Here is a 57,671-nt window from a genome sequence, read left to right as displayed (position 1 = left end):
GGCCGATGTCGATTATCTGAATGTCCATGCCACTTCTACGCCGGTGGGCGATCTCAGCGAGGTGCAGGCGGTGACCCGGCTTTTCGGTACGGCGCCTTCGGGCCTTGTGATCAGTGCGACCAAGTCGATGACGGGGCATTTACTGGGTGCTGCGGGAGCGATCGAGGGGATCGCCTGCCTGTTGAGCATCCGCGACGGGGTGATCCCGCCGACCATCAATACCCGGCACCTGGACCCGGCGATCCCGGCGGGGCTGAATATCCTGCTGGGAGAGGCGAAACGGCATCCTGTAAAGGTGGCGATGAGCAACACCTTTGGGTTTGGAGGGCATAATGGCATCGTGGTATTTAAAAAGGTATAGAAGGTATAGGGGGAACCGGTTTTTGACCTAACTTTGCGGTCGGTATGAAAAAGTTACACATCGTCATATTGATCCTCATTGCCGTTTCGATTGCGGTGCTGATCAGCTTCACGGGTGATCTCACCACTTTTGAAACGATTGCTTCGGCCCGGCAGAAATCGGGCAAGACCGTTACGATCATCGCGCATCTCGACAACACTCAGCCCATCGAGTACAATCCTGCAAAGGACCCCAATTTTGTAAGCTTCCATATCAGCGATACCCTTGGCAACAAGGCCAGGGTGGTCTATCATTTCGAAAAACCTTATGACCTCGAGAAGGCGGAGCGGATTACGCTCAAAGGTAAAATGAACGGGGATGTCTTCGAGATCACCCGCAAGGACGGCATTCTTCTGAAATGTCCTTCGAAGTACAAGGACGATCCCAATTCCGCTCAGAAGGCCCTGAGCCAAAATTAATACCCTGGACATGCAATATCTCGGTGAACATCTTTTGCCCGGCAGGCTGGGGCATTTTTTTGCTATTCTTTGTTTTGCCGCTTCTTTTGTCGCATTGCTTTCCTTTTTCAAGGCGACGCAGGCGAAGACCGCCGACGAGCAGAACAGCTGGCGCCGGATGGGGCGCACCGCCTACCGGATCAATGTGTTTGCCGTTTTTGCCGTTCTCGCGACCATTTTCTATATCGTTTCCAACCGGCTTTTCGAGTATAATTTTGCATGGGAGCATTCCAGTAAGGCGCTGAAATTCCAATATGTGCTGGCCTGTATCTGGGAGGCGCAGGAAGGGAGTTTCCTGTTGTGGACCATTTGGGTTTGTGTTCTTGGAATGATCCTGATGCGTACGGCCGGGAAATGGGAAACGCCGGTGATGACCGTGATGAGCTTTACCCAGTTCTGTCTTGCGACGATGATCATGGGTATCTACCTGTTTGGAAACAAGATCGGCATCAACCCGTTCCTGCTGGTTCGCCAGACGGAGATGGGGATGCGGGCGCCGATCTTCAGTCAGCCCGACTATATGAGCATTCCGCAGATGCAGGATGGGCAGGGGCTCAATGCGTTGCTGCAAAATTATTGGATGGTGATCCATCCGCCGGTGTTGTTCCTTGGATTCTCTTCTACGGTGGTGCCTTTTGCGTATGCCATCGCGGGCCTTTGGAAAAAAGATTTCGGAGGCTGGACGCGGGTTGCCCTTCCCTGGACCTTGTTCTCTGCCTGTGTGCTTGGAACGGGGGTGATGATGGGAGCTGCCTGGGCTTATGAAGCGCTTAGCTTTGGCGGGTACTGGGGCTGGGACCCGGTGGAGAATGCATCGATGGTGCCCTGGCTGGTGATGATCGCCGGACTGCATACGCAGGTGATCTACAATTCGACGGGTCACTCGCTGCGGGCGACCTACTTTTTCCTGATCACCCAGTTTATCCTGGTGCTGTATTCGACGTTTCTGACGCGGAGCGGTATCCTGGGCGATCTTTCGGTCCATGCGTTCGTGAGCGCCGGGATGAATGTGCAGTTATTCCTTTTTTTGGCAGTGTTCCTTGTTCCCGCTTATGGTTTGTTTATCGCGAGATACAGGAACATCCCTCATATTTCCCGGGAGGAAGCGACGGATTCGCGGGAGTTCTGGATGTTCATTGGATCGCTGATACTCTTTTTGTCGGCATTGTATATCATCATCTCGACCTCTCTGCCGGTGATCAACCTGGTCAAAGAGCAGAAAGTGGCGATCGACGATGCGGCATTTACCTATAACCGGATCGAGATCTTTATCGCTATTCTCGTAGGTATCCTTACGGCTTTTGGTCAATATCTGAGATACAAGGGGACGGGCAAGGGAGTGTTGTTGAAGAAGCTATGGTTACCCACGGCGATTGCGCTGGCTGTTTCGCTGTCGATAAGCCTTTTCGGCGGTATCCATTATGACAAATATGGCGCGGGTTTTCTGGCGGCGATCCATATAGCCCTGTTTGCCGCGGTGTATGCCGTAATCGCGAACATCGAGTATATCCGGACGGGGCTGAAATGGAATTGGAAGTCTGCGGGCGGGTCGATTGCGCATATCGGTTTCGGGCTGATGCTGGTGGGTATCCTGATCTCTTCGGCCAAGAAGCAGGTGTTGTCCTATAATATGGAGGGGGTCCGTTTTGCCAACGCCGATCCCAAGCAGGATCCTTTGGAGAATATCAGCCTTGTAAAGGGAGTCCGGATCGACATGAACAAGTACTGGGCTACCTATATGGGGGATGATTCGCTGGAGCCCCGCAGCCAGACCCGTTATTACCGCATCCATTTCCAGGAAAAGAAAACGAACCATGAATTCGATCTTTATCCCAACCTCATCCGGAATACGAAGGGAATGGAAGGCGGCACGCCCAACCCGGACAAGTATCATTATTGGAACCGGGACATTTTCATGTATATAACGGGATTCTCGCCCCACGACGAACAGAATGATACAGCGCAGTTCAAGCCGCAGGCGGTGAGACTCAAGGATACGGCTTTTTATTCGCGGGGTTATGTGATCCTGGATTCGGTGGTCAAGAATCCCAATAACGGCAAATATCATTTCGGTGTCAACGACACGGCGCTGATGGCGATGGTCACGGTGGTGAGCAGGGACAGTATGCGATACCATGCTTCTCCCGTCATCTATGTAAAGGACAATCAACCGCATTTTCTGAACGATACCGTCTTTGCGCAGGACCTTGCGTTGCGGTTCAACAAGATCACCGATGACCAGAAGATCGAGCTGGGGATGAAGGAGTCCACCGATATGGTGCCTTTTATTGCGGCCAAGGTGCTGGAATTTCCCCAAATTAACATTTTGTGGTTCGGGACGATCATTATGATCATAGGCTTCGTAATGAGCATGTTGTGGCGCAGGCGTCAGGCGAAGGTCAAAATGGAGGTCCGATAAGGGTTACCCTGCGGGGGTATAGGGTATTAAAATACAACGTTTATTGTTAATTTTAAGGACCCGACTATGCGCTTCCGTCTTTTCAAATATTGGCTGCCGGTATCCGTTCTCCTATTGCTGATAGGGACCCGGGTGTCCGCCCAGTCGGCCGATACGAGCGCAATTCCGCCCGATATTCCGAAACCGGAATATGGTCCTTATGATACGATCCTTGTTCCCGCCAAGGTCTACGACGGCCAGCTACTTCCCGCCAATACGATCGAATACACCTGGGTGCATGCCCCGATGCCGCCGGCGATGCGTCGTCGCGTTGAAGAGTGGACGAGGCTGCGGAATGCGGTGTATGTCACCTATCCTTATGCGCGCCGTGCGGGGATGATCATGAATGAGATGAATGCGAAGATGGCGTTGTTGGGCACTGAAAAGGAGCGGCATCGGTATGTGTTGTCCCGGGAGAAGGAGCTGAAGAAGGAATTCACGCAACCGCTGGAGCAGCTGTCGATCTACCAGGGGAGGATCCTGATGAAGCTGATCAACCGGCAGACGGGCAACAATTGTTACGACATCATCAAAGAATATAAAGGTGGATTTACGGCCCGTTTCTGGCAGACGGTGGCCTTTTTCTTCAGCAGTAATTTAAAGCAGCCCTACGATGCCAAGGGGGATGACCAGAACATCGAGGCTATCGTGCAGGAGGTGGAAAGGATGTATCACGGTTAGAGTCTAGAGGCGGCATATCTTATCGATGATGCTTGTGGTCGAAAAGCCGGGCACGATAGGGTTAATCACCACGCGGCCGCCGGCGGCCATCACTTCTTTTGCCCCGACGATCTGTTCGAGTGTATAGTCTCCTCCCTTTACAAGGACATCGGGCATGATCATATTTATCAGTTCGAGCGGGGTATCTTCTTCGAAGACGATAACGGCATCCACCATGAGCAGGGAAGCCAGGACGATGGCGCGGGCCTGTTCGTTGTTGATCGGGCGTTGTTCGCCTTTGAGGCGACGTGTGCTGGCGTCCGAGTTGAGGCCGACGATCAGGATATCGGCTTCCCGGGCGGCGTCGGAGAGGGAGGCGATGTGGCCCTGATGGAGGATGTCGAAGCAGCCGTTCGTAAAGGCGATGGTCTTGCTCAGCAGTCGCCAACGGCGCAGCTGGTGTTGCAGACCGGTATGATCATAGATCCTTTGCGGGATGATTTGCGGGACCTTCATGTTCGATGATTTCGTAATGTGGTCGTTGATTGATGCGAGGCAACAGGATAAAGCTTGCGGTGCCGAAGAGGACGAAGCTGATGAACTGCCCGAACCAGAGCAGCCAGCCCAGCGCCTGGCCGAATGGCAGATCGGGTACGCCATAAAAAGCGACGGTTTCCTGGACAAGGAGGGCATAGGCGCCGATGCCGCCGGGGGAAACGATCATCCCTACGCTGCCCATGGCCAATACGCTGAGGGCGTCCTGGATGCCGAGGTGTCGCGTCGCTTCGATCGCGAAAAACCCGAACCAGGTGCTAAGCAGGTAGAGGCACCAGATACCGATGGTATAAACGAAGAAGAGGGGTTTGTTCTTTACATCCTTTACGGTCGTCAGTCCGTGCCAGATGTTGAGAATGATGTTGCGGATCTTGCGGACCGGGGCGATATGGCTGAACCGGTTGAGCAGGCGACGGGCGATCAGGAAGAGGGCCGCTGCGACGAAAACGGCCCCGATGATCTTTATCCAGGAGGTTTGTCCCTGTGCGTTGCGGAAGAACATATCCAGTTTGCCGGCCATCATTGCATGGATGACATTATACTGCAGGATGAGGGTGAGACCGAATACCGTCAGGAGGCAGACGACATCGAATGCGCGTTCGGCGACGATGGTTCCGACCAGTTTGTCGGCGGGTACTTTTTCATAGCGGGCGAGGATGGTGCATTTGATCACCTCGCCGAGGCGAAGGGGACCGAGGTTGACGAAGTAGCCGATCATGACGCCGAGGAAACAGTTGACCCGGGAAGGGGTGTAGCCCAGGGGTTCGATCAACTGGCGCCAACGCAGTGCGCGAAGCCAGTGGCTTGCCAGCAGGAAGAGGAGGACGGGGATCAGCAGCCAGTAGTTGGCGCGGTCCAGAGCGCCTTTTAGCTGCGCCCATTTCTGACCATCCATGCCCTTCAAGCTTAGCCAGATGAAGAATACGGCTATAGCGGAGAAAAGAATGTATTGCAGGGCGGTCAGAAGCTTCTTTTTCATTCCGCGACAAGTTACAGTTTATTTCCTTCTTTCGGAAAAACGATGCGGGGCTTGAACTGTTTGGCTTCTTCGAAATCCATATGCGCGTAAGAGATGACGATGATGATATCGCCCACTGCACCCTGTCTTGCAGCGGGGCCGTTGAGACAGCAGGTGCCGGAGCCGCGTTTGCCTTTGATGAGGTAGGTTTCGATCCGGGAGCCGTTGTTGACGTTGACGATCTGCACCTTTTCATTCTCGATCATGCCTGCTGCATCCATGAGGTCTTCGTCGAGGGTGAGACTGCCAACGTAGTTAAGGTTGGCTTCGGTGATGGTCGCACGATGAACTTTCGATTTGAGTATTTCTATATCCATAGGTCTTACAAATGGGGCACAAAGTTACATGATTTCAAATTCAGAGAATCATGTTGTCGATGAGGCGGACATCCCCCTGGAATGCGGCGATGAGGGCGATGGCGCCGGACGGGGAGGGGCCGGGGATCGGTTCGAGGGTATTGGCGTCGGCGATCGAGACATAGTCTACGCGGAAGCCTGCCGATTCGAGGATGCGAATGGCATTTTCGATGAGGGTGGGGACGGGCCCGGAGGTAAAGCCGGTCTTTATCTGCATCAGGGCGCGATAAATTGCCGTGGCGTTGGCGCGCTGTTCGGGGGTGAGGCGGAGATTGCGGCTACTCATGGCCAGGCCGTCGGCTTCCCGGATGATGGGGCAACAGTGCAGGGTGGTGGGCAGGCCCATAATGGTCAGTAGCCGGCGCACCACCATACATTGCTGGTAATCCTTGCTGCCCATGAACAGTTGGTCGGGGTGGACCTTTTCCAGCAACCGGCGCATCACCTGGCATACTCCCTGAAAGTGGCCGGGGCGAAATTTGCCTTCGAGGAGCGTCTCGAGGGGCCCCAGGTCATAGGTTTCCAGGCCTCGGGTGCCGTGGGGGTACATTTCTGCGACCTCGGGGAGGAAAAGGACATCGACGCCGGCCTTTTCGAGCATGGGGATATCTTTTTCCAGGGTTATGGGATATTTCTGAAAATCCTTAGGATCATTAAACTGCGTGGGGTTTACAAAGATGCTGCAGACCGTTAGGTCGGTGGACCGTTTTGATATAGCGATAAGTGAGATATGTCCTTCGTGCAAGGCTCCCATTGTGGGTACGAAGCCGATGGACCGGCCGGCTTTGCGTTGTTTTTCCAGGTGCATGGCCAGGTCGGCGGCCCTTTTATACATTATCATTTTTTGTGGTTTTATAGCGCAAAACGGCTACGGCGCCGATTTTACAATAAAAATTGTACCTTTGCAAACTGTTTTGGTAAGGTTCCAATACAATCATCGAGATTAAAATAATGGTACAAAAAAAGCGAATTTTATTTATTGCCAACGAAATGTCGCCTTATTTAGAGCTGACGGAGTTTGCGGAGATCGTTAATAAGCTGGCAATTAAATCAAATGACAATGGATTCGAGGTGCGTTGTATCATGCCGAGGTTTGGGGTTGTAAATGAACGGAGGCACCGGCTTCATGAAGTGGTTCGCCTTTCGGGGATCAATGTTTCGGTTGATAATGATGACTTCCCTCTTCAGATCAAGGTAGCCTCTTTGCCCAACGCCCGTCTGCAGGTGTATTTTCTTGACAACGAAGATCTTTTCAAGCGCAAGTTCATCTTCCACGACGAGCAGGATAAATGGTTTGAGGACAACGGCCTGCGCACGGTATTCTATTGCAAGGGCGCCCTTGAGACGGTCAAGAAATTTGGCTGGCCTCCGGACGTCATTCATTGCAGCGGCTGGATGACGGGGCTGATCCCGTTGTATCTGAAAACGGTGTACAAGAAGGAGCCGGTGTTTGCGCACAGCAAGTGTGTATTTACCATCGGCCAGCCCACCTTCAAGGAAAAGCTGGGACCGGATTTCCTGAAGATCGCGAACATCCATTCCAATATCAAGGAAAAGGACCTGGAGCCTTATAAGGAGGCTAACAATACTGCTCTCTTCCGTGGAGGGGCCACTTATGCCGACGCCATCACGTTTGGCGCCGAGAAGGTGGACAAGAAGCTGGTCGAGGAATTCGGGAAGATCCGGGGCCGGAAAGTTCTCTCCTTTAACGCGGAGTCTGATTTAACAGATTATTTGCAGTTGTACATGGACCTGAGTAAATAACCTACTATCTTTGCCGCGTTTAATCATCTTTAACTCATTAATTCTCATCAAACCTTTTAAACAAAATGCCTTATTTATTCACTTCTGAGAGCGTTAGCGAAGGGCACCCGGACAAAGTGGCCGACCAGATCTCCGATGCATTGATCGATCATTTCCTGGCCTTTGACCCCCAGTCCAAGGTTGCCTGTGAGACGTTGGTGACTACCGGCCAGGTCGTGCTTGCCGGGGAAGTAAAATCTAAGGCCTATCTCGACGTGCAGGACATCACCCGGGACGTTATCCGGCGTATCGGCTACACGAAGAGTGAATATATGTTCGAAGCCAATTCCTGCGGGATCTTTTCGGCCATCCATGAGCAATCCTCCGATATCAACCAGGGGGTCGACAAGAAGAAGAAGGAAGAGCAAGGTGCGGGTGACCAGGGGATGATGTTCGGCTATGCCAGCAACGAAACAGAAGATTATATGCCGCTGGCGCTCGATCTGGCGCATAAGATCCTGCTGGAGCTGGCGGCGCTGCGCCGGGAGAACAAGCAGATCAAGTATTTGCGTCCCGACGCCAAGAGCCAGGTCACGCTGGAATACGATGACAACAACAAGCCGGTGCGGATCGATGCGATCGTCGTTTCCACCCAGCACGACGACTTCGACACGGAAGCCAAGATGCAGGCAAAGATCAAGAAGGATATCATCGAGATCCTGATCCCGCGCGTGAAGGCAAAGTATAAGAAGTATTCCCGTCTGTTCAACGACAATATCAAGTACCATATCAATCCTACCGGGAAATTCGTTATCGGGGGACCGCATGGCGATACGGGTCTGACGGGCCGGAAGATCATCGTCGATACGTATGGCGGCAAGGGCGCCCATGGCGGTGGTGCATTCAGCGGGAAAGATCCTTCCAAGGTCGACCGTTCGGCTGCTTATGCCACCCGGCATATTGCGAAGAACCTGGTTGCCGCGGGGGTAGCCGACGAGATACTGGTGCAGGTGTCCTACGCTATCGGGGTGGCTCAACCTACCAGCATCAACGTAAATACGTATGGTACGGCCAAGGTAAAGCTGACCGACGGGCAGATTGCCAAGAAGGTCATGGAACTGTTCGATATGCGGCCCTATTTCATCGAGAGCCGGCTTAAGCTGCGTAATCCCATTTATAGCGAGACGGCAGCTTATGGTCATATGGGCCGTCAGCCGCAGGTGGTGGAGAAGACTTTTCTTTCGCCAGACGGGAAGGAAGTGAAGCGGAAGGTGGAGCTGTTTACCTGGGAGAAGCTGGACTATGTTCCCAAGGTGAAGAAGGCTTTTGGATTGAAATAAGCTCAACTTATAAATTGAAACCTCCCCTTCGGGGAGGTTTTTTACGTTATGATGAAGAATCCGTGGAAGATATTGCAAGAGAGGTCGGTTTACGACAACAAATGGATCGGAGTGAACGAATACGAGGTGCTGAATCCCAGTGGCGGAAAGGGTATTTATGGCACTGTTCGGTTCAAGAACCTGGCTATCGGGATATTGCCGCTCGATGAAGAGGGGTATACCTGGCTGGTGGGGCAGTGGCGGTTCCCCCTGGAGATGTACAGTTGGGAGATACCGGAAGGCGGTGGCGATCCGGCATTGCCGCCGATCGAATCGGCGCGCAGGGAGCTAAAGGAGGAGACGGGGTTGGTGGCCAGCGAATGGACACTGATCCAGGAGATGCACCTGTCCAATTCCGTGACCGACGAGCGGGCGTTGATCTTTATGGCCCGCGGGTTGCGGCAGGAGGAGGCGATGCCCGAAGAGACCGAGCAACTGGCGGTGCGGCGGGTATCCTTCGACGAGGCCTTCGAGATGGTCGAGCGTGGAGAGATCACCGATTCGATGTCGGTGGCGGCTATCCTGAAAGTAAAATTACTATTGACCACCGGAGCGATCATAAAATGAAGCAAAGCAAATTAATTATAGGCAGGCAGCCGCTTGTCGAGGCGATCCGTTCGGGAAGGGCGGTGGATAAGATACTGATGCAGCGGAATGCGGCTGGTGAAGTTGTTGGGGAAATCAGGCAGCTCGCGAGGGAACTCAACATCCCGATACAGGTCGTGCCGCCGGAAAAACTGGGTTCGCTGACGAAAGCCAACCACCAGGGGGTCATCGCCTTTGCCGGCCTGGTCCAATACATGGACCTGCAGCAGGTGGTCGATCATGTGGTCGGAGCGGGGAGTGTGCCCTTGTTCGTCATGTTGGACGGGGTTACGGACGTTCGGAATATCGGGGCTATTGCCCGGAGCGCGCTTTGCTGCGGAGCGCAGGCGCTGATCATTCCCGATAAAGGGGTAGGGGCTTTGAACGAAGAGGCGATGAAGTCTTCCGCCGGTGCGCTGGAGCTGATCCAGGTGTGCCGGGTGCCCAGTTTGTTAAAGGCGGTAGATACCCTTCATCTGAATGGCATAAAGGTTTTTACGAGCGAGATGAAGGCGGAAAAGAAAGTTTTTGAACTGTCGCTGGCCGAGCCCTGTTGTATCGTAATGGGGAGCGAGGATAAAGGTGTACAGCCTTATATCCGCAAGGCGGCGGACGAATTCTTTACGATCCCGATGGCGGGGAACTTCGATTCGTTCAATGTGTCAGTCGCCGCGGGAATCATCTTATATGAAGCAATGAAACATCGGTTATGATAACGCTTGTCGAATGTCCGCGGGATGCGATGCAAGGCTGGCCGCAGATCATACCTACGGCCAGAAAGATCGAATATCTGAATTCGCTTTTGCGGGTAGGATTCGATGTGCTTGACTTTGGGAGCTTTGTTTCGCCAAAGGCCATTCCGCAGATGGCGGATACCGCCGAAGTGCTGGCGGGACTGGATTTACGGGGTGTGAAGACCCGGTTGCTGGCTATTGTAGCGAACTTCCGTGGTGCGGAGGAGGCGGCGGGGCATGAGGAGATTGCCTATCTCGGGTTTCCTTTCTCCGTGTCGGAGACCTTTCAACTGCGAAATACCAATAAGACCATCGAGGGCAGCTTTGCTACGGTGGAGGAGATGCAGGAACTGTGTGTGAGGACCCAGAAGGAGCTGGTGGTCTATCTGTCGATGGGATTCGGCAATCCTTATGGCGAGGCCTGGAATGAAGAGGTGGTGTATCAATGGGCTGCTGCGCTGGCGAAATTGGGGGTGAGGACCTTGTCTGTGGCCGATACGGTGGGGGTTGCGACGCCGGAGCAGGTGTTTTCGGTGGTGGATTACCTGGTCCGGCAGCTGCCGCAGTGTACCATTGGAGTGCATTTGCATTCGACGCATCATAATCGGAAGACGAAGGTCGATGCCGCGCTGGAGGCCGGCTGCCGGCGATTTGACGGCGCATTGAAAGGTATCGGTGGATGCCCGATGGCTGGAAATGCTCTTGTGGGGAATATGGATACGGAGTGGATGATCCGGCATTTCCGCGAGAAAGGATTATTGGGTGACCTGGATGAAGAGGCATTGGCCGACAGTCTTCGGCTGGCGGGGGGGGTGTTTGAATAATCATGGAATTTCAATTGCCGATATCGCTTCCGCCGCTGCCTGTACCGATCCGATATGGGGAGAAGGTGTTGCTCACAGGGAGTTGTTTTACCGAGCATATCGGGAATGCGCTTGGGGAGTGGAAATTCGATGTGTTGCAAAATCCCAACGGCATTCTTTTTGACCCTGCCAGTGTTGCTTCGAGCCTCATCTCTTATATCCGGCCGGAGGAGTACACCGACCAGGATCTTTTCTTTCTGAATGAAGTCTGGCAGAGCTGGCGGCATCACAGTATCTTTTCGAATATGGACAGGGCGGCAGCTGTGGCGGGGATCAATGCTTCGCAGCGGCAGGCTCATGCTTTTTTAAAACGAGCGGACTGGTTGATCATAACGTTGGGCAGCGCTTTCTCTTATCGATTGGCCGATAGCGGGGTGGCGGTGGCCAACTGCCACCGGGCGCCGGCGCAGGGCTTTCGGAAGCACCTGATGGCCATCGAAGAGATCCATGCGGTATTCGACAGCTGCCTGTACCAGTTGTTCAATTTCAATCCCGGCCTGAAAGTGCTGTTCACGATCAGTCCCGTGCGGCATATCCGCGATGGGGTCGTGGATAACAATCGCAGTAAGGCCCGGCTGATCGAGGCGGTACACCATCTCGTCAATAAATTCGATCGGATCTGGTATTTCCCCGCGTATGAGCTGGTGATCGATGTGCTTCGGGATTACCGCTTTTATGATGTCGATATGGTCCATCCAAATTATCCGGCGACGCAGTTTGTGCTGGAAAAATTTATTCACCAATGTCTCGATGCGGATGCCCGGGAGCTGTTGGAGGAAGTGAAGAAGATCGTCATTGCCCGCAAGCACAAGCCTTTTCAGCCGGCCACGCTGGCGCATCAGCGGTTTTTGGCGGAGCAGTATAGCCGGGCTGTGGCGTTGGCGGCGCGATATCCTTTTCTTAACCTCACCGAGGAGATCGACTATTTTTCCGGGAAATGAGCTACGCTACGGCGATATTGGAGTTTTACAAGGGACTGCGGCCGGATTTTCCTATGCCGGAGGGCGTCTCCATCATGAATCCGTATACGAACCCCGGTACCTGGGACCTGGCGAGCCGGTTCTACCGGAAATTCTACGATGATGACCGGCCGAGGGTTTACATCTTTGGGATCAACCCCGGACGATTTGGGGCGGGCGTGACGGGGGTGCCTTTCACCGATCCGATCCGGCTGGAGGAGAAATGCGGCATTCCGAATACGATGCCCCGGAAGGCGGAGTTATCTTCGCTTTTTGTCTATGCGATGATCGAGGCATTCGGTGGTGTGGAGGCTTTTTACCGGCGATTTTATATCACGGCGTTGTCGCCCCTGGGTTTTGTGCGGGAGGGTAAGAACCTGAACTACTATGACGACAAGGAGCTGATGCGGGATTTCGAGCCTTTTATGCTGCGGTGTATCCGGCGTCAGCTGGAGACGATGCCTACGATAGAGATCGCCTACTGCCTGGGAGAGGGAACGAATTTCAACTATTTCAGTAAGGTGAACGAGCGGCATGGATTCTTCAAGGAGATCATTCCGTTGCCGCATCCGCGATGGGTGATGCAATACCGGCTCAAGCGGATGGAGGAATTCGTGGACCTGTATTTGCAGCGGCTCAGTGTATCCGATCGCCCCGAACTTCCAGTGAATTCATGACTCCGGCCTCCTTATCGAGCCATTCTTTCCATCGACTGCGAACGGTGTCCTTGTCGATGTAGGTTTCGGCCAGTTCGATGAAGAGGTGATAGTGGCCGGCCTCGCTTTCCATGAAGCGGCGGTAGAATTGCCGGAGGTAGTTGTCTTCAAGGCCTTCGCTGAGGCGTTTGAAGCGTTCGCAGCTGCGGGCCTCGATGAGGGCGAAGAGCAGGAGGCGATCGAGGAACCGTTCATTTTCATTGGCGCCTTTCTTTTCAAATTCCATCAGTTGGTTGACGTAGATATCTTTCCGTTGCCGGCCGAGTTTCAGTCCGCGTTTTTGGAGTTCGGCCAGGACGAGCCGGAAATGTCCCCATTCTTCGGTGACGATGGGGGAGAGATCTTCGACGAGGCGTTGTTTGTCGCTATAGCGCTGGATGAGGGAGATGCAGCTGGTGGCGGCTTTTTGTTCGCACCAGGCGTGGTCGGTGAGGATGGCTTCGAGGGAGATGCTGCTCAGATGAACCCACCGCGGGTCGGTGGGAAGCTGGAGTCCGAGGATGTTCTTTTGACCGGTGGTGGTTTCCATGGGGTGAAATTACGTAGGTTTGCCGGAAATTTTGCGATGCGGGACGAGACCTTTTTAGATCGGAAACTGGCCGAGAGGCGTGCGAATGCGGCGTTCCGGAAGCTGCGGCTTCCGGAGGGAAAGGTCGATCTTTGTTCGAACGATTATTTGGGGGTGGTGCGGGATGGATTGCTGACCGCGGGAGAGCAGGAGGTATTGGCGCATGGCAGTGGCGGATCGCGGCTGCTTGCCGGCAATTATCCGTTGATCGAGGACGTCGAACGGCAGTTGGCGGGGTTTCATGCGGCGCCGGCTGCCTTGATCTATAATTCGGGATATGATGCGAACCTGGGGTTGCTGAGCTGTGTTCCGCAGCGGGGGGATGTGGTGCTTTATGATGCGCTTAGCCATGCATCGATCCGTGACGGGATGCGATTGTCTTTTGCCCAGGCCTATTCTTTTGTTCATAACGACTGCGCCGATCTTGAGCGGCGGTTGTCGGCCCGGAGCGGGGGCGGCACCTGTTTTGTCGTGACCGAGTCGGTATTTTCCATGGATGGCGACCAGGCGCCGTTAAAGGAGATGGCGGCGCTGTGCCGGCGGCATGGGGCGCACCTGATAGTCGATGAGGCGCATGCAACGGGCGTAATCGGCGTTGAAGGAGAAGGGCTTGTGCAGGCGTTGGGATTGCAGGAGGAGTGTTTTGCGCGCGTCCATACTTTCGGGAAGGCCGTAGGTTGCCATGGTGCGGTGGTGCTGGGCAGTTCCCTTTTGCGGGATTACCTGATCAATTTCAGCCGAAGCCTGATCTATACGACGGCGTTACCGCCTGCCAGTGTCCGGGCCATCGCCAGGGCCTATGCGCTAATGCCGCAGTTAGGACCTTTGCGGGCTCAGCTGTCGCAGCTGATCGATCTATGGCGGGCGGAGGAGATCGGCTACCGGAGGTTTGACAGCCGGACCCCTATCCAGGTGGTGATCGTCCCGGGGAATGATGCCGTGCGGGCTTTAGCGGAGCGGTTGCAGGCGGCGGGTCTGGATGTCCGGCCCATTCTGTATCCGACGGTGCCCAAGGGGAGTGAGCGGTTACGGATCGTGTTGCATGCCTTCAATACGGCGGAGGAGATCAGGGCGCTTTGCGGGTTGTTAAAAAAATAAGCCGTCTCACTGCTGAGAACGGCCTATTCATCTACCTGAACCACCTGAACTGACTTAAAGAGTACGTTGTTATTTTCGGGCCGCTTTTCTGCGGCGAATTTTCCGATACAAAATTGAGACGAAGAAGGCAATGGGACAATACCATTTTGTGGTAGTTTTGAAGTATTTTAACGGAATAATCGTCTTTCTCATGAGAATAATCCCTTTCCTGCTTTCGCTTATCCTGACCGTAGGGTTGATCTATTGTTTGAGCCGTCAGTGGGGCGGACTACAGAAGACCCCGCCTTTTGGCCAATTTTTCAGTCCTCAGCATGGGTTCTGGCAGAATGCCGAACCGGTGAACGGGAGTTTCGACGGGAGCGTATTGTTGGCGGGATTGAAAGGGAGGGGAGATGTCTATTTCGATGAGAACCTGGTGCCGCATGTTTTTGCGGCCAATCATGCAGACGCCAGTTATATCCAGGGGTATCTGCATGCCCGTTTCAGGCTTTGGCAGATGGAGTTCCAGACCTTTGCCGCGGCGGGCCGGGTGAGCGAGGTGCTGGGTGCGGGTCCTGGTAATGCCTATGTCAATTACGATCGAAGCATGCGACGGCTGGGAATGGTCACGGCGGCCAAGGCTGCGTTGCAGGAGATGGAGAAGGACAGTGTCGTAAAGGCGGACTGCGATGCTTACACTGCGGGCGTGAACGCCTATATCAGCCAGTTAAAGGCCAGTGAGCTGCCGCTGGAATACAAGCTGCTGAACTATTCCCCGGAGCCGTGGACAAACCTGAAGATCGCGCTTTTTGTCAAATATATGGCCTATGACCTGGCGGGCCACGACAACGACTTCGAGATGACCAATGCGAAGAGCTTCTTCAGTAAGGAAGATTTTGCGAAGCTTTATCCCGAGGTGCAGGATAGCGTCGATCCGATCATCCCGAAAGGGACCCATTTTTCACCTCCGGGATTTAGCCCAAAGGCGCCGGCTACCGTGGACAGTCTTTATATGAATATGCCGCTGACGATTACGGCGGCGGAGTCCAAGCCGGACCCTGACAACGGCAGCAATAACTGGGCGATCAGCGGAAGTAAGACGATGAGTCACCGGCCGATCCTTTGCAATGATCCCCATCTCAGCACGAATCTGCCGTCGATCTGGTACCAGATGCAGATCCATACTCCGGAATACAATGTCTATGGAGTTTCGTTCCCCGGCGCGCCTTATGTGATCATCGGGTTCAACGACAGCTGTGCGTGGGGGATCACCAATGCGGAGCGGGATGTGCGGGATTATTATTCCATCAAATTCAAGGATGAGACGCGGAAAGAATACTGGTATAATGGGAAATGGGTACCGGCGGACCAGCGGGTGGATACGATCGTGGTCAAGGGCGGTGCGCCTTTTTACGATACCGTGGCCTCGACCGTTTTCGGGCCGGTGATGTATGATCCGAGCTTCGCCGGTTTTTCGGAGGAGGGGACCAGCCGCAGCTATGCCGTTCATTGGAAGCCGGGCGACCCTTCCGACGAGCTCAGGACCTTTAGCCGGTTCCAGTCGATGCGGAACTATTCGGACTATAAGGAGGCGATCGTGACCTTTAAGAGTCCGGGGCAGAATTTTGCGTTTGCGGATAAGAGTGGTGTGGTGGCTATCTGGCAGCAGGGCGAATTTCCGGCCAAGTGGAAGGAACAGGGGCGATTTGTGATGCCGGGCGAGGACAGCAGCTACCGGTGGCAGGGGAATATTCCGCAACAGGAGAACCCGACGATGTTGCTGGATACGTTGGATAGTGGCCGCGGATTTGTCAGCAGCGCCAACCAGCTCCCGGTGGATACGAGCTATCCATACTACCTGGGGATCGATTTCCCGCCGTACCGGGGATTGATCATCAACCGGAAGCTGAACAGCATGAACTCCATCACTCCCGCGGATATGGAATCGATGCAGACGAGTAATTATGACGTCTTTGCGGCGATGGCCAAACCTTTGCTGCTCCGGAATATCCATGAGGAGCCGTTGAGCGTGGATGAGAAGAACTATCTCAAAGTCTTCCGGGATTGGAACTGCAATAATAACCCCGATGAGGAGGGGCCGGTGATCTTTCAGTATTGGTGGAGGCATCTGACAAAGGACATCTACGACGATGAGTTCTCGAAGTCGAGCCTGAACATGATGCGACCGTTTGAGAGTACGTTACTCGAGTCCTTGTTGAAGGATTCGGCTTATTCTTTTATCGACAATGTCAACACGCCGGAGAAAGAGACCTTGCAACAGGTGGTCACCAAGGCCTTTCTACAGGCCGTTCCGGACCTTGCGGCGGCTGCCAATGCGGGCCGGCTCACCTGGGCAAAGAATAAGGACACCTGGGTCCGTCACTTGCTGCGGATCCCTCAGCTGAGCCGGACGAACCTGCCGATCGGCGGAGGCGTGCATTGCATCAATGCGGCCAAGAAGCTGCACGGGCCCAGCTGGCGGATGATCGTCGAGTTGACGGATAAGACCTCCGCCCTGGGCATCTATCCGGGCGGACAGAGTGGAAATCCGGGGAGCCGCTATTATGACAATTTTGTCGACAAATGGGCTGCCGGGGTGTACAATAGCCTTTGGGTGATGGGGCCGGAGGATGTGAAGGACAGCCATGTGAAATGGACGGTGCATTTTTCCAACCAATAACATTATTAGCCATGATAAAATTCATTGTTTCCATTTTGCTTATCGCTTTGCTGAGCTTTATCTGCGGACTTTTCTTTCCCTGGTGGAGCATCGCCATCGCGGCGTTTGTCGTCAGCGCCCTGATCCCGCAGCGTCCATTGGCTGCTTTCTTTGCCGGTTTTGTTGCGCTCTTCCTGCTTTGGGGTGGTCTTGCCGCCTATTTCGATACGGCCAACAACAGTATCCTGTCGGCGAGAGTTGCCGGCATGGTCTACTTGCGTGGATCTTCCGTTGCTTTGGTGATCGTGACGGGATTTATCGGAGCGCTGGTGGGGGGCGGAGGTTCGCTTACCGCCGCATTCTTACGAAAATGAAATCCGGTGCACTATGCGGAGCCTTATCTTATTGGTACTCCCGATCCTTTGTTGTATAGGCGCCCGGGCCACCCGGGTTACCGGCATTGTGAGGGATGAGAAGGGGAATGTCCTGCCTTATTCCTCCATACTGATCAAGGGAACGACCCGCGGCGTGACGGCGGGGGGTGACGGGCGATATAGTATCGAACTGTCGCCGGGACAGCATATCCTTGTCTGCCAATATGTAGGATATCAGCGGGAGGAGAAGAGCGTTACTGTTGGCGCGGACGAGCTTGTCGTGGATTTTCGGCTTTCGCCGCTGCAGCTATCGATGGCCGAGGTGGTGGTGCGGCCCGGCGGGGAGGACCCGGCCTATGCGATCATCCGGCATGCCATCAAGAAGCGCCGGGATTATGAGAATCCGCTGGATTCGTTCACCTGTGAGGCCTATATCAAGACGCTGATGCGGACCCGGGGGTTGCCCAAGCGGATCCTCGGGCAGAAGATCCAGGAATCGGATAAGAAAGATATGGGCGTCGATTCGGCAGGAAAGGGGATCATCTTTTTGTCGGAGTCCCTTACGAAGGTGGCTTTTAAACGGCCGGACAGGATCAAGCTGGAAGTGTTGTCGGGAAGGCAGAGTGGGAGCAACGGATACGGATTCAGCATTCCGACCTTTATCAATTTTTATAAGAATAATGTGGCGGTGCTGGGAGACCAGCTGAATCCGCGTGGGTTTGTTTCGCCGATCGCGGATGCGGCGCTGGCCTATTACCGCTATAAGTTCCTGGGGAGTTATTTTGAAGATGGGAAGGAGATCAACGAGATCCAGGTGATCCCGAGGCGAAAGTATGAGCCGTTGTTCTCGGGAAAGATCGATATCATCGACGGGGAATGGAGAATCCATAGCCTCGATCTTCGGTTGTTGAGGGAGTCACAGCTGGAGATACTGGATACGCTGGAGATAAAGCAGATCCATGCGCCGGTGGGGGCGGCTGCGGCTTCCGGGGCGACGGGTAGGAGCGGGGAGGTTTGGCTGGTGAAAAGCCAGGTCATTTATTTTACATTCAATATCCTGGGCATCGATGCCGTAGGCAATTTTCTGAATGTGTACAACAACTATGATGTTGCGCCGGTGTTCAGGAGGCGGTATTTCAACAATGTCCTGATCCGTTACGACACGGCGGGGAACCGGAAGACGAAGGCCTATTGGGATAGCATCCGGCCGTTGCCACTCGAGCCGGATGAGAAGATCAACTACGTCATCCGGGACAGTATCTACCGGTATAGCCAGGATTCGATGGGTACGAAGCGGAACCGGGATTCGCTGTTGAAGCGGCAGGGGCCGGTGAAGGCGGGACAGTTGCTGATTGGCGGATTTAACCGGAGCGATTTCCGGCAGCCGCGGCCGATGCGGTATTCCATGGAGGGGTTATTACCCAACGTGAGCTATAATACCGTAGAAGGCATTAACCTGACGGTTGCCGGGCGGATCGGCAAGCGGTTGCGGGGTGGGGGTGGAGACCTCAGCTTTTCGCCGCATTTCCGGTATGGGTTTAACAATCACTTGTTCAACGCGTGGGGAGAGTTGACCTTGGACCGGAGATCGTTTAGCCGGGAGGGGGAGGAAATATCCAGTTCGCGCCAGAGTTGGACATTGGCCGGTGGCAGGAGGGTGGCGCAGTATAACCCGGACAATCCCATTTCCGAGGTGGTGAATGCCCTGTATACCCTGCTTCGGGGCCGCAATTATATGAAGATCTATGAAAGCCGTTTTGCGGAACTGAGATCGGCGACGCGTTTTGACAACGGCATGCGGCTGAATATAAAGACCCTGTATGAGGACCGGCGACCACTTGAGAATACAACCTATTATTCGTTTGTCAAGCCATCCAGCCGTGCGTTTACGGGCAATTACCCGTGGGAGATACCGATAGCGCCCCAGCTTGTTGTGCCGCACCAGGCGTTGGTGACGACGGTCGACCTGGAATATCAACCGGGGCAACGGTTTATCGAATATCCCAACCGGAAAGTATCGATAGGCTCGAAATATCCAACTTTTACGATCGGCTATGCGAAGGGTTGGGAAGTGTTGGGAAGCGATGTGAATTTCGACAAATGGTCGTTCTCCGTCCGGGATGCCATGAACTTCAGATTGCGGGGGGAGCTACGGTACCGGTTCTCGATCGGGGGCTTCCTCAACGCCAACTCGGTGTATCTGCCCGATTACCAGCATTTCAACGGCAATCAGACCCTTGTCGCCAGCGAATACCTCAATAGCTTCCAGGTGGCGCCTTATTATGCCAACAGCACGACCGAAAATTTCTATGCGACGGCGCATCTCGAGCACCATTTCAATGGGTTCCTGACCAACAAGATCCCGTTGTTCCGGCGGCTGAACTGGCATCTTGTGGGCGGGGGTAATGCTTTCTATGTCAATGGGTCCGAACATTATGAAGAGATGTTCTGGGGGCTGGAGAATATTTTCAAGCTGTTGCGGGTGGATGTCGTCGCCTCCTGGCGGGATGGGAGGTATTGGGAGACGGGCGTGCGGGTTGGGTTTGGGGGGCTGTTGGGTGGTGGGCGAGGGCAGCGGTGAGGGGTGGCTGCCGTTGGGGGCGGCTGCCGGGGGTGTTGATGTTTGGGGCTGCCTGTCGGGCTGCGCTGTGCGGGGGACTGCCTGCGCCGAAATTTTTGTAATTTTGCCGGATGGCCGCATTGCATAATCGTGTCTCGCAGAAGGAGCTGAAGGAGCGTTTATACCAGGAAACCGATCCGCGGACGACTATCTCTTTTTACCGGTATTTTCCAATCGCTGATCCCCGGCTGTTCCGGGATGAGTTGTATTCTGCGCTTGCTGCGTTGAAGGTCTTTGGCCGTATCTATGTGGCCCGGGAGGGGATCAACGCGCAGATCAGCGTTCCGCAGCCGAATTTTGAGCCCTTGCGGGTTTTGCTGGAAGGGATCGCGGGTCTGGAGCGGCTGCGGCTGAACATCGCCGTCGACGACGATGGGAAGTCTTTTTGGGTCCTGAAGATAAAGGTGCGGGACAAGATCGTGGCGGATGGGATCGAGGATGCCGGTTTCGACATGAACCGGAAGGGGAAATATGTCGATGCTGTCGAATTCAACCGGTTGACGGACGATCCGAATACCGTTGTCGTGGATATGCGTAATCATTACGAGTACGAGGTAGGGCATTTCGATGGGGCGATCGAGGTGCCGTCGGACACGTTCCGCGATCAGTTGCCGATGTCGGCGGAGATGCTGGGTGCGGAGAAGGATAAGACCATCATCATGTACTGTACCGGAGGGATCCGGTGCGAGAAGGCTAGCGCGTATCTTTTGCACCGGGGGTTTTCCAATGTTTTTCACCTGGAGGGTGGGATCATTCACTATGCGAATTCCGTCAGGGAGCAGGGGTTGGAGAATAAGTTCCGCGGGAAGAATTTTGTTTTTGACAACAGGATGGGGGAGCGGATCAGCGAGGAGGTGATCGCGCAATGTCATCAATGTGGGGCGCCTGCCGATACGCATACCAATTGCCGGAATGAGGGGTGTCATTTGTTGTTCATTCAATGTGCGGCCTGTGCGGAGAAGTATGAGGGGTGTTGTAGTGTGGCCTGCCAGGAGGCGATCCATTTGCCGGAGGAGGAGCAAAGGATGCGGCGGAAGGGGGTTGCGAAGGGGGTGCACGCCTTCAATAAGGCGAGGAGCCGGACGCGGAAAAAGGCTCCGGGGCGTTGATTTTGCAGCCAGGGGCGTTTTTGTTCGGGAGATAGCTGTGTTTTTCCTGCTACGTTATAGTTGGCTCTTGCGGGCTTTTGAGTTTATTTTCGCGGGAAGCGGCCGCTGTTTTGTCCTTGGCAGAGGGTATATTTTGTTGAAATGATATATATGTAGCAGTTGCAGTTTCAATAAAATTCCAATAGATTTGAATCCAACAAAAATTGTTGAACGTACGTTTAATCAATAACTTTTTCATTAGTAGCTAAATCGTATTTGCGTCCGTGCCCGTCGATCGCAACCCTCAAACTAAACCAAGGCTCGACCATGAATAAGGCCGCAAAAAGTTTTTTTCGTCTTCGAGGTTATGTCTGGAACATTGGTTACCGGCCTTCGCTTGGCAGCTACGAGAAGCGGAAGCTGGGGATCTTTAATGTCATGAATTTTCTCGGGCTGGTGGCGGGTATCATCATACCGGTGGTTGGCCTGTTCAATAAGGATCATTTCACTTCTACTGCCCGGATAGCTGCGGGTGGGCCCGCGCTGATCAGTTTCTTTGTACTGCTGGCCAACCACTATCAGCGGTATGAGTTTGCCCGGCTGTTGTATTTTACGTTTTACCCGATCGTGACGACTTTGACCTATGCCCTTGGGATCGATGCGGGCATCGAGTTCTTTTTCGTTCTGTATGGGGTGCTTTCCGTTTTCTTTCTCCAGAGCATCTACAATATCGTCTTTTCGTTCACGCTTTCCATGGCCTGCTATTTCCTGGTGGCGCTGATCTGGAAAGACTATGCCTACTCTCTTCAGAAGCATAACTTTTATTTTTACGTCTTCAATCATCTGCTTGCGGTCTTCTTTATCTTTTACGGTCTGCTGTTGATCAAAAATGAGAATACGAGGTATCAGAACCAGACCCGGGATAAGAACTGGCAACTACGGCGCAGCAATCTGAAGATCCTGCGGCAAAAGGCCGATATTTCGGGGAAGGCGGCGCTGCTGGAAGAGCAGACCCACCAGCTGACGGAGCTGAATTCTCTTAAGAACAAGCTTTTTTCGATCATCGCGCATGACCTCAAGTCACCGTTGTATGCCTTGCGTAATCTGTTTCGCAACGTGCAGCTGTATGATCTGCCGGGAGATGAGATCAAGATCCTTATCCCCGAAGTGGTCAACGAGCTGACGTACACGACGGGGCTGATGGAGAATCTGCTGCAATGGGCCAAAAGCCAGATGCAGGCAGATTCGGTGAAGCCTCAGCTGCTGGATATCGCGCGGGTGACGAGGGAGGTGGTGCAGTTGTTGCGGCTGCAGGCGGAAGCGAAGCATATTTACATGAACAGCAAGATCGAGCAGCCGGTGTATGTATATGCCGACAAGGACATGATCAACCTGGTGTTGCGCAATCTCGTTTCCAATGCCATCAAGTTCACCCCGGAGGCGGGCTCTATCTTTATCGAAGCGCGGGAAATGAGATCGTATATCGAGGTGGTGGTACAGGATTCGGGGATGGGCATTCCTCCTGAGGGGCTGCAGAAGCTGATGGACGCCAATTATTACACCACGCGCGGCACGGGCGGCGAGGCCGGCACCGGGCTGGGGTTGATGCTTTGCAAGGAGTTCCTTTCCCGCAATGGGGGGCAGATGCGGATCGAGAGCGAGCCGGGGAAGGGCAGTACGATATCTTTCACCCTGCCGAAGGGTGGTGGTTAAGCTTCCAGGTTATTTATAGCATACAGCGCCCGCTGATAGGTCTCTTCATCGCTCAGGGATTGGGGGTGGAAGGGTTCGCCGATGACCTGTTCATAGAGCTCGATATAGCGTTTGCTGATGGTTTCCACCCAATCATCCGACATGAGGGGTACTGTCTGGCCTTCTTTGCCCATAAAATTGTTGGCGATGAGCCATTCCCGGACAAATTCCTTGCTCAGTTGCTGTTGTTTCTCCCCCTTTGCCTGCCGTTCTTCGAAGCCTTTGGCGTAGAAATACCGGGACGAATCGGGGGTGTGGATCTCGTCCATCAGGTAAATGGTATCGTCTATTTTTCCGAACTCATATTTGGTGTCCACCAGGATGAGCCCCCGTTTGGCGGCCAGCTCGCGGCCACGGGCGAAGAGAGCCAGGGTATATTTTTCCAACCGGGCATAATCGGCCTCGTTTACGATCCCGCGGCGGATGATCTCTTCCCGGCTGATGTCTTCATCGTGGCCAACCTCGGCCTTTGTGGAGGGGGTGATGATGGGGGTAGGGAAGTAGTCGTTCTCCTTCATCCCATCGGGAAGCGGGACTCCGCAAAGCTCCCTTTTTCCTGATGCGTAGGTGCGGGCGGCGTGGCCTGTAAGGTTGCCTCTGACGACCATCTCTACGCGAAACGGAATGCATTTGCGGCCGACGGCGACGTTGGGAGCGGGTGTTTCGAGTAACCAGTTCGGGCAAATATCCCTGGTAGCCTTCAGCATATAGGCGGCGATCTGGTTGAGGACCTGCCCTTTATAGGGGATAGGCCGCGGCAGGATGACGTCGAAGGCGGAGATGCGATCGGATGCGATCATGACCAGCCATTTGTCGGAAATCGTATAGACATCGCGGACCTTTCCGCGGTAGAATTTTGTTTGTTGGGGAAATTGCAGCTGCTTCATATTGAACGATTGACCGGGAAAGTTTGTCCCTTAGCGCGCAAAATTAAATTTTCAGGTCAAGATTACAATGTGTATTTTAGTGAAGGACCGGACTTTGTCCGGCGTCCCGGCTTACTTAACGAAAACTTGCGCAATGAGAAAAAACCAACTGCTAATGGCTTTTTATAGCCTGACTCTTCTTTTCTCCCTAGCTACCTACGCCCAGACCCCTGTTACGCTGACCGGTACGGTCCGTCAATCGGTGACCAAGGACCGGGTTGCGGCCGTGAGTGTTACCCTCAAGGGTACCTCGATCGGGACCTTTACGGATGATCATGGCAATTTCAAGTTGGCGGTCGTTCAGCCGCCGCCGTTCGTCCTTGTCTTTTCGTCTATCGGCTTTGAAACGCAGGAGGTGACCGTCACGAGCGCGACCGCGCCGGTGATGGTGGACTTTGTTCCTGCCTCGACGCTGGGTAAAGAGGTCGTGGTGTCTGCTACCCGCGGGGCCATCCGCAGCCTGGAATCGCCGGTATCCATCGAGCGGATCGGCGCTATCGAGGCCCATGAGGTTCCTGCTCCCTCTTTTTATGACGCCATTGCCAACCTGAAGGGGGTAGACATGGTGACTTCGTCGTTGCTGTTCAAGACCCCTGGGACGAGGGGATTCATGGGCAGCGGGAATACGCGGATGAACCAATTTGTGGATGGCATGGACAACCAGGCTCCGGGGTTGAACTTCTCGGTCGGTAATATTGTCGGGCTTTCGGAGCTGGATATCGACAATGTGGAGTTGCTGCCCGGCGCTTCTTCGGCCCTGTATGGTTCGGGCGGAATGACGGGCACTCTTTTGATGACCAGCAAGGATCCCTTTAAATACCAGGGTTTCAGTGCGTTGTACAAACAAGGGTTGAACCACCTCGGGGATGCCACCATGAATGCCCAGCCCTATTACAATGTTGCGGCCCGGTATGCCCAGGCGTTCAATAATAAGTTTGCTTTCCGGATCTCCGCGGATTATGTGAAGGCGAAGGATTGGACGGGCACCGACACCCGGAATTTCAGCCCGGTGACGGGGCAGATACTGGGGGGGCATGATCATAGCGGGGCGCCGGACTACGACGGGATCAACGTGTACGGCGATGAAAGCGCTTATTTTAATGTGAAATCGATATTTACCGGCCAGTCGCAGCAGGCGACCGCGGCGGCTCAACAGGCTGCTGCCGCTGCTCAGCAGGCTGCGCTTGCTGGAAATGCCGCGCTTGCGGCGCAATACCAGGCGCAGGCCCTGCAGTATCAAACGCTGGCTGTGCAAACGGGAACGGTTGCTGCGCTGACCCCTTCGGCTTCCAATGTTACCCGGACGGGGTATGCGGAGAGTGCATTGACCGATTATAATGCGTACAATGCCAAGTTCTCCGGGGGAGTTTACTACAAGGTGACCCCGGGAACGACGATCAGCCTGACCGGGAATTACGGGGTTGCCAGTACGGTTTACCAGGGTACGGACCGATATAGCCTGAAGAATGTAAAGATCGGTCAATACAAGGCGGAGGTGAGCGGCAAGCATTTCTATGTGCGGGCATATACCACCCAGGAGAATGCCGGGGATTCCTATGATATGGTGGCGGTGGCCACGCTGATGAACGAGGCCTATGCGCCGACGGCGACGGTTTGGGCGCCGACCTACCTGGGAACCTATGCGCAGGCCCTGCAGCAGGCGTATGGACTGGGGCAAAGCGGTCAGCAGGCCTATTTTACGGCCAGCACTGCGGCCCGGGCTGCGGCCGATGCCAACAGGTTTCAGCCGGGAACGGATGCTTTCAACCAAACGTTCAACACGCTGAAGTCGCAGGCCATCCCCAAAGGGGGTAAGTTCAACGATCAGACCAATCTCTATGTCGGGGAAGGCATGTACAATTTCGGGGATGTCGAGAATTCCGTAGATGTGACGGTTGGTGCGTCCACCCGGGAATTCGTGCTCAATTCCCACGGGACGATCTTTGCCGACACCACGGGCCGGATCAATATCAATGAGACGGGTGCGTTTGCGCAATTGCAGCGGGCCTTTGCCGATGATTTCGTGAAGCTGTCGGTGTCGGGCCGCTATGACAAGAACTCGAATTTCAAGGGGCGGTTCACTCCCAGGGCTACTGCGTTGTTCAAAGTGGCCAAGGACAATTATATCCGCGCTTCGTTCCAGACGGCCTACCGTTTCCCGACGACACAGAACCAGTTCATCAATCTGCAGACGGGTTCGGCGCGGTTGATCGGTGGTCTACCGCAGTTTATCAGCGCGTATGGCCTCAATGACGGCACGACTTACGATACGGCGCAGCTGAACAAGTATGCGGCGACGGGTGTGCCACCGACGGCCTTCCAGTACAAGGAGTTCAAGCCGGAGACGGTGGCCAGCTGGGAGCTTGGTTATAAGGGGGTGATCGGGGGTAAGTTGCTGATCGATGTCTATGGTTTCTATGCGCGATATACGAATTTCATCGGGTTAACGGTGCTGGTGAAGGATCCATTTGCTACGGGCTCGTATGTGCAGAACGGAAGCAACACTTTCGGTATCTATACGAACAGCACCAACAAGGTGAATACGGTGGGCGCCGGGCTGAGCCTGGAATATAAGCTGCCGGGTGGCTTTATTGCTTCGGGGAACTATGCTTATAACGATATCTCGGGGAATGACAATAGCCAACAAACGGATTTCAATACGCCGAAGAACAAGTTCAACCTGTCTTTTGCGAATTATACGATCGCCAAATACTATGGGTTCAATGTCACCTACAGGTGGCAGCAGGAGTACTTATATCAGAGTTCGTTTATTACGGGAATCACGCCGGCTTTCGGGACATTGGATGCGCAGGTGAGCATGAAGATACCGCATATGACGAGCAGTGTGATCAAGATCGGGGCGACGAATCTGCTGAATAAGTATTATAGGGATGCGATCGGGAATGCGAATATCGGGGGATTGTACTACGTTTCTTTTGGGTATAATATTTTGTAGCGGCTTTTTTGAATGGGATGGGGCCGCGCGCAAAGCGCGCGGCCCCATTTTCTTTTATACGTTGAATCGGAAATGCATGACGTCGCCGTCCTTGACGACGTAGTCTTTTCCTTCGATGCGGAGTTTTCCGTTGTCGCGGGCGGCGGCTTCGGAGCCGTACTTGATATAGTCGGCGTAGGCGATGACTTCGGCTTTTATGAATCCTTTTTCGAAATCGGTGTGGATGACGCCGGCGGCCTGTGGGGCTTTCCAGCCTTCGTGAATGGTCCAGGCGCGTACCTCTTGCACTCCGGCGGTGAAATAGGTGTACAGGCCGAGTAGTTTGTAGACGCTGCGGACGAGCTTGTTGAGGGCGGGTTCGGTCATCTTGTATTCTTCCATGAAGATCTGGCGGTCGGCGGGGTCTTCCATTTCGGCGATCTGGGCTTCGATGGAATTGTTCATCACGATGACCTGGGCATTCTCGCCGGCGACGGCCGCTTTCAGGGCGTCGGAGAATTTGTTGCCGGTGTGCATCGAGGCCTCGTCGACATTGGCGACGTAGAGGACGGGCTTTTCGGTGAGCAGGAACAGGTCGGCGATGGCCGTCCGGTCATCCTTGCCCAGGTCCAGTTCGCGGATGGAGCGGCCTTGTTCGAGGTGGTCTTTACAGCGCTTGAGAACTTCGTATTCGGCCTTTGTTTTCGGGTCGCCTGTTTTCAGCATTTTTTCGACGCGGCTGAACTTTTTCTCTACGCTTTCGAGGTCTTTCAGTTGGAGTTCGGTATCGATGATCTCTTTATCGCCGATGGGGTTGATGGGGCCTTCGTCCCGAAGGATATTCTCGTCTTCGAAGCAACGGATGACATGAATGATGGCGTCCACTTCCCGAATATTTGCGAGGAACTTATTTCCGAGACCTTCGCCTTTGCTGGCGCCTCTCACCAGGCCGGCGATGTCGACGATGGCGACCTGGGTGGGAACAGTGCGTTCGGGTTTTACGAGGGCTGCCAGTTTGTCGATCCGTTCGTCGGGTACGTCCACGAGGCCTGTGTTGGGCTCGATGGTGCAGAAACGGTAATTGCTGGCCTGGGCCTTTGCGCTGTTGCTGACTGCATTGAACAAGGTCGATTTTCCAACATTCGGTAGTCCTACGATGCCTGCTTGTAACGCCATTGTTTTTTGTCTTTGAGCGGGCGAAATTAGGCAATTAATGGTAAATTGGGCGCGTTAACATGTAAAGATTGGGTTTCCATGGCTTTAAGTAGGATTTGGGCGGCTTTTATCCTGATCGCCATCGCGGTGGCGACGGTGCGGTATGCGTTTATGCCGGCCGATAGGGAGATATTTGCGCAGATGGTAACCGGCAAGACGGGGGACACCGTGAGGTTGGCGTCGCCGGTGGTGGTTGGTGTTGCGGCCGGGCCCGCGTATACTGTCCAAAAGGCGGACGGATTGATCGAGACCTGTAAGAACGCGGTGAACCTTTCGCTGGGGTTGATCGGGATCATGGCTTTGTTCATGGGGTTGGTATCGATCGCTGAGGCGGCGGGGGGGATGCGGTTTCTTGCCCGGGTGACGGGACCGTTCTTTTCGAAGTTGTTTCCGGAGGTACCCAGGGGGCACCCGGCGATGGGTCATATGGTGATGAATTTCTCGGCGAATTTGCTGGGATTGGACAATGCGGCGACGCCATTTGCGCTGAAGGCGATGGACAGCCTGCAGGAGATCAATCCCGACAAGGACAAGGCTTCCAACAGCCAGATCATGTTCCTGTGTTTGCATGCTTCGGGTCTGCAGGTGGTACCGGTGAGTATGATCGCCCTGCGGGCCTCGATGCATGCGCCGGACCCGACCGATGTCTTTGTACCGATCGTGATCGCCACCTTTATCACCACGGTGGCTTCCATGTGTATTGTGGCGGCCTGGCAGCGGATCAATGTGTTTCAATGGGCGATCCTGCTGTGGGTGGGCGGTATTTCGATTCTCATGACGGCGCTGGTGTTGTTCCTGCGGAGTCTTTCGGCGGATGATGTACAAAGTTTTTCGCGGGCGTTGAGCGGGGGGCTGATCCTGCTGATCTTTTTTTTGATCGTTGGGGCGGCGGTGTATAAGAAGATAGACATTTTCGGGGCTTTTGTCCTTGGGGCGAAAGGTGGGTTCGAGACGGCGGTGCGGATCATTCCTTACCTGGTGGGCATGCTTGCGGCGATCAGTCTGCTGCGGGTGAGTGGGACCTTCGACCTTGTGATGGGTGGTATCCGGCATTTGGCGGCCTTTTTTGGCGCCGATACCCGATGGGTCGATGGGATGCCGACGGCGTTGATCAAACCTCTAACGGCGGCCGGGGCAAGGGGGATGCTGGTGGACACGACGTTGGCGCATGGCGTCAACAGTTTTGCAGCCCGGCTGTCGACGACCATGCAGGGGTCGTCGGAGACTGCTTTTTATGTGGTGGCGGTGTATTTTGGTTCCGTTGCGATCCGCAATACGCGGTATGCGTTGCCGGCGATGCTGCTGGCCGAGCTGGTCAGTGTGATCTCTTCCATCCTTCTCTGTTATCTTTTTTTTGGCAGTGTGGCTTGATGGCGGCGGAGCCGCCGTCCTAAAGAAAAAAGCCCGCTCCAAGGGAGCGGGCCGAGTCTCATAGGGGTTCTGCGTAACCATTCAAACTTGAGCCATAACCAATATAGTGTCTATTTTTTGAGGTATCCATAGTATTCATCGTCGGTTGCACAATCCCACCAAACGGGCATACTCCAGATATTTACGTCGGCAGCATGGGGGTTTAGTGAAAGGGTATTGACGGAGTTGTAATTTATTTCATAGGTTGGGGGCAGGGCATAACGGCGTATCCAATACCTGGGATCTGTTGGGGCAGCGCCTGTCAGCTGAGCCTGACCTGTAAACAGGGGACCGCGTTGATAGCCCGGGTAGACCACGCCAAAACCACCGATATTGCCGGCGCTGAAGTTAAAGCGGCGCATGTCGTTCCAGTTCTCGAGGCTGCAACCCATGGCGATATATTTTTGCATCATGATGTCCGACATCGTCAGATCACCTGCACCCTGAGCAACGGCGGGGCTCGAAAGATAGGCTGTGATATCACTTTGATTCATGGGCGCCATATCCGGATTGGTAGCGGTATAACCGGCAGCTTTCCATTGGGTCAGCTTTGCCTGCATCATATCGAGGTGGGCCTGGATAGCCGCGATATATGCTGTGTAGGCATTTCCCTGGTCGCCTTTTCTCATATACACTTCTGCCTTGATAAAATTCATCTCGTGGTAGGTCAGGATCTCCTGATCGGAAACAGGGCGAACCTGGAAGGAGCCGGTAGAGGCAACTGCGCCGGCGTTAAATGCATCTGTCGAAGGGTACCAACTAACATCCGTCTGGCCCTGAGCGGTTATACCGGATGTGGCAATAGCGCTGCTGCGCATGTTTACATAAGCCGTATCCCCGGCATATACATAGTTGGTATTGTTTATAAAAATGGAGCCGGCGTTGTAGGTTACGGTTACGGTATTGCCGCTGGTGGTATAAGTCCGGCCGGACGCGGCTACAGCAGCAATGAAATTGGCGCGGTCCGTCGCATCAGAGATGGTATATTTAATATCGGTATTCTTGAGGGCGTACACCGGAGTCGCAATAGAGGTAGCACCTCCTTTCACCAACCGGGCCGAAGGGCCATACTGGTCGACCCCCTGCGAACGGGTCCAGGTAAAGGATGCCACTTTGCCATTGGCCAGTTTGATGCTGGACATATAAGAAGGTACGATCTTGGTCATGCGGGGATCTGTTACACCGGCTCCCCGCATATTGGTCAACAGGTTGTAATAATACTGGGAAATGCGGTTGGTGTTGCCATATCCAACATAATCGAAGTTACCGTTCGTTACCACCGGGTCTCCAAGCAAATAATCGGTTACGGTGCTGTTGTTGAAACCAGGGCCGATGATATTGTCAGCATTGGACTGCGGGCCTTTTGACAGGCAGTACAGAATGGAATCGGCATTGTACAGGTCTGTTTTTTTCGACAGCTTCAGCATGTAGCGGGCTTTTAGTCCGTAGCACATTTTTATCCATTTGCCAAGATCACCGCCGCTCCACAGATCCCCGGTTGAAAGCGCGGGCGCTCCAGCTGCCTGTGTCTGGCCAAAAAGGGTGATGGCTTCATTCAATTTCGCCATACATCCGTTGAAAATGGTTTTGCCGTCATCGGGCTTGGGGCTTGGATTGCCGGTTCCTGCCTGTGTGAAAGGCATTTCACCGTATAAATCCAGCATTTCCATGTACCCCAGCGCTGAGAATACATCGGCCGCCGCCATATAATGATAGGCGCCGATCTTTTTGGCCGAATTATACATATCCACCAGGTTGGAAGATACTTCTACAAACCAGGTCTGGTAGGAGGTGGTTGAATTGGCGTTTGTGCATTGCCATGTTGTGCTGAAGGTATTGGCGTTGCCATTGTTGGTGTAATAGAGGCCGGCAATGCAAGAAGTGCGATAGTTCGTAACGCCTGCCGTATACTGGTAAAAGTGTTGGATCCAGGGCAACCGGTTTTGAACCAATACGCTCTGATTGTTTGGGTTATCCGGGTCTGTATTTACATTCAACCATTTTTTACACGAGGTGGAACCAAGTGCCAACAGGGCGCCCAGGAAAATATATCTTAGATGTTTCATGATTTACTTTTTTCCGTTGATTAAAATGAAGCGTTTATCCCGAATGTGATCGTTCTTACGGCGGGTACGCCGAGGTAATCGATACCCTGAGAGCCTGAACCGCCTGTTCCTCCTGCGGCACTTACTTCGGGATCCATTCCGCTGTAATTCGTCCATGTGAACAAATTGGTGCCCACGGCAGTTGCCGACAGGTTTTTGAAGATTTTTTGACCCTTAAACAAGCTGGTGAAGTCATAGCTCAGCGACACCGAACGCAGTTTCAGCCAGTTTACCGAGGTGATAAAATTATAGGGGTTGACTGCGTAGTTTTGCCAATATTGCTGGATCATGTAGGCGCCGGCGTATGTTGTGGAGCCGATAGTATAGTTCTGACCTGCGGTGTAGGTCTGGTTAAAGTCGGCGCCGGTGACGCTGTTAACGCCGCTCACGGTAACCGACTGGCGACCGTTCTGCAGGGTTCTTTTGCTTAAGCCGTTTTGAACCAGGTAATACTCGGTGCCATTATAAACGGCTCCGCCTTTGCGAATGTCGAGCAGGAATGAGAATGAAAGGTTTTTATAACGGAGAGTGTTGCTAAAGCCGCCGATGAAATCCGGTTCCCGGTTGCCTACAACGGCGGTACCGGTGGTATTGACTTTATAGAACCCGGTCGTAGGATCCACCTGGTAGCGCCCGTTGGGTATCTCTTTTCCTTTTGCATCGAATTGCCTGTAAAAAGGCGTACCGGTCATGCCGAGAAAATAACCCCCGTTGGGAATGGATGCTGCCTTTATTGTTCCGAATTGAGCGTCTGTCGGGTAAAAATAGGCCACGCCCGGAATGAACGCTCCCAATCTGCCTCTGTTGTAGGAGTAATTCAGGATCACATCCCAGCTAAAATCCCTTGTCGCAATTGCTTTACCGGAAAGCGATATTTCCATTCCCTTGTTAATTACCGAACCGGAATTGAGGGTACTGAAAATAAATCCGCCGGATTGGGCCAGACGGGGCTGCCCGATCTGGTTATTCGTCTGGCTACGATAATAAGTATAGTCCAGGTTGATACGGCCATTCAGGAATCGCAGCTCCGTTCCCACTTCCCAGGAATTCTGTATCTCAGGTTTCAGATTTGGGTTGCCGGCATAGTACTGGTTACCCACGCCGATGTAGGAGCCAATGCTGATGGCGGGATTTTCATAAGTATTCGTCGCATACGGATTTCCGTCTTTACCGACTCTTGCCCAGCTGCCCCGGACTTTTCCGAAAGAGAGAATATTGCTTCTGGGCATCAGTTCCGTAAACACAAGCGAACCGCTTACGGAAGGATAGAAATAGGAGTTGTTTTTTATCGCCAAAGTCGATGACTGGTCGTTACGGCCGGTTACCGTAAGAAATGCGATGCTTTTATAGTTGATGCCGGCTTCGCCATAATTCCCTACCAAACGCCTTCTTACCGTTGCGTCGGTAAAGAATTTATTGGTTGTTGCGATATTATTGAAACTGATGGTGCCGGGTACGATAAAGGCATATCCCCAAAGATTCTGGGTGACGCTGTTTGTATTTTCCGTTGTATTTCCCAGCATCAGGTGCGCATCGAAATCGTTGAAGAACGTCTTGTGAAGAGTCGTCATCACGGTTGTCGTGGTATACGTGTAGTTATAGAGATCTTTGCTCAGACGTCCGTTTTGATACAGCGGGGCCAGGGCGGATCCCGGGGCGACATAGGTATAGTCGTTGGTGCCGTACTGGTCATACCCCAAACGTGCGGTGACATCCCACCAGCTGGCGATCTTATAGCTGGCGCCGATGGCCCCGGTGATCCTTTTGGTTTCGGATGTAAGTTTGTCTTTATTGATAATCCAGTAAGGGTTGTCTCTGTCGTCCTGCAAAGCGACTGTTCCACCGTAGATCCGGTTTTGTGTTCCGTCGGGGTTCAGGTAATTTTTCATATTGTATGTTGTCGGAAAGCTGTACAGGGCCTGCATACTTCCGACGCCGCTGCCATATAATCCGGCTGTCGTTAACGTTCTGTCGATATCTGCAATGGAGTAGGCTACATTTGCATTCACCGTAAGGCGGCCGAAGCGTTGTTCGCCATTGAAACGAAAAGTGGTCTTCTCATAATCTGTTTTGGGAACGATACCTTCCTGTTTGAAATTGGATCCGGAAAGGAAGAAGGAGCCGTTTTTGGTTCCACCGGAAACGTTTACGTTGTTATCATAGACGATGCCATGCCGGAAAAAATGACCGATATTGTCATATTTCGCGCTATCGGCGGGAATTGGCGGTCCCCAGGCGTTATAGGTAGTCGTATTTAAAACACCGTTATTGGAAAGCAGGCCGGGACCGAATAAGGATTGCACCGTGGGTAGCTTGTCAGCGGAGGAAGTGCTGACCTTGCTCGCAGCGCTTACCGTTAAGGCGCCTTCTGCCCCTTTTTTGGTGGTGATAATAACCACACCGTCGGCTGCTCTCGAGCCGTACAAGGCAGCTGCCGCGGCGCCTTTCAACACCGACATGGTCGCGACGTCTTCGGGGTTGATATCCATGACACGATTGGAAAATGTCGTATTACTACGGGATAAACCATCGGTACCCGTGTTGCCGGTGACTGTGGTTGTGTTATCGTAGATAACCCCATCGATAACAAACAGCGGTTGGTTTTGCCTGCCTTCCGATGTGGAGTTGCCACCGCGGATGGTGATGGAGGCGCCGGCGCCCGCCGAACCGCTGAACTGCGTGATATTGACACCGGGCACTTTACCCGCCATGGAGTTGATGACGTTCGTGTTTTTGTTTTTCATCAGTTCATCGGCATTCAATTCGGTCACCGAGTAGCCCAATGCCTTTCGTTCCTTTCTGATGCCCAACGCTGTGACGACAACATCACCCATCTGGGCGGATTCGCCTTTTACAAGACGTACCTGCATGCCGGCTGCGGCTTTCAGCGTTTGTGCGGTATAGCCGATAGAGCTAAATTGCAACATCCCTTTCTTGCCTGCATCGATCGTGAATTTGCCGTTGTTATCCGTAACGGTTGCGCGGTTTGTGCCGCTTACGGAGACTGTTACACCGGCCAGCGGTGTACCGTCCTCTGAAAGCACGGTTCCGGTGATGGGAACCGTTTGAGCCATCCCGCCGTTTGTGATCATGCTGAGAATAACAAACATGATCAAACTAAAAAGCTTCCAATTTCTCATTTTTTTACATTTTGGTTTTTTTAAAAATTTATATAGGTATTTGGGGATTGAGCAGTGTGGTCGGGATCAGATGATTTCGATGCCTTTTTTCCGATAGGGTTCGAGTAAGGGGTCGCCGGGCGGCAGTTCGGTGATGAGCATATCAAGGTCTTCGACCGGGCAAACAAGAAAGGGCTGGACGGAGTTGATCTTTTCGGAAATCGTGAGGCAGATGACTTTGCGGGCCGACTCGATCATGGCCTTTTTTACCTGCACCACTTCCCAATCGTTGTCGGTGATGCCTTGCTGGATGTCGATGGCGTTGACGCCCAGGAAGCAGATGTCGGCCTTTATCTGGCGGATGCGGGCGACGGCTTCGCCGCCTACGGTGAAGCGGCTGTTCTTGGAAACCTTATCCCCGATCAGGATCACGTCGATGAGGGGATGTTGACAATATTCCAGGGCTACCGGGAGGCTGCCGGAGATGAAGGTGGCCTTGAGATCTTTAGGAATATGGCGGGCGAGTTCGATCAGCGTGGTTCCCCCTGTGGTTGTGATGAACATATCGTTTTGGATGAGGGCGGCGGCTTTTGCGGCGATGAGCTTTTTCTGCGTATGAGCGTAGATGGGGGTGGATGGGTGGCGGAGATCGCTATAAGGAAGGGATAGGGCGCCGCCGTGGACTTTGATCAGTTTGCGGCCGTCGGCCAGTTCCTGCAGATCGCGGCGAATGGTGTCTTCTGATACGTCGAGTTGGGTGCTGAGGCTGGCAGAGAGGACCTGGTTATGGAGGTTCACCTGGTGTAAAATATAGGCTTGTCTCTCTTGCTTGAGCATGATGCGGACAGTTAAGTTTTGGTAGCATGGGCCGTCCTTCTTCGGCCTTGGCGGGCTAAAGTAAGCTAAAAAACTGCAAAAAAACGCAATGGTGGATTAAAATGTGCAAAAAAACGCATCATTCATGCGGAAATATGCGGGTGTAAGCGCGGGCGGGCGATCCGATGCTGGTTGAGGAGCTGTTTTTTGCGGTTTTATCGGTTATCTGCCGAACGTGTAGCGGGCGGTGATGCCGAAGGCATCGGGAACGAAGTTGATATTGGGGAGGATGTCGAGTTCGGGTTTCCAGTCGATGGAAAGGTTAAGGGGGGCGTTGGCGAATTTGTAGTCGAGGCCGATGGCGCCGGTGGGTCCGAGGAAGGTGTTGTTATCCTGCCAGCCTACGTAGCCGCCGAGTCCCCAGAACCAGGTGAAGGCTGGGGTGCCCCCGATCAGCTGGTGACGTTCATAGAGGCCGCCGATGCCGAACCGGGTGCCGAAGGAGATAAGCCCTTCGATTGCGTTTGTTTCATCCATGAAATATTTTACGCTGAAGGAGTTGCTGAGGGTAGGGGAGGCGGAGCTGAACCGGACGCCCATCGCCAGCTTGTAATCCTGTGCGGACAGGCGATTGATGCAGCTGCTGGCTACCAGCAGGAGAACACTGATGACGATGGTGCGCATGGTGTATTTTTTGAGGAACGCCGCCTTCGGCGGCGATATTGAATGCTGCTTGTTAGAAGTTTCTTAAAGTAGATGGTTTAAAGGGCCGCCTGGCGGCGGACCTAAGAGTATGTTAATGTTTCGGGGGAGGCGGTGTTGTGATGGGTGTTTCGCTGTCGTCAAAATCCTCTTCCTGCTTGCGTTTCACCTCTTCGAACAGCTCCTGCTTGCTCTTTGGCCGCCGGTCTTCCTGCCATTTGAAACCGCGGAGGACCATGTCATCGAAGTTGACATGTTTGATGGGAAACATCGTCCCTTCCGCATCGTTGCGCAGGACGACCCGGTTCAATTCCTTGCCGTTGGGCTTACCGGCGGAATCGTATTTTGGCGAGAACATCATATCGATGATATCGGCGTGGGATCTATTGACGCCGGTATAGGCCTTCTTTTCATCCTGCACATAATAGATGCTTTCGGAGTTCCCCTTTGCCCGGATATAGTCGATCTCTCCGCCTTTGAAAAAGACGTTGATGGTGGTTCCCTTCAGTTGGTTGTAGAATGTCCGGGTCATTTTATTGATGGCCAGGGCATTTTCGAAGACGTACAAGCGCTGGGCCTTTTTGTTCTTCGTGTAGACATACATGGTATCCCCGCTGATCTGGTAATTGCCGCTGCCCCAGGCGACGGGATTATAGTAGAGGCGGAAGACGCTGTCCTTGGACGAATAGTAGAGGCTGTCCGCGACTGCCTGCAGGGAGTCCGAGAAGATGCGGACGTGATGGAAGCCGATGACGAAGCGGAGGGTGGTGTCCTTTGTCGGTATTCGGGCAATGGAGTCGGCCTCGTGACCGGGCAGCGGGGCTTCGACGGTATCTTTTGGCGGCGGGCGCCGTGTCCGGGCCGCCAGTTTCAGGCTATCCTGTCTTCGGATGGCGTTGGCGCTGTCGACCAGGCCCACGCGCACCAAACTGTCGATGAAATTGTTATGGCGGATGCTGTCGGCATGGGCGACCTGTCTCAGGCTGTCGTTGACGGCTGCCTGCCGGATTTTCTCGATACTGTCTCGTTTTCGGGCCCGTTCGCGGGATTTGACCCCGGCGATGCTGTCGGCGATATCCTGCTGGCGGATGATGAGGCTGTCCTTGATGGTTTTTTGTCGCGCTTTCAGGCTATCGGCCCGTTCGCGGGCTCTTTCTTTGATATCGGATATCGAGTCGCGTATGGCCTGGCGGGCCGCTTTTTCCTTTGCCCGCTGTTGACGGCGCAATTCTTTCGCGGTGGGCGGACGGGCGGCTTTGGCGCTGTCGGCGGCGCTGAGGTGTTTTTTCCCGATGGTATCGCCGGGGGCGCGGGGCTTGCCGCCAACGGTGTCGTTGGCCTGAAGATGATGAAGGCTGTCCAGGCCTTGTTTCAGGCTGTCCGGGCCTTGTTTAAGGCTGTCCGTATTGCGATGAAGGCTGTCGCTGAGGTCTTTTACCTGTATCGTATCGTTTGCGGCGGTGTCGTTGACGGCGGGAGGCGCCTTGAGTGCGGCGATGGAGTCGCGGGCTGCCCTTGCCAGGGCCACCCGGTGGAGGCTGTCGGCCTGCACTTTTTCGATGCTGTCGGTATAGATGCGATGGAGGCTATCCTGGTGTGCGAGAACCTTTTGCTGGGCCTCGAAGTCCACGAGGCGGAGGGACATGAGGGTGTCGGCGGTGACATAGAGAGAATCGCCCTTGTCCTGTTTGAGGATCATCAGCGGTCGCTGGGTCGCCAGGAAGGTATTCTTTTTTTTGTCGTTGATCATCTTGTCGGCCATCAGCTTTATTCCCTGGGCGGTGTCGGTATAGATGGCTTTGCCGATGGCCGTTGCTATTCCCGTGCTATCATCCATTTGGACGCTGTCTCCCGTGAGTTTCTGGCTACCTTCGGTCATGACCGGCCGCTTGCCAAACTGGGCTTTTTTGTTCTTCAGGTCGTAGAAGCCTTCCCGGGTTCTCACCGTTCGTTTGCTGCTGTCTTTGAACTGGATGAAGGTCTCGGTGATGAAGGTGGAGATCTGGGTCTGGGTATTATAGCGGAGGGAGTCGGCGGAGAGGTCGTACTGCGGGTCCCTTAATTTGACGTTCTGGTAGAAATGGATGTCCTTTGTTTCTTCATGGTAGACGCCGCTATCGCTGGTGAGGACCGATTCCTTGCTGACGATCTTTCCGCCTTTGTTATAGATACCGATATGTTGGGCAAGATCGTAGATCAGGGTTTCGGTGGTCAGAACGCTTTTGTGGTCGGAGAGCTTGACATTGTTGAAGAAATAGAGCATCTTTTTTCCCGGCTGATAGTTCAGGTGATCGGAATAGATGTCTACGGAATCGTTGTCGTTGATATGGACATTCCCGAAGCAGTCCATATAGTCCGCCTTGGGATGCATGATCAGGCTGTCGCATTCGATGATCGTGGTCCCTTGCCGGAGCCTGACATGTCCTACCAGGGTCTGGAAGGGGTTGGCGGTGTCGGTGGCGTCGTATCGGTAGGAGTCGTTGTTGAGGATGTCTACGGGTTTGACGGTGTCGCTTTTGGAAGATCGGAACTCGACCCTTCCAGCCTGAGCCCGGGCGCTGACGCTCAGCAGGAAACAGCCCAGGAGGGCGGCAACGGCAATGGCTGGTTTCATCCTGTTATTTGTTGGGTTTCGACGTGGAGTCGATGACGGGGGCCATCAGCGGCCCGGTCTTGTCTTTTTTCCCGAATACCGAGATATTGACGTATCGTTTGGGATGGACCCGGAAGTCGTCCAACAGGGTATTGAGGCTGCGGGTGGTGGATTCGAGAGAGTTGTAAAGTCTTTTGTCATTGAGCAGCAGGCCGACGGTGCCGTTGCTGCTGTTGAGTTTTTGGATGGTCGCTTTCAGATCGCCGATGGTGGCGTTCAGGCCGTCGACGGCTTCGGGGATCTTTGCGGCGGCGAGGTGGGCGGTGGTCTTGTCCACATTGTCCATGGTGCTGGAGATATGCTCGTTGCTTTTGTTCAGGTTGGCCGTGAACTGGCTGAGGTTTCTGAGTGACTGGGCCAGGGCGCCTGTCTGGTCGTTGAGCATCTTTTGGAGTTCGGCGGAAGAGGCGGCGAGGTTGGCGACGATGGTGCTGAAATTATTTTTTGTGCGGGGGTCGAACATGGTCCCGACGACCTGGACGAGGCTATCCAGGGAGGTGAGGGTGCCTGCGAGCTTAACGATGACGGGATCGATATTGGCCTGCACCTGGGAGAGGAGGTTGGGTTTTTGTTTTGTTTCGATGGTGTCGCCGTTCTCGAGGAATTTGTTGCTGTACCCCTTGGTGATGGTGATCGTGGATGTGCCGAGCAGGCTCGAGTTGATCATGGCAATGGAGTTGTCGGGGAGGCGCACATCCTTTTTCAGTGTGATGGTGGCGACCACTCCCTGGGAGAGGTCTTTATCGGATTCGTTTATGGCGGTGACGTTACCGATGGTGAGGCCGTTGACCTGGACGGGGTTGGAGACGTCGAGGCCTTCGACGTTGTCGAATTTGGCGTAGAGTTTTTTGGTATGCTGGAAGAGGGCGCTGCCTTTCAGGTAGTTAAATCCGAGGATAAGGGCGGCTAGGGCGACGACCGCCATCACACCGACCTTTGTTTCGTTGGATATCTTCATGCGACAAATATAGAGTATTTAATGGATCGGCAGGCTGCTTGTATCCCTGCCGGTCAGCTTTAACTTTAGTTTGTGGCATGGCTTTCGAGAGTGGCTTTGTACCGCCGGAGTGCGTCCATGATGTTCCGGGCTATTTCGTTCTGTCCATCTTCGCTGATCAGGTACTGCTCTTCTTCGACATTGGACAGAAAGCCCATTTCGATCAGTACGCTGGGCATGCCTGTTGCCTGGAGAACCCGGATGCCTGCGTCCCGCTGGAAGACACCTTCGCTTGCGCGGCCTGCCTTGGAAAATTCGTCCTCTACGAGGGTGGCGAAGAGGGCGGAGTTGGCGAAATATTTCTTTTCGTAAAGCTGGGCGCGAATGCGGGCTTCCGGCGAATTCATGTCGAAGGCCAGGCTGTCGGATTCGGTCTCGCCGGCGCTGTCGGTTACCTCGCCTTCGCCTATTTCGTTGATAGCGCTGCCTTTGAAGCCGGCGCGGTCGGCTTTCCAGATGAAGGTCTCGGTTCCTTTACGGGTATGGTGGCCGGTATAGCTTTCGTAGATGGGCACGCGACGGCGTCGTTTTCCTTTGCCGGCGTATCTATGGCCGACGATCCGGCGTACCGTGAAGGGGCCGGCGGGGTGGCCGTCGTTGTCGCAGTGCAGGGCGATGAAGATGTCACCCCTGGACTTATTGGCGAGCTCGGCGCGGTAGTTGAGGCCGGAGGCGATCGTGGAGCCGCCGCCGGGCATAACGTCTGTCGTTCGCGTATAAACGACCTTGACATCGGGCCAGGTCTCTTCGATGAGCTTGCCGAGTTTCATGCCGACGTCGAGGGCAACTTCTTTTTCGGCGATCTGGAGTCCTTTTGTGCCGGTGTCGAATCCGCCATGGCCCGGGTCAATTATTATGGTGCGTACGGCAGCGCGCTGGGTCGGGTGGGGGAGCTTTGGGCCACCCGCGCTGAATGCGGTCAGGGCGGTGTAGATGGCGCCCTGAAGTAAGATTGTCGATAGGTTATACCACTTCATATCATTCTCAGTTATCGGCTCGCTTTTCGCGGCCTTCCACCTGGTCCTTATAATGTTTAAAGGCGGCGGCGATATTCCGGGCTACTTCGGCCTGGCCTTTGCGGCCGGCGAGATAGCGTTCTTCCTCTTTGTTGGTGAGGTAGCCCGTTTCTATCAGTACGCTGGGCATTCCCGTCGCCTGCAGCACCCCGATACCTTCCTGCCGTTGGACCAGTCCTTCGCTGCGCCGGCCCGTTCGGACAAATTCCCGCTCAACAAGGGTGCCGAAAAGGGTACTGTTGCCGAAATATTTTTTTTCATAGAGCAGGGACCGCATCCGCGCTTCCGGGGTGGTCAGATCGAACGCCGTTCCGGTGCTATCCCCCATGTTCTCGCCGTCGAGCAGTTCTTCCCTCCGGCTGATGGCGTCGCTCTTGTTGACGTTGCGGTCGGCCTTCCAGATATAGCAGGCTGTGCCGTGAACCGTATTCCTGACCCAGGTCGTCGAGTACACCGGGATGGATCTTTTATGCGCGCCTTTGCCGGTAATGCGATAGCGGACCAGCCGTTTCACCGGGTAGCTGCCGGCGGGTTGACGCGTTGCATTGCAGTGTATGCAGATGAAGAGATCGCCGCCGGAACGGTTGGCGAGCTCCGCGCGGTAGCGGATGCCTTCCAGCACATTGGGCTTGTTACCGGGCATGATATCGGTCGTCCGGGTGTAGACGATCTTCAGGCCGGGGTGAGCTTGCTGCAGCATTTTCCCTAATTGCAGGGAAATGGCCAGGGCGATATCTTTTTCTTTTGTGATGAGACCATGGGTGCCGGGATCGAAACCCCCGTGACCCGGATCGATCACAACGGTACGGAGCAAGGGCATTTGCGGCGGCGGTATCCGGACAAAAGACGTGAAGCCAACCATTATTCCACAGAGCGTTAACAAAGTGGCCGTCTTTTTAAACATAGTTAAGTTATTTTCGCCATTTCGCTTCAATCTTCACACATTCTTATGGGAGATATGGCTATTTTTGTCACCGCACGCCCGAGAACTATTCGTTTTACACCTATATGAACAATAACGGACGCAAAATTAGTTCAAAATATTTACTGACATTGATTTTTACTGCTTGTTTCTTTTCAGTAACGTTCAATAGTCCAGCAAATTATCCGGGGTTCGTCCGTTTTTGCAAAAATGTAACAATTCAGAGGGCTGATACGGTTGGACCGAGGGCGAAGCTGCCCCCCCGGGCGCAGATCGTGGTAAGGGATACGGTGCTTCGGGTGGCCGATTCGATGCTCGCTGCCCGGCGGGTCGATACTCCGGACTACGTGATCTCCAAGGATACTCTCTCCGGCAACATCGAATATAAGGCATCGGACTCGATCGTCCTGATCGTTCCGACCCGGGACATGACGTTGTATTCGAAGGCCGAGGCGAAGTACAGCGGGAGTGACCTGACGGCGGATCATATCGTGTATGACCAGGACCGGAATGTCGTGATCGCCCGGCCGGGAACGGATACGGCGGGAAAGACGATGGGCATTCCCAAAATGGTGCAGGCGGATAATACGATGACCGCAGATTCGATCGTATACAACATAAAAACACAGAAGGGGATCACCCAGAATACGATCACCAATAGCGGGGAGATGTTCGTCCATGCGAAAACGATGAAGAAGATAACGCCGGAGGAATACTTCGGCTGGAAGGGGGTATTCACCACCTGTAACCTGGACACTCCGCACTTTGCCTTCCGGACGAACAAGATGAAAGTGGTGAACAAGAAATTTGCCGTCACGGGGCCGATCCATCCCGAGTTCGAAGGGGTTCCGTTGCCGATCTACCTGCCGTTCGGATTCTTCCCGCTCACTACGGGCCGCCATTCGGGACTGCTCCCTCCGCAGTTCACGGCCAACGACCAGGCCGGTCTGGGGCTGGAAGGGCTGGGATATTACAAGGTGTTCAGCGATAACCTGGACGCGATCATCCGGACGAACCTGTATTCCTATGGCGGCTGGAACCTCTATATCACACCCGAGTACAGGGTCCGCTATCATTATAGCGGGACGATGAACTTCGCGCTCCAGAATACCAAGTTGCTTGCCGATGCGGGCAAGGATGCCTTTACCGAGTCGAGGACATTCAGCTTCAACTGGAGTCACCAGATGGACCAGAAAGCGAGGCCGGGGACCAATTTCAGCGCCAACGTCAATGTGGCTTCGACAAAATACAACCAGTACCTGTTGAACAATCCGACTGCCAACTACACCAACCAGTTGAGCTCATCGGTGACCTATTCAAAGACCTGGGATGGGAAATACAACCTGACGGTGAGTGGTACGCACAACCAGAACAATTCGACAAAGGTCATCAACGTGAGCATGCCGAATATCGCCTTCACTGCTCCCACGATCTATCCGTTTGCGAAAAGCACTTTTGTGGGGACGCCGAAGTGGTATGAGAAGTTCGGTGTCGGTCTGAGCAGCACGATCTCGGGAGGGGCGAGCTTTGCCGACTCCCTGTTCAGCCTGAAACGGCTGGTCGATACGTTCCAATGGGGCGCGCAGAACAGTATCCCGATCAGCCTGGCGCTACCGTTGAAGGGCCCGGTCCAGGTATCGCCGGGCGTGAGCTTCCAGAACCGGCTGTATTCCCGGAAGCTCTTCCGGAAATATGACCCTGTGACGAACCGGGTCGACACCGTCTCCCTGCAGAAGGGGGTTTTCTATGCGAACGATATGTCCTTCAGTCTGAGCCTTGCCACGGCCATCTTTGGAACCTTCCAGGGATTCGGGCGCAACAGCAACCTGATGGGTATCCGGCATGTGATCCGGCCGACGGTGAGCATCAGCTATAAGCCGGATCTATCCGGACCCTACTATTATAACCTGACGACCCCTTATGACACGACGGCGGGCAAGGCCAAGCTGACCCATGTCCAGCGGGTGTCTTATTTTGACGGAAGCACCTATGGGCCTTTTGGCGAGGGGCGATTCGGCGGGATCAGCTTCGGACTGGACAACCATATCGAGATCAAGCTGCGCAACAAATCCGATACGAGCAGCTCGGGTTCGAAGAAGGTCACGCTGATCGATGGGTTCGGGTTCAATGGGAGCTATAATTACCTGGCCGATTCGTTCAAGCTCTCGCCGATCACCTTCTACTTCCGGAGCACCCTGTTTGGTACGATCAATATTACCGGCGGGGCGAGCCTCGATCCCTACCAGACGGATTCCATGGGGTTCGACATCAACAAATATGCGTGGGACGCCAAGAAGCTTTCGCTGGGGCGGATCACGAATGGGAACCTGGCTATCTCGACGAGCTTCAAGAGCAAGCCCAAGGACGCCAAGCTGGACCAGCAGAAGCAGCAGCTGCTGAATGCGCAGGGGCAGATGCCGATGACGATGGAAGAGCAGCAGGCGCAGCTGAACTATATACGGAACAATTCGGCGCAGTATGCCGACTTCAACATCCCGTGGTCATTGAACTTATCGCTGGCGTTCAATTTCACCAATTCCGAGAAACCGGATTATACCGGTTTTCAGACGACTATCACGTCGAGCCTGAACTGGAGCGGGGATTTCAACCTGACGGACAAGTGGAAGATCGGGTTGAACGGGTATTATGATCTGAAATATACCAAGCTGCAGTCGTTGACGATGAATATCTCGCGGGATCTGCATTGTTGGCAGATGTCGATCAATGTGACGCCGGTGGGGTATAGTCACTACTTTAATGTTACGATCAATCCGAAGGCGGGGATCTTGCAGGATCTGAAGATCAACCGGACGAAATATTTCTATGATCAGTAGGAGGCTGCGCTTTGGGGCGGGCCTGGTTTGCGGGGGCTTGGTCTGCGGCCTGCGTCATTGGCGTTCATTCGGGCCGGCGGTGTATCTTTCCCACATGGTTTTAAAAACGAGTTGATTTAGGGTTTCGACCGTGTCGCCGGGTTGCGGGGTGATGGGGTCGAGAAATTCCATGTATAGCCGGGAGGGGCGGAAGTAGAAGCTTTTGCCGGGGGGCATGACCTTGCGGGTGTTGAAGATAACGGCAGGGAGGATGGGTTTGCCGGTGCTGAGGGCGAGGCGGAAGGCGCCGTCATGGAAGGATTTGAGGGGATCGCCTGTCTTGTTGCGGGTGCCTTCGGGATAGATGCACATGTGGAGCCCCATATCGAGGGCTTCTTTCATTTTGGCGAAGGACTCGCGGCGGGAGTTCTCGTCCTTGCGGTCGACGAGGACGGAGCCTGTCTTGTAGATCATGCCGAAAAGGGGGATCCGGGCCATTTCGATCTTTGCGATGGTCTTGTTGCCGCCGGGGATGCCGGGGTAGGAGATGGGCACGTCGAGCAGGGCGTTGTGATTACAGACAACGATGTAGGTCTGGCCGGGCGCGAATTTTTCGCGGCCGCGGACGGAGAGGGGGGCGCCGGCGAGGGGGAGGAAAACCCCCATCCAGATACGGGCCATGCTGGCGAAGGACCGTGTTTTTTGCGGGTCGGGGCGGAAGTAGGAGAAGGCGAGGAAGAAGGGGAAGACGAGGAGCATGGTGGTGATGAAGAGGAGGATGACCCAGACGGCCCAGAGGGGTGCGAGGAGGGACCAGATACCTTTTCGAGATTGGTTCATGCTGCAATTTAGGGGTCTTGGGGCTTTTGGCCACACTTACAGCATCCAGTCGACGGGGTCGATGCCGTTGCTCATCAGCCAGGCGTTGGCTTTTGAGAAGTGTTTGCAGCCGAAGAAGCCTTTGTCGGCGCTGAAGGGGGAGGGGTGGGCGGCTTTGAGAACAAGATGTTTTGTTTCGTCAACGAGGGATTGCTTTTCCTGGGCGAACTTGCCCCAGAGGAGGAAGACGGTGTGTTCTTTTTGTGCCGAGACCTTTGCGATCACCGAGTCTGTGAATTCTGCCCAGCCGATCTTGGCATGGCTCATAGGTTCGTTCGCACGGACGGTGAGGGAGGCGTTGAGGAGGAGGACGCCTTGTTCGGCCCAGTGGGTGAGGTTGCCATGGTTGGGGATGGGCATACCGATGTCGGAGTGCAGTTCTTTGAATATATTGACGAGGGAGGGTGGTGGCGGGACGCCTTTTTGGACCGAGAAGCTGAGGCCGTGGGCCTGGCCGGGGCCGTGATAGGGGTCCTGGCCCAGGAGGACGATCTTGACCTTATCGAAGGGGGTTGTGTTGAAGGCGTTGAAGATGAGTCCGCCGGGGGGGTAGATGGTTCGGCCGGCGACTCTTTCGGTTTTGAGGTGGTGGACGATCTGGAGAAAATAGGGTTTTGTGAATTCGGCTTTGAGGACCTGTTTCCAGCTTTCTTCGATCTTTACCTCCATGGATGATTTTGGCCGAAGGTATCTAATTTTTTTTTATTTTTGCCGGCCGTTGAGGTGATGGCGATGGCCGGCCTTTTTTGAATTTCCGACCCGGTAGCTCAGCTGAATAGAGCTCCTGCCTTCTAAGCAGGTGGTCGTGGGTTTGAATCCCGCCCGGGTCACTTTTGAAGGATTTTTGACCTTCTGTATTTTACCAAAAGCGCACTGATTGTCAGGGCGCTTTTTTTATAACCCGCACTGGACAAGCATTTCAAGGCTTTCTCTCGAAAATTTTTCCAGCATCTGGAAGCAACTCGCAGCAACCGGCGCGGTGCCCTTTGCGGTGCCCCTTTCGGTGCCCTATCTTGCTTCCGGTGCCCTAGGGCACTGAAACGTCGATCGATGATGAAAGAGGTTTTATTCACCTTTCAACTTTTTTGCATGTACGTACAACAGAAAAAGACCTTGCTCTTTTACATCCGCAACAACAAGATCAATGCCGATGGAACGGTGCCCGTTTATGCCCGCCTGCTCATCGATGGGGTGCCCCGAGAGCGCTCCGTCAAAGGGGTGCGTTGCCTGCCGGATCATTGGGACGCAGACGCTAAGCGCCTCAAACCTGAGGCGCCCGAGGCGGCGGCACTCAACAAGAAACTCAACCAGTTCGAGATCGATGTCCTGCGGCATGCGGACATCGTGCAGGCGGCCGAAGCAGTCGCCACGCCCGACAAGGTATTCGCAGCCTATGCGTCGCCGGTTAAGACGATCTATGACCGGGAAAATGCGCTCAAAGCGCAACGTCTCCGAAACTACGAGTTCAGCCTGGCGGTGGATGACCTGCTGTTTGAATACCTGCGGTTCCGCAAGCAATGGGCTCGGGTCTTTGATACCGGCCATGCTGTACACCCTACGAAGCAGGCGCTATATGACCGGGACTTTGCTGCGTTCAAGGAACGCATCGAGCATTTTTGCAAGGAGGCTAACGATATCTTTGATGACCCCGATTGGGAAAAGACCATCCTGCTGGCCACCCAGGAATACCTGCTGGACTTCCTGCAGCTTACCCTGGTGGAACAACGTTCCTGGACCACGCTGGAGAAGATGTGGGGCCGCAAACGACGGCTGGTGGAGTTTTTGGAGTATCGTTTCCAGGTCATGGATATCCCGATGGCCGAGCTCCAGTTCAAGCTCGCCGGCGAATACCTGACGTACAACAGGGTCCAGCATGGGATGATCCAGAACTCCGCCATGAAGTACGTGCAGGCCCTCAAAGAAGCCATCAACCGAACGGTGAGCCTGGGCTGGGCCCATGCCAACGTGTTCGCCTACTTTAAGTGCCGGTATGAGGAGCCCAACCATGACTGGTTGCGTCCCGAGGAGATGGAGGCCCTAATCGCCGCCGAGTTTGGGAGTCCGGAACACAACCTGGTCCGGGACCTGTACGTGTTCAGCAGCTTTACGGGGTTCTCCTATATCGACCTATACAAGCTCAGTCCATCGGACATCCATATGGGCCACGATGGCCACCAATGGATCACCCGGGACCGCGAAAAGACCGACGTCGAGGAAGCTGTTCCCCTGCTGCCGATCCCGCTGGCGTTGATCGAAAAATACAAGGATAATCCGGAGGCCAACCGCCGGGGACGGCTGTTCCCGGTACCCACCAATAAGTGCTACAACGAGCTCTTGAAAGAAATCGGGCAGCTGCAGAAAATATCGATCATCCTGCGGACCCATAAGGCCCGGTTCTATTTTGCCAACGAGGTGCTGTACAACAACGGCGTCCAGCTCAAGACAGTCGCCCGTATCCTGGGGCAGGACTCTATACAAAGTGCGGAAATCTATGTAAAGTGCAACAAGACCGCGATCAGCGAGGCTATGCTGGAGGTGAAGAGCAAGCTGTTCGATCAGGAGGGCGCGTTAAAATCCGTCACCGGCAAAAATCAGAAAGCCAAGATAGTCGACTTGCGGGCGGTGTAACCCAAACTGCTAGGGCCGCAAAAGGAGTCTTGGCCGATTTATTTTAAAAGAGCCTATAACTAAAAAACAGCTTAATATTTTTTCAAAAATGCTCCGATTCCAATATGCTATATCAAGCCAACAGCCGCCTTTTAGTTGGCTTATTGGCCTGTGGAAGAGGCTGTGCGCATTCGACATCGGGACATCGCCGCAATTTTCGCTATGCTGCTGGTCACAGTTTTAACAGGTAGATACCGCCAATGGGGTAGCATTAATCGTTACCCCATTTTAGTCTTTTGCGAGTTCCCTTATACTAACCTTTTGAAACGTAAAATGCTTAATTTCATGAACAAAAACAATGGTCACCCCGGCGATGCCAATTTTTCTAATATTAGACAATAACGCACTAAAGGCACTCGCCAACCCCGATTTTCTGAATCCGAAATTAGATTTATTAGCAGAAGTAACTACTCTAGGAATGGTTTGTGTTGCTTACCCAGAGGCATTGCAGGAAGAATGGGTCAGACACAAAGAGAATCATTTGACGGCTATAAGGAAAATGGAAAGGGAAAAGGCTAAGGTTGTTCGACTGTTTGAGGGAATTGTTGCAAGAGAGAATACGCTCTCGGATCAGGAATTCGAAGAAATCAAGAGACGCCTGCAGGGCCGAGTACAGTTGCTTGATGAGATTCTAGAAAAGTATTCCGTAAAAATTAACCGGTACAATGATCTTGATAGCCGAATATTGGATTGGCGTCGTAAAAAGAAGGCGCCATTTCATCAGGAAAATCATAAGGATCATTTTAATGACGCGGAGATTCTTTACTATTCATTGGACCACATCCGTCAATCGAACCAGACTCAGGTACTTTTCATATCCAATGACCAAGGCGCCTATTCAAAAAGCCAACAGGAAAAGCAGACGATTCATCCGGATTGTTTAGCGTTTTGTCCCGAAGTGACAATATTTTTTTTCAATGATGTGAGCGCTGGAATCGATCAGCTTGAGGCTTGGCTATTTCCTGAACGGACTCGCCAACCCGAAATCGAGCGATTGGGTAAGTCAACACCTGTAAATGTAGACCGTTCTCTTTCGATTATCCAGCAAGTCCTCGCATATTTGCAGCACCAACAGGGCATTTGTGTTATGTGGCCTCCCCATTTGTTAATGGCACAGTATCCTTTTCTGACGGATGCATCGTACGCCAGTCTTCACCGCCCATATACCCTAATAACGGATAATCAAGAATTGTACGACCTCCTGATCCAAGTCCGCATTGACGAAGATGAGGTCACGTATTTGAATGGGCATCCACCTCTTTCAAGAGAAGATGAGGAAGCTTTGAGGCAGGTTTTTTCAATTCTTTTCAGTCATCTTCTCTTTCGCGTTGCTTTTAAATTGCAGGAAAGCATCGCTTTTCAATTCATTGCGCGCTTTGCTGACAATACCACACCATTTCGATATTTTCATACCTTGAATCTGCCTGGCTTGTTGCAGTTTCTAAGGGAGTCGCGTTCTTTCGAGGGTGAACCTGATCCTCAAAATATGATGGCTATCGCCTATTATTACTACAAAACACAGCAGTACAAATCAGCGGCCTTGCTCTTACTTAAGCTTCGGGAAGGCTCTTTACAGCTCTCGCCTGTTCAACGGTATATCGTTCACTTTAACCTGAGTCTGCTCCAGCATCTATTAGCTAGAATCCCGCCGGGAGATCCTGAAGTAGATCGCCTGGAGCAGATTTGCCGGAACATCGATTTAGGAGGAGTCAAGGATGTCTGCTGCAAATCGGCCCCGACTGAAATTATTGAATACATCCACTATAGAAAATTTCACTATGAACCATTGCTGAAAGTCAGCGGCGCCTTGGAAGATATTCGGCGATTGTACGATCAGCAAAGTTGGGGTAATTCGACGGTCACGGAAATGTTGATTGAACAGTTCTTTTTAGTGACGACATTTCTATCTGAGAACTACATTTTTTTTGACGAATTCGGAGAATTTGAAATATTAGCCAGGGGCTTTGCTCAAGGGCTAATCACTGCGCCGTTTTGTAACGCCCTACATACGGCTAGACTTCCACAATGGAACGATACTTTTTGTTATGAGCTGATATTATATGGAAACGGGGACGACTTGAGAAGATGGGCTAATAAGCACCAGTTTTTCAATATTCCCTATATTCCAAACGGCGATCGCCCGCCGGTTTATGAAGCCCTCGCACATCTCTTTGACGGATATGAACGCCTCTATAGCGGCTATTATGAGTTTTTTGAACGGGAGGCTCCATTTTTCTCTCAGCAAGTTGATCGATGGTTATACAATGGCTTAGTGGTTTGCGCACTGTGTCAGTTGCCAGCTGACGGAGCGTCGCTTTTGTTTAACGCGCTTCTGAACTTCCTCTCTAATCAGACCCATTCTTTTTTGTATCAGATTAAAACTGGCATCGCCTTTTTCGTCTGGAATCAAAGACAAAACCTTTCTATTGACCAATATCATGCCCTCTTTGGAATAATACTTGACAATCCAAATCTTCGGGATGATTCAACACTCTCCTCTTTTGTTTATACAATGCAAAGGGTGAATATTTCAATTAAGTTAAGCCAGAAAACAAGTGCGGGCATGAGAGCCTTACTCGAACAGCATCCAAATAAATCCACGCCGGAATGGGAAAATTTCTGCGACTTGTATGAGCGATTGGAAATCGGCCCAGAAAAAGATCTGCTTTCTGATTTTGCACGGGAAATCCTTAAGCTGTCTTTTACGCCGGACGGCTATTATCACGCGTGTCTTGCCAGAATCGTTGAGCCTGCGGAATCGTACGATCGTCAATATAAGGCGCGTCTGCTGACTGTTCTTGAAGCTGGTCCGGGTGTCTACATGGCTGTTAAATCGTTTTACACAAACAGCACCATAAACCAGTATATTAATTTTTGCTGGTGTTTTGATCTTAACTTGCCCAAGGAGCTTATCGAAAAAGCGCCGATGTTTGGGCTTTATTACGTTTGGTTAACAGACATTGACCATTTCGACTATAGACAGTTTGATTTGGAATGGTTAAATTACTATTTCTCAAAATTTTACAAGAAGCGCTACCGACGATCAGCCATCCTGCGAGATTACGTACTTTTAAAAATGCAAGAAAGGAGAAACCCGGCGCTTGAGCGGTTTGTCGCTGCGACCTATACGTTGAGTGACCTTGGAGAAGGATAATTTCTTCACCCCTTATCAAGCATTGGCAAATACTATAGTTTTCTTTAAAAGACTTGGAGATTGCTCGCGGAATGTAGTCAATGTTGACATCAACTACCATATCTTTGCATAGCCGTGTAGGCCGTTTCACTACGCTGCCTTTGCAAAGAAACCAATCGGCGGTTCAACTTATATATGGTGGCAAAGTATTTTAGTCCTCCCGCAGCCCGGGCACTGGAGAAAGCAAGTAATTCGGTCGAGAATCTTGTTTCCATCTCACTCGCCAACCTTGCGAGAAATCGTGCTACTTCTGCCTTTAGATTATCTGGAACAGTCTTTTCGAATTCAACAATGCTGTAATAATATGGATTCTTTTCAAGATCATATTTCCATAAATCCAAATAACCCGATTCCTTTACTATCCTATCAAATTCTGCATCGTATTCGGGGTGGTCTTCTAAATGTTGCTCCATTTGAGAAATGGTTTGAATATCTATTTCGGTTACTTGGCGTGCTTGTGCCAGAATGCTGTTAATGACAGTCTGCTGCCGATTTAAGATGGGCGATTCTTCATCGCCAAATTTAGATTCTTCAGGGGACGCTTCTCGAATGCATCCTTCAATCCTTTTCAATAATGGTGTTTCTTCCAGATCTTTCGGAGTGCAGTAGTCTGGGTTGTTTACAATTGCAATAGCAGCTGCCTCAAGAGCGCGCGCCGCAAAGCGCGTACAGAATTCCCTGTTGCCCTCCTTTGTTGGGCCTGGGTTTGCCCGTACCGACTGCTTAGCCTCCGACAATGAGTATTCCATTCCAATTCTGGAGCGTGCAAATTCAACTATTCTATCAATTTGATCTTGTGTTGCCCGTTCACATCGATACACAGCGGCCGATCCAGGACCATCCAGTAAGATCCTTTGGCAATTGCTTGCTTCGACACCGTTTAGGCTCGAATGAATAAAACTGTGTCCCCCTACGTAAACCATGGCATGAGAAAACTCGCTGTTTGCCAATCGCCGGATTTTTTCGGATTTGGGGTCATCCCACGTTACCAGAACAATATCACCTACCTGTAATCGGCTGGCTTCAATTAAGTATTTCATTTTCAATGGATTGGTTTTATATTTAATATGACTTGCCCTATATAACAAATTGATATTTAAAATAGTTGAAACGTGCTCATTGGAAAATACGAAGACCAACCCGAAGCCAACCACCGCGGGCGGCTGTTCCCAGTGCTTGGGTGCCATAGTTCGATTTAACGAAACTTTTATTTTTATTATGTTAGGTTTTACCTTACATTTGTATTCTGAAAGACGTTACCACCATATTGACTTCCGTTGCTGGTCCGAAGGCTTCTGCCATCGAACAGGCTGTGGAGAGCTGTCGGCCGATTAGCCGACGGCCCGGACACAAAAATGCACTGTCGTCGGGGATGGCGTTGGCCGTTGCTGCTACATCTCCCTCCATTTATAGCCATCAAGAGGCTTCCGCTTCCCGCCCAATCAAAACAGCAGACTTTTACGCGGGTTACGATGCCTCTGCGGCTATTTATCAAATTGCAAACTATCGACACGAAAGCTTTCATGAGCTTTTTCAAACCTATTCTGCATCATTTCGTCGCGGATATAACGTACGTTCCTTGCCGTTTGTAGTGTGCTTGGAAGGTCCTGCTGAACGTACTTGGTTGGAGCGCTACTTCGGCGCTCAGGCAAAGTTAGATTTTTACCAGGGTATTCGCCAGCATATCCGTTCAGATATCGCATTTATAAAGAACGAATACCTGATTGATAGCTCGGCCGAGATTATTCGAGTGCAGCATAAAAAGCTGGCGGCGGTTGAGAACATCCTCGGTGAGATCAAAAGCTTTGTGGCAAATCCAGGAAACCATGATGGCATACTTGCTGCTTCCGCCGAGGATCTTTTTCCGCCGCTGGTCAGTACCCAGTTCCTGGATCTTGAGAGCGCACATGCTTTCGCGAACAGCCTATGGGATCAATGTGTTGTAACACCGTCTTCGCCGGTCTTCCCATTTTTGCACGTTCTTCTGCAACGCGGCCGCATGAAGCGGTATTTTGCCAAGCGCCCTATCCGTGATAAACGCCGTTATTTCCGCAACCTCGTCCGAACCTTATTCAAACAGATGGATGACCAGTCTGGCCATGATGAATTTCTTGCTTTCCTTCCAGCCGTGACAGCAAAAATGAATCATTTACCTAAAATCTGGTCATTGTATGACGAACACAGAAATCATCGCCGAGCTTGAACAGCTCAAAAAAAATCCCCTGCTCTCCGAAAGACAACAACAAGCGTTGCGAGAACTTTGTCAGGCCATAGAAAAGAACGACACATTTGAAACTATTGAGAAATTAGCGCAATTTCTCGCCAGTCTGGCAGCTGTTGCGTCTTATATTCAGCATCTTTTATCATGAATCTTGGCAAAAGCATACAATCCCTCCGCAAACGGCGCGGTCTCACGCAAGAGGCCCTTGCCGAAAAGGCGGGCCTCAGCCGTCCTTCGCTTTCTCAGATTGAGAACAATAGTGCCCGTCCCGAGAGGGACACTTTGAAGCGTATCTGTGAAGCGTTGGAAGTAACCGAATCACTGCTGTATGTTTATAGTTTTGAGAAAGAGGATGTTCCGGCGAGCAAGCGCAGTATTTATGAGGCTTATTTCCCCCTCATCCAAGAGATGATCCAGAAGTTTGCAACCGAGGGTACCGGACCGGCTGAAACGGGGGATCAGAAGCCAGAGGCAAGGTAGCTCCAATTGGAAGAATGTCTTTGGTCAGGGGTATCATCACATAAAAACACTGGCAACATATTCGTGAAGTCCGTCGCTCAAATTGATCCATTCACCAACTCATATCCCTTTCCATGGCCAAAGCTACAAAGGGGGCTACAGCTCCCGTAACAGAAGAATATCTCAAACGAAAATCAGCGACCAAAGAGGTCTATTATTTCAGAGACCATGAATTTGCGGTAGATCAAAAATCTCGCGAAGTCTATACCAAGGTAGACAAAGAGGTTCACTATCCCACGCCGTATCGAGGGTCTTCCAAATACACCCACATCACTCAGTTCACCTATCTGGGGTTCGACACCAGGTTGCCCAAAGGCGTCTACAAGAAATTTACCTATGGATATGGGTTCACGAAGCCGTTGTGGCCACTGATCGCCTACTTGAACACCCAGCCCATTTCCGAAGTCGTTATCGAAAAGAAAGGTATTGATAAGATGGACATGGATGCGGGTATCCTCTATCTCTCTGAGCCGACCCTGGAACATATTTATGACACTTTTTCCGTGCTGAACGGAAAACACAAAGCAGAAACAGACGCGGCGCTTCTACAATTGCTGCACGGGCTGTTTCCTAAAGAAGTTGGTGCCCCTGCACAAAAGTATAATCCAGGATCGATCGCGACGTCCCTGCTTCACTGGGCCAATTCACTGGCCGAGTTCAATGACAAAGATCGTCAGGCGATCAAAGATCTTTTCGATAAGCTAACCTTACTGCCTGATTTCTTTGCGGCAACCAATATGGAACGCACCCGTGAAGTGCTCGACAACGCATTTATTGGAGATGCGCTCAGGGAGTTTGCTACCCTTCAGGCGAAGTCGACCGACAGCGAGAATCTTGAAAAGCAATGGCAAGCATTTCTGAAAAAGCATAGCTGGATCTTTACTACGCTCTTCGCCCAGCCCATCATCCTGCACAAGGACGAAGCGTACGTAGGCGGTAAAACACTGGATAACCGAAACGGGAAGTACAATGACTTTTTGATCCAAAGCCAATTGACCAACAACGTGTCCTTTGTTGAAATTAAAACGCATCTCACTTCACTGGTCGAAAATAGACCTTACAGAGGCAATGACGTGTTTCCCGCCAGCAAGGAGCTAAGTGGCTGCATCGGGCAGGTACTCAACCAGAGAGATAATTTTCAGAAAGAATATTATACGATCACCCGCGGTGGGCACACCGCACAGTCCTTTAACTCACGGGCACTCATCGTCATTGGCAACATCGCTGCTCTGACGGAACAACAAAGAGGAGCTTTTGAACTATTCCGGTCCAATAGCCGCGATGTGGAAATCCTGACCTTTGACGAGCTGGAAATGAAGATTAAAAGCCTCTTGCAAATTACCACGGGGATGATAGCATCGAAGGGGACGAGTCGTCCCAGAAAGAAAAAATAGACGGCGTCTGCTCCATCGTTGCTTTATCAAAGAGCATAAACCGCCTGACTCAATCTGCAGATGACCTCGTAAGGACAAAAGTCCCGTGGGGTTACAGAATCATCTTCCATGTTGTACGCCAGATGCAATTCGCCATCCGGATACTTCGCCAACTCATCCTTTTGGTCGGCAATAACAGAAATCCACCTCCGGGCTACCTCATTCAGTTTGGCGAATTGTTCTGCATCGACCTCTATCTCAGGGATAAACGTCTCGAAAAATTGCCGGTTAATATAATATCGAATCTGCATAATTTTACAGTTGTGCCGGCGGGGGTATCGGATACCGCCCACTGAAGTTAACTCCTTTAATAAGGGATGTGTCGAAATTTTCTGGCAACCCGCTCAAGGGCATGTTGAAAGAAAAGGAGTCCATGTCGTCTTTCATGAGATCATGTGATGATAGGTTGTAGGTCTGACTCTTTATCGTTTCTATAGGGAATGCATAGTCATTGGTGAACAAAGGAGGAATCCGTAATAAATTTACCTGTCCGCCGTAAAGATGAGCATCCTTCTCATATAGTGGTACAGGGATCTCAAAAATGCTGTTCAGCGCAAACAATACAAATATGTGAGTAAACAAAGCGGTGCCTGGATCCCGCTTTTTAAAGATCATCACCACCGGCTTCTCGTACATAAACGTGTAGGACATGGTATACTTAAGCAAGTAAGTAAATCCTCCTGTCACAATGCCTTGATTACCTAAAGCATAGTTAACGGCCTGCTGGTATTCCTTTACGTAAGCCTCCGGCAAGCAGGAAAGCGCCATTTTTAAGAATGCCTTATACACGGCGATTGGCTGATAGGACTGCTTTTTTACTGTTACGGTAACGATGTCGGAAGCCCGATCAAATTGAATGGATGGATGATTACCTTCAGACCGCATCAATTCAACTATTGGCCCGGCCGACCCATCGATCCAGCTTTCCATTTCAAATTGCTTATCAGGAGATTTGAATTTCGGGATTTTGTCCCTACCTTTTATGGAGAGCAACGTCCGCGACACACCAAGGAAATTAGCCAGATGGCTTTCGTACTTACTAAATACGGCATTACACTCATCGCATTCACTATCGGACAATAGATGTTTATTGCCCAACAGCGCTGAGATCATATGTGCTTCGTCCGTAAACGTTGTAAAAGGCCGTCGTCTACCACAGAAACGACAAGTCCGCTCGGCCCTAGGCTGAAACTCTGTTGCCGGTGGCGAAGAGCACTCTACCGCGTGCTCCAGTTCGTAGGCTTTGAAAAAGCTTTCTGCCTGCTGCGCATATCTGTCCGGATACCAATAGACTCCGGGCAGACCGCCCATGTATGCATCACGTCCCATCGGAAAGTTATTTTTACGAGGTAAAGGTACCAAATTCCAGGGGTCAACGTTGCCACACGGACGACAGACGCCCGACACCTGGGGGAACGTACCTCGATAAGGCAATAATGACGGCCTCCCGCGAATAGTACTTTGCCTGCCTGATCGTCATTAGCTTATAGTACTGGTCTTCCTCCGCCGTACTTCCGGAAGACGGCGGGCAATTCCTGCACTCCGCGATATGTGACTTCAGCAGTTCCTGTACAATTTCCGTATTACCTGTCTGCTGCTCCTGGTGAAAGATGGCCAGTGCTGCTTGAAGCGCTTCGAGCTTATCGGGGAGGTTACGGATAATGATGCCATAATCCTTGTAACTGTCTTCAAACATCTGGATATCCCGATCGAGCTCCAGGATCTGCTCGTACGCTGATGATTTCGTACCCGTCTCTCGCGTCACCCGCTGTGCGACGATAAAGTTCCCTTCGTGTATCAGCACATCTTCCCGCTTTTCTTCACCCTCCCCCGCTTCAAACTGCTGGTAACTTTCATACACCCGGATCCTCCCAGAAGAAACTGAACCACCCCAATAACCCTTCTCTACCACCCTGCCCAGGAGGATATGTCCGCCAGCCAGCACGACCTTGAACAGGACGCCGTGCTCGTTGGCCATCTGCCGGAGGCTGAGTTTTAGATTCATAGCCGGGTTTTACATGGAAGATACGACGAACCTATCGAAAAAGCATGGTTAGATCCCTGTTTCTGACAAGCTCCTACGTTATAAACGATGAACCGGCTTTAGG

At 52.8% G+C, this 57,671-nt stretch carries 48 protein-coding genes and 1 tRNA gene (2 of these 49 only partly in view); 27 read left to right on the top strand and 22 right to left on the bottom strand.

From position 1 onward, the window contains the following. The 4 genes from fabF to VHE34_RS21505 all read left to right on the top strand — a co-directional run. Nucleotides 1–361 carry the end of a beta-ketoacyl-ACP synthase II gene (gene fabF / locus VHE34_RS21520; protein ID WP_325591733.1) on the top strand. The gene continues 881 nt to the left of window position 1, outside the view, so the window shows 361 of its 1,242 coding nt (coding positions 882–1,242); its start codon lies beyond the left edge, outside the window; its stop codon occupies nt 359–361. Between the two features lie 44 nt (nt 362–405). Continuing rightward, nucleotides 406–819 (top strand): cytochrome c maturation protein CcmE, encoded by a 414-nt coding sequence (locus VHE34_RS21515; RefSeq protein ID WP_325591730.1) that lies wholly within the window; start codon nt 406–408, stop codon nt 817–819. A 10-nt stretch (nt 820–829) separates the two neighbouring features. After that, entirely contained in the window at nt 830–3,277 is a 2,448-nt protein-coding gene (ccsA, locus tag VHE34_RS21510; protein WP_325591726.1) for a cytochrome c biogenesis protein CcsA, read from the top strand. Between the two features lie 66 nt (nt 3,278–3,343). Then, nucleotides 3,344–3,997, top strand: coding sequence for a DUF4294 domain-containing protein (locus VHE34_RS21505; RefSeq protein ID WP_325591724.1), 654 nt, complete (start codon nt 3,344–3,346; stop codon nt 3,995–3,997). Between the two features lie 3 nt (nt 3,998–4,000). Here the strand turns inward: VHE34_RS21505 and rfaE2 are convergent, their stop codons facing one another. The 4 genes from rfaE2 to panC are packed head-to-tail and all read right to left on the bottom strand — an operon-like array spanning nt 4,001 to nt 6,746. Further along, nucleotides 4,001–4,492 carry a D-glycero-beta-D-manno-heptose 1-phosphate adenylyltransferase gene (gene rfaE2, locus VHE34_RS21500; protein ID WP_325591722.1) on the bottom strand — a complete coding sequence of 164 codons (492 nt, stop codon included), beginning with the start codon at nt 4,490–4,492 and terminating at the stop codon, nt 4,001–4,003. Then, nucleotides 4,455–5,510: a lysylphosphatidylglycerol synthase transmembrane domain-containing protein gene (locus tag VHE34_RS21495; RefSeq protein WP_325591720.1), complete on the bottom strand. Its 1,056-nt coding sequence runs from the start codon at nt 5,508–5,510 to the stop codon at nt 4,455–4,457. The genes rfaE2 and VHE34_RS21495 overlap by 38 nt, the downstream gene beginning before the upstream one ends. A gap of 11 nt (nt 5,511–5,521) precedes the next feature. Further along, on the bottom strand, nt 5,522–5,866 hold the full coding sequence (panD, locus tag VHE34_RS21490) for an aspartate 1-decarboxylase (RefSeq protein ID WP_325591716.1): 345 nt from the start codon (nt 5,864–5,866) through the stop codon (nt 5,522–5,524). A 40-nt stretch (nt 5,867–5,906) separates the two neighbouring features. Further along, nucleotides 5,907–6,746, bottom strand: a complete 840-nt coding sequence (panC, locus tag VHE34_RS21485) for a pantoate--beta-alanine ligase (protein WP_325591714.1) — start codon at nt 6,744–6,746, stop codon at nt 5,907–5,909. Nucleotides 6,747–6,856: 110 nt separating this feature from the next. Between panC and VHE34_RS21480 the strand changes: the two genes are divergently transcribed. From VHE34_RS21480 to VHE34_RS21450, 7 genes are all read left to right on the top strand, one after another. After that, nucleotides 6,857–7,669 carry a glycogen/starch synthase gene (locus VHE34_RS21480; protein ID WP_325591710.1) on the top strand — a complete coding sequence of 271 codons (813 nt, stop codon included), beginning with the start codon at nt 6,857–6,859 and terminating at the stop codon, nt 7,667–7,669. A 65-nt stretch (nt 7,670–7,734) separates the two neighbouring features. After that, the gene (metK, locus tag VHE34_RS21475) at nt 7,735–8,988 is read left to right on the top strand and encodes a methionine adenosyltransferase (RefSeq protein WP_325591708.1); all 1,254 of its coding nucleotides are present in this window, start codon (nt 7,735–7,737) and stop codon (nt 8,986–8,988) included. A 48-nt stretch (nt 8,989–9,036) separates the two neighbouring features. After that, on the top strand, nt 9,037–9,594 hold the full coding sequence (locus tag VHE34_RS21470) for an NUDIX hydrolase (RefSeq protein WP_325591706.1): 558 nt from the start codon (nt 9,037–9,039) through the stop codon (nt 9,592–9,594). After that, nucleotides 9,591–10,325 carry a 23S rRNA (guanosine(2251)-2'-O)-methyltransferase RlmB gene (gene rlmB / locus VHE34_RS21465; RefSeq protein WP_325591703.1) on the top strand — a complete coding sequence of 245 codons (735 nt, stop codon included), beginning with the start codon at nt 9,591–9,593 and terminating at the stop codon, nt 10,323–10,325. Before VHE34_RS21470 ends, rlmB begins: the two co-directional genes overlap by 4 nt. Then, entirely contained in the window at nt 10,322–11,170 is an 849-nt protein-coding gene (locus tag VHE34_RS21460; protein WP_325591701.1) for a hydroxymethylglutaryl-CoA lyase, read from the top strand. Before rlmB ends, VHE34_RS21460 begins: the two co-directional genes overlap by 4 nt. A gap of 2 nt (nt 11,171–11,172) precedes the next feature. Then, on the top strand, nt 11,173–12,150 hold the full coding sequence (locus VHE34_RS21455) for a GSCFA domain-containing protein (protein ID WP_325591699.1): 978 nt from the start codon (nt 11,173–11,175) through the stop codon (nt 12,148–12,150). After that, nucleotides 12,147–12,845, top strand: coding sequence for a uracil-DNA glycosylase family protein (locus tag VHE34_RS21450; RefSeq protein WP_325591697.1), 699 nt, complete (start codon nt 12,147–12,149; stop codon nt 12,843–12,845). The genes VHE34_RS21455 and VHE34_RS21450 overlap by 4 nt, the downstream gene beginning before the upstream one ends. On the opposite strand, the gene VHE34_RS21445 is transcribed toward VHE34_RS21450, so the two are convergent. Continuing rightward, nucleotides 12,805–13,413 carry a tRNA-(ms[2]io[6]A)-hydroxylase gene (locus tag VHE34_RS21445; protein WP_325591695.1) on the bottom strand — a complete coding sequence of 203 codons (609 nt, stop codon included), beginning with the start codon at nt 13,411–13,413 and terminating at the stop codon, nt 12,805–12,807. The two genes, VHE34_RS21450 and VHE34_RS21445, sit on opposite strands and share 41 nt — an antisense overlap. Before the next feature lie 36 nt (nt 13,414–13,449). On the opposite strand from VHE34_RS21445, the gene VHE34_RS21440 reads away from it, so the two are divergent. From VHE34_RS21440 to VHE34_RS21415, 6 genes are all read left to right on the top strand, one after another. Next, complete coding sequence (locus VHE34_RS21440) at nt 13,450–14,550, top strand: 8-amino-7-oxononanoate synthase (RefSeq protein ID WP_325591693.1); 1,101 nt, start codon at nt 13,450–13,452, stop codon at nt 14,548–14,550. Nucleotides 14,551–14,740: 190 nt separating this feature from the next. Next, nucleotides 14,741–17,209, top strand: a complete 2,469-nt coding sequence (locus VHE34_RS21435) for a penicillin acylase family protein (RefSeq protein ID WP_325591691.1) — start codon at nt 14,741–14,743, stop codon at nt 17,207–17,209. An 11-nt stretch (nt 17,210–17,220) separates the two neighbouring features. After that, a complete protein-coding gene (locus tag VHE34_RS21430; protein ID WP_325591689.1) occupies nt 17,221–17,562 on the top strand; it encodes a hypothetical protein in 342 nt (113 codons plus the stop codon). Between the two features lie 13 nt (nt 17,563–17,575). Then, a complete protein-coding gene (locus tag VHE34_RS21425) occupies nt 17,576–20,143 on the top strand; it encodes a DUF5686 and carboxypeptidase regulatory-like domain-containing protein (RefSeq protein ID WP_325591687.1) in 2,568 nt (855 codons plus the stop codon). 110 nt (nt 20,144–20,253) lie between these two features. Beyond that, nucleotides 20,254–21,291, top strand: a complete 1,038-nt coding sequence (locus VHE34_RS21420; protein WP_325591685.1) for a rhodanese-related sulfurtransferase — start codon at nt 20,254–20,256, stop codon at nt 21,289–21,291. Between the two features lie 306 nt (nt 21,292–21,597). Next, nucleotides 21,598–22,983, top strand: a complete 1,386-nt coding sequence (locus VHE34_RS21415) for a HAMP domain-containing sensor histidine kinase (RefSeq protein WP_325591683.1) — start codon at nt 21,598–21,600, stop codon at nt 22,981–22,983. On the opposite strand, the gene VHE34_RS21410 is transcribed toward VHE34_RS21415, so the two are convergent. Further along, nucleotides 22,980–23,909, bottom strand: coding sequence for a phosphoribosylaminoimidazolesuccinocarboxamide synthase (locus VHE34_RS21410; protein WP_325591681.1), 930 nt, complete (start codon nt 23,907–23,909; stop codon nt 22,980–22,982). The two genes, VHE34_RS21415 and VHE34_RS21410, sit on opposite strands and share 4 nt — an antisense overlap. A gap of 133 nt (nt 23,910–24,042) precedes the next feature. Here VHE34_RS21410 and VHE34_RS21405 point away from each other — a divergent pair, with 133 nt between their 5' ends. Next, nucleotides 24,043–26,904 (top strand): TonB-dependent receptor, encoded by a 2,862-nt coding sequence (locus VHE34_RS21405; protein ID WP_325591679.1) that lies wholly within the window; start codon nt 24,043–24,045, stop codon nt 26,902–26,904. Between the two features lie 54 nt (nt 26,905–26,958). Here VHE34_RS21405 and ychF read toward each other — a convergent pair whose 3' ends face one another. Further along, entirely contained in the window at nt 26,959–28,059 is a 1,101-nt protein-coding gene (ychF, locus tag VHE34_RS21400; RefSeq protein WP_325591677.1) for a redox-regulated ATPase YchF, read from the bottom strand. 78 nt (nt 28,060–28,137) lie between these two features. Between ychF and VHE34_RS21395 the strand changes: the two genes are divergently transcribed. After that, nucleotides 28,138–29,469, top strand: a complete 1,332-nt coding sequence (locus VHE34_RS21395) for a nucleoside recognition domain-containing protein (RefSeq protein ID WP_325591675.1) — start codon at nt 28,138–28,140, stop codon at nt 29,467–29,469. A 110-nt stretch (nt 29,470–29,579) separates the two neighbouring features. On the opposite strand, the gene VHE34_RS21390 is transcribed toward VHE34_RS21395, so the two are convergent. From VHE34_RS21390 to VHE34_RS21355, 8 genes are all read right to left on the bottom strand, one after another. After that, entirely contained in the window at nt 29,580–31,574 is a 1,995-nt protein-coding gene (locus VHE34_RS21390) for a SusD/RagB family nutrient-binding outer membrane lipoprotein (protein WP_325591673.1), read from the bottom strand. A gap of 20 nt (nt 31,575–31,594) precedes the next feature. After that, nucleotides 31,595–34,753, bottom strand: coding sequence for a SusC/RagA family TonB-linked outer membrane protein (locus VHE34_RS21385; RefSeq protein ID WP_325591671.1), 3,159 nt, complete (start codon nt 34,751–34,753; stop codon nt 31,595–31,597). A gap of 66 nt (nt 34,754–34,819) precedes the next feature. Beyond that, nucleotides 34,820–35,569, bottom strand: coding sequence for a DeoR/GlpR family DNA-binding transcription regulator (locus VHE34_RS21380; RefSeq protein WP_325591669.1), 750 nt, complete (start codon nt 35,567–35,569; stop codon nt 34,820–34,822). A gap of 201 nt (nt 35,570–35,770) precedes the next feature. Beyond that, a complete protein-coding gene (locus tag VHE34_RS21375) occupies nt 35,771–36,232 on the bottom strand; it encodes a hypothetical protein (RefSeq protein ID WP_325591667.1) in 462 nt (153 codons plus the stop codon). 112 nt (nt 36,233–36,344) lie between these two features. Continuing rightward, entirely contained in the window at nt 36,345–38,864 is a 2,520-nt protein-coding gene (locus VHE34_RS21370) for an OstA-like protein (protein WP_325591665.1), read from the bottom strand. A 4-nt stretch (nt 38,865–38,868) separates the two neighbouring features. Then, the gene (locus VHE34_RS21365; RefSeq protein ID WP_325591663.1) at nt 38,869–39,861 is read right to left on the bottom strand and encodes an MlaD family protein; all 993 of its coding nucleotides are present in this window, start codon (nt 39,859–39,861) and stop codon (nt 38,869–38,871) included. A gap of 65 nt (nt 39,862–39,926) precedes the next feature. Then, entirely contained in the window at nt 39,927–40,877 is a 951-nt protein-coding gene (locus VHE34_RS21360; protein ID WP_325591661.1) for an N-acetylmuramoyl-L-alanine amidase, read from the bottom strand. Between the two features lie 7 nt (nt 40,878–40,884). Continuing rightward, on the bottom strand, nt 40,885–41,820 hold the full coding sequence (locus VHE34_RS21355; protein ID WP_325591658.1) for an N-acetylmuramoyl-L-alanine amidase: 936 nt from the start codon (nt 41,818–41,820) through the stop codon (nt 40,885–40,887). 293 nt (nt 41,821–42,113) lie between these two features. On the opposite strand from VHE34_RS21355, the gene VHE34_RS21350 reads away from it, so the two are divergent. Beyond that, entirely contained in the window at nt 42,114–44,672 is a 2,559-nt protein-coding gene (locus tag VHE34_RS21350) for a putative LPS assembly protein LptD (RefSeq protein WP_325591656.1), read from the top strand. Nucleotides 44,673–44,726: 54 nt separating this feature from the next. Here the strand turns inward: VHE34_RS21350 and VHE34_RS21345 are convergent, their stop codons facing one another. After that, complete coding sequence (locus VHE34_RS21345) at nt 44,727–45,491, bottom strand: lysophospholipid acyltransferase family protein (RefSeq protein ID WP_325591654.1); 765 nt, start codon at nt 45,489–45,491, stop codon at nt 44,727–44,729. Between the two features lie 36 nt (nt 45,492–45,527). Next, nucleotides 45,528–46,199 (bottom strand): uracil-DNA glycosylase, encoded by a 672-nt coding sequence (gene ung, locus VHE34_RS21340; protein ID WP_325591652.1) that lies wholly within the window; start codon nt 46,197–46,199, stop codon nt 45,528–45,530. A gap of 87 nt (nt 46,200–46,286) precedes the next feature. Between ung and VHE34_RS21335 the strand changes: the two genes are divergently transcribed. From VHE34_RS21335 to VHE34_RS21325, 3 genes are all read left to right on the top strand, one after another. Then, nucleotides 46,287–46,360 (top strand) — tRNA-Arg (locus VHE34_RS21335). A 259-nt stretch (nt 46,361–46,619) separates the two neighbouring features. Beyond that, nucleotides 46,620–48,158 carry a site-specific integrase gene (locus tag VHE34_RS21330; RefSeq protein WP_325591650.1) on the top strand — a complete coding sequence of 513 codons (1,539 nt, stop codon included), beginning with the start codon at nt 46,620–46,622 and terminating at the stop codon, nt 48,156–48,158. Nucleotides 48,159–48,495: 337 nt separating this feature from the next. Further along, nucleotides 48,496–51,351: a PIN domain-containing protein gene (locus VHE34_RS21325; protein ID WP_325591648.1), complete on the top strand. Its 2,856-nt coding sequence runs from the start codon at nt 48,496–48,498 to the stop codon at nt 51,349–51,351. An 89-nt stretch (nt 51,352–51,440) separates the two neighbouring features. On the opposite strand, the gene VHE34_RS21320 is transcribed toward VHE34_RS21325, so the two are convergent. Then, nucleotides 51,441–52,577 (bottom strand): YiiX/YebB-like N1pC/P60 family cysteine hydrolase, encoded by a 1,137-nt coding sequence (locus tag VHE34_RS21320; RefSeq protein WP_325591646.1) that lies wholly within the window; start codon nt 52,575–52,577, stop codon nt 51,441–51,443. A 185-nt stretch (nt 52,578–52,762) separates the two neighbouring features. On the opposite strand from VHE34_RS21320, the gene VHE34_RS21315 reads away from it, so the two are divergent. The 4 genes from VHE34_RS21315 to VHE34_RS21300 all read left to right on the top strand — a co-directional run bounded on the left by VHE34_RS21315 (nt 52,763) and on the right by VHE34_RS21300 (nt 55,524). Further along, on the top strand, nt 52,763–53,593 hold the full coding sequence (locus VHE34_RS21315) for a hypothetical protein (protein ID WP_325591644.1): 831 nt from the start codon (nt 52,763–52,765) through the stop codon (nt 53,591–53,593). After that, entirely contained in the window at nt 53,562–53,759 is a 198-nt protein-coding gene (locus VHE34_RS21310) for a hypothetical protein (protein ID WP_325591642.1), read from the top strand. Before VHE34_RS21315 ends, VHE34_RS21310 begins: the two co-directional genes overlap by 32 nt. Beyond that, nucleotides 53,756–54,091, top strand: coding sequence for a helix-turn-helix transcriptional regulator (locus tag VHE34_RS21305; RefSeq protein WP_325591640.1), 336 nt, complete (start codon nt 53,756–53,758; stop codon nt 54,089–54,091). Before VHE34_RS21310 ends, VHE34_RS21305 begins: the two co-directional genes overlap by 4 nt. Nucleotides 54,092–54,204: 113 nt before the next feature. Further along, nucleotides 54,205–55,524, top strand: coding sequence for a Shedu immune nuclease family protein (locus VHE34_RS21300; RefSeq protein ID WP_325591638.1), 1,320 nt, complete (start codon nt 54,205–54,207; stop codon nt 55,522–55,524). Nucleotides 55,525–55,550: 26 nt separating this feature from the next. On the opposite strand, the gene VHE34_RS21295 is transcribed toward VHE34_RS21300, so the two are convergent. From VHE34_RS21295 to VHE34_RS21280, 4 genes are all read right to left on the bottom strand, one after another. Then, nucleotides 55,551–55,814: a hypothetical protein gene (locus VHE34_RS21295; RefSeq protein WP_325591636.1), complete on the bottom strand. Its 264-nt coding sequence runs from the start codon at nt 55,812–55,814 to the stop codon at nt 55,551–55,553. A 4-nt stretch (nt 55,815–55,818) separates the two neighbouring features. Beyond that, entirely contained in the window at nt 55,819–56,892 is a 1,074-nt protein-coding gene (locus VHE34_RS21290) for a hypothetical protein (protein WP_325591634.1), read from the bottom strand. 43 nt (nt 56,893–56,935) lie between these two features. After that, complete coding sequence (locus tag VHE34_RS21285) at nt 56,936–57,568, bottom strand: hypothetical protein (protein WP_325591631.1); 633 nt, start codon at nt 57,566–57,568, stop codon at nt 56,936–56,938. 98 nt (nt 57,569–57,666) lie between these two features. Further along, nucleotides 57,667–57,671: the final stretch of a hypothetical protein gene (locus VHE34_RS21280; RefSeq protein WP_325591627.1), read on the bottom strand. Its footprint extends 1,624 nt past the window's final position; 5 of the gene's 1,629 nt are visible here — the last part of the coding sequence; the start codon falls outside the window, past its right edge — the gene reads right to left on this strand; the stop codon is at nt 57,667–57,669.

This window comes from Puia sp., from assembly GCF_035546395.1.
Lineage (GTDB): Bacteria > Bacteroidota > Bacteroidia > Chitinophagales > Chitinophagaceae > Puia.
This window is presented reverse-complemented; position numbering and strand designations above follow the sequence as displayed.

Bases quoted from the DNA above. Each gene is read 5' to 3' on its own strand.
- rlmB (WP_325591703.1), top strand. From the start codon at position 9,591: ATGAAGCAAAGCAAATTAATTATAGGCAGGCAGCCGCTTGTCGAGGCG.
- VHE34_RS21410 (WP_325591681.1), bottom strand. From the start codon at position 23,909: ATGAAGCAGCTGCAATTTCCCCAACAAACAAAATTCTACCGCGGAAAG.
- VHE34_RS21395 (WP_325591675.1), top strand. From the start codon at position 28,138: ATGGCTTTAAGTAGGATTTGGGCGGCTTTTATCCTGATCGCCATCGCG.
- ychF (WP_325591677.1), bottom strand. From the start codon at position 28,059: ATGGCGTTACAAGCAGGCATCGTAGGACTACCGAATGTTGGAAAATCG.
- VHE34_RS21355 (WP_325591658.1), bottom strand. From the start codon at position 41,820: ATGTTTAAAAAGACGGCCACTTTGTTAACGCTCTGTGGAATAATGGTT.
- VHE34_RS21430 (WP_325591689.1), top strand. From the start codon at position 17,221: ATGATAAAATTCATTGTTTCCATTTTGCTTATCGCTTTGCTGAGCTTT.
- VHE34_RS21305 (WP_325591640.1), top strand. From the start codon at position 53,756: ATGAATCTTGGCAAAAGCATACAATCCCTCCGCAAACGGCGCGGTCTC.
- VHE34_RS21460 (WP_325591701.1), top strand. From the start codon at position 10,322: ATGATAACGCTTGTCGAATGTCCGCGGGATGCGATGCAAGGCTGGCCG.
- VHE34_RS21470 (WP_325591706.1), top strand. From the start codon at position 9,037: ATGATGAAGAATCCGTGGAAGATATTGCAAGAGAGGTCGGTTTACGAC.
- VHE34_RS21375 (WP_325591667.1), bottom strand. From the start codon at position 36,232: ATGCGCACCATCGTCATCAGTGTTCTCCTGCTGGTAGCCAGCAGCTGC.
- VHE34_RS21505 (WP_325591724.1), top strand. From the start codon at position 3,344: ATGCGCTTCCGTCTTTTCAAATATTGGCTGCCGGTATCCGTTCTCCTA.
- VHE34_RS21380 (WP_325591669.1), bottom strand. From the start codon at position 35,569: ATGCTCAAGCAAGAGAGACAAGCCTATATTTTACACCAGGTGAACCTC.
- VHE34_RS21365 (WP_325591663.1), bottom strand. From the start codon at position 39,861: ATGAAGATATCCAACGAAACAAAGGTCGGTGTGATGGCGGTCGTCGCC.
- VHE34_RS21360 (WP_325591661.1), bottom strand. From the start codon at position 40,877: ATGAAGTGGTATAACCTATCGACAATCTTACTTCAGGGCGCCATCTAC.
- VHE34_RS21405 (WP_325591679.1), top strand. From the start codon at position 24,043: ATGAGAAAAAACCAACTGCTAATGGCTTTTTATAGCCTGACTCTTCTT.
- ccsA (WP_325591726.1), top strand. From the start codon at position 830: ATGCAATATCTCGGTGAACATCTTTTGCCCGGCAGGCTGGGGCATTTT.
- VHE34_RS21415 (WP_325591683.1), top strand. From the start codon at position 21,598: ATGAATAAGGCCGCAAAAAGTTTTTTTCGTCTTCGAGGTTATGTCTGG.
- VHE34_RS21515 (WP_325591730.1), top strand. From the start codon at position 406: ATGAAAAAGTTACACATCGTCATATTGATCCTCATTGCCGTTTCGATT.
- VHE34_RS21385 (WP_325591671.1), bottom strand. From the start codon at position 34,753: ATGAGAAATTGGAAGCTTTTTAGTTTGATCATGTTTGTTATTCTCAGC.
- VHE34_RS21320 (WP_325591646.1), bottom strand. From the start codon at position 52,577: ATGGCACCCAAGCACTGGGAACAGCCGCCCGCGGTGGTTGGCTTCGGG.
- metK (WP_325591708.1), top strand. From the start codon at position 7,735: ATGCCTTATTTATTCACTTCTGAGAGCGTTAGCGAAGGGCACCCGGAC.
- VHE34_RS21440 (WP_325591693.1), top strand. From the start codon at position 13,450: ATGCGGGACGAGACCTTTTTAGATCGGAAACTGGCCGAGAGGCGTGCG.
- VHE34_RS21455 (WP_325591699.1), top strand. From the start codon at position 11,173: ATGGAATTTCAATTGCCGATATCGCTTCCGCCGCTGCCTGTACCGATC.
- VHE34_RS21480 (WP_325591710.1), top strand. From the start codon at position 6,857: ATGGTACAAAAAAAGCGAATTTTATTTATTGCCAACGAAATGTCGCCT.
- ung (WP_325591652.1), bottom strand. From the start codon at position 46,199: ATGGAGGTAAAGATCGAAGAAAGCTGGAAACAGGTCCTCAAAGCCGAA.
- rfaE2 (WP_325591722.1), bottom strand. From the start codon at position 4,492: ATGAAGGTCCCGCAAATCATCCCGCAAAGGATCTATGATCATACCGGT.
- VHE34_RS21295 (WP_325591636.1), bottom strand. From the start codon at position 55,814: ATGCAGATTCGATATTATATTAACCGGCAATTTTTCGAGACGTTTATC.
- VHE34_RS21425 (WP_325591687.1), top strand. From the start codon at position 17,576: ATGCGGAGCCTTATCTTATTGGTACTCCCGATCCTTTGTTGTATAGGC.
- VHE34_RS21315 (WP_325591644.1), top strand. From the start codon at position 52,763: ATGGCGTTGGCCGTTGCTGCTACATCTCCCTCCATTTATAGCCATCAA.
- VHE34_RS21290 (WP_325591634.1), bottom strand. From the start codon at position 56,892: ATGGGACGTGATGCATACATGGGCGGTCTGCCCGGAGTCTATTGGTAT.
- VHE34_RS21370 (WP_325591665.1), bottom strand. From the start codon at position 38,864: ATGAAACCAGCCATTGCCGTTGCCGCCCTCCTGGGCTGTTTCCTGCTG.
- VHE34_RS21495 (WP_325591720.1), bottom strand. From the start codon at position 5,510: ATGAAAAAGAAGCTTCTGACCGCCCTGCAATACATTCTTTTCTCCGCT.
- VHE34_RS21300 (WP_325591638.1), top strand. From the start codon at position 54,205: ATGGCCAAAGCTACAAAGGGGGCTACAGCTCCCGTAACAGAAGAATAT.
- VHE34_RS21390 (WP_325591673.1), bottom strand. From the start codon at position 31,574: ATGAAACATCTAAGATATATTTTCCTGGGCGCCCTGTTGGCACTTGGT.
- VHE34_RS21310 (WP_325591642.1), top strand. From the start codon at position 53,562: ATGACGAACACAGAAATCATCGCCGAGCTTGAACAGCTCAAAAAAAAT.
- panC (WP_325591714.1), bottom strand. From the start codon at position 6,746: ATGATAATGTATAAAAGGGCCGCCGACCTGGCCATGCACCTGGAAAAA.
- panD (WP_325591716.1), bottom strand. From the start codon at position 5,866: ATGGATATAGAAATACTCAAATCGAAAGTTCATCGTGCGACCATCACC.
- VHE34_RS21435 (WP_325591691.1), top strand. From the start codon at position 14,741: ATGAGAATAATCCCTTTCCTGCTTTCGCTTATCCTGACCGTAGGGTTG.
- VHE34_RS21345 (WP_325591654.1), bottom strand. From the start codon at position 45,491: ATGAACCAATCTCGAAAAGGTATCTGGTCCCTCCTCGCACCCCTCTGG.
- VHE34_RS21325 (WP_325591648.1), top strand. From the start codon at position 48,496: ATGGTCACCCCGGCGATGCCAATTTTTCTAATATTAGACAATAACGCA.
- VHE34_RS21420 (WP_325591685.1), top strand. From the start codon at position 20,254: ATGGCCGCATTGCATAATCGTGTCTCGCAGAAGGAGCTGAAGGAGCGT.
- VHE34_RS21330 (WP_325591650.1), top strand. From the start codon at position 46,620: ATGTACGTACAACAGAAAAAGACCTTGCTCTTTTACATCCGCAACAAC.
- VHE34_RS21450 (WP_325591697.1), top strand. From the start codon at position 12,147: ATGAGCTACGCTACGGCGATATTGGAGTTTTACAAGGGACTGCGGCCG.
- VHE34_RS21445 (WP_325591695.1), bottom strand. From the start codon at position 13,413: ATGGAAACCACCACCGGTCAAAAGAACATCCTCGGACTCCAGCTTCCC.
- VHE34_RS21285 (WP_325591631.1), bottom strand. From the start codon at position 57,568: ATGAATCTAAAACTCAGCCTCCGGCAGATGGCCAACGAGCACGGCGTC.